General features: G+C 68.0%; 55 protein-coding genes, 1 tRNA gene and 1 pseudogene (1 of these 57 running past the window's edge). 31 read left to right on the top strand and 26 right to left on the bottom strand.

Translation table 11 applies throughout. The features are described 5' to 3' along the window. On the top strand, window positions 1-490 hold the 3' portion of the coding sequence (locus tag ACP99_RS15425) for a dolichyl-phosphate hexose transferase (protein ID WP_049987453.1). The gene continues 194 nt to the left of window position 1, outside the view; the window shows 490 of its 684 coding nt (coding positions 195-684); its start codon lies off the left edge, out of view; the stop codon is at window positions 488-490. A gap of 28 nt (window positions 491-518) precedes the next feature. Here ACP99_RS15425 and ACP99_RS15420 read toward each other — a convergent pair whose 3' ends face one another. Further along, window positions 519-716 carry a DUF5800 family protein gene (locus ACP99_RS15420; protein ID WP_049987452.1) on the bottom strand — a complete coding sequence of 66 codons (198 nt, stop codon included), beginning with the start codon at window positions 714-716 and terminating at the stop codon, window positions 519-521. 335 nt (window positions 717-1,051) lie between these two features. On the opposite strand from ACP99_RS15420, the gene dctP reads away from it, so the two are divergent. The 6 genes from dctP to ACP99_RS15390 all read left to right on the top strand — a co-directional run bounded on the left by dctP (window position 1,052) and on the right by ACP99_RS15390 (window position 6,722). Next, window positions 1,052-2,338, top strand: coding sequence for a TRAP transporter substrate-binding protein DctP (dctP, locus tag ACP99_RS15415; RefSeq protein ID WP_049987451.1), 1,287 nt, complete (start codon window positions 1,052-1,054; stop codon window positions 2,336-2,338). An 11-nt stretch (window positions 2,339-2,349) separates the two neighbouring features. After that, complete coding sequence (locus ACP99_RS15410; protein WP_049987450.1) at window positions 2,350-2,925, top strand: TRAP transporter small permease; 576 nt, start codon at window positions 2,350-2,352, stop codon at window positions 2,923-2,925. Next, window positions 2,922-4,235 carry a TRAP transporter large permease gene (locus tag ACP99_RS15405; protein ID WP_049987449.1) on the top strand — a complete coding sequence of 438 codons (1,314 nt, stop codon included), beginning with the start codon at window positions 2,922-2,924 and terminating at the stop codon, window positions 4,233-4,235. Before ACP99_RS15410 ends, ACP99_RS15405 begins: the two co-directional genes overlap by 4 nt. A gap of 139 nt (window positions 4,236-4,374) precedes the next feature. Next, window positions 4,375-4,731 (top strand): DsrE family protein, encoded by a 357-nt coding sequence (locus ACP99_RS15400; RefSeq protein ID WP_049987448.1) that lies wholly within the window; start codon window positions 4,375-4,377, stop codon window positions 4,729-4,731. Between the two features lie 116 nt (window positions 4,732-4,847). Continuing rightward, the gene (locus ACP99_RS15395; RefSeq protein WP_049987447.1) at window positions 4,848-5,699 is read left to right on the top strand and encodes a polymer-forming cytoskeletal protein; all 852 of its coding nucleotides are present in this window, start codon (window positions 4,848-4,850) and stop codon (window positions 5,697-5,699) included. Between the two features lie 93 nt (window positions 5,700-5,792). After that, entirely contained in the window at window positions 5,793-6,722 is a 930-nt protein-coding gene (locus ACP99_RS15390; protein ID WP_049987446.1) for a DUF4349 domain-containing protein, read from the top strand. Window positions 6,723-6,762: 40 nt separating this feature from the next. Here ACP99_RS15390 and ACP99_RS15385 read toward each other — a convergent pair whose 3' ends face one another. After that, entirely contained in the window at window positions 6,763-7,482 is a 720-nt protein-coding gene (locus ACP99_RS15385) for a nucleotide exchange factor GrpE (protein ID WP_049987445.1), read from the bottom strand. 81 nt (window positions 7,483-7,563) lie between these two features. Beyond that, the gene (locus ACP99_RS15380; RefSeq protein ID WP_049987444.1) at window positions 7,564-8,301 is read right to left on the bottom strand and encodes a proteasome assembly chaperone family protein; all 738 of its coding nucleotides are present in this window, start codon (window positions 8,299-8,301) and stop codon (window positions 7,564-7,566) included. A gap of 130 nt (window positions 8,302-8,431) precedes the next feature. Between ACP99_RS15380 and ACP99_RS15375 the strand changes: the two genes are divergently transcribed. Both ACP99_RS15375 and ACP99_RS15370 read left to right on the top strand, forming a co-directional pair. Further along, a complete protein-coding gene (locus tag ACP99_RS15375) occupies window positions 8,432-9,370 on the top strand; it encodes an RsmB/NOP family class I SAM-dependent RNA methyltransferase (protein WP_049987443.1) in 939 nt (312 codons plus the stop codon). Beyond that, window positions 9,367-9,942 (top strand): DUF7122 family protein, encoded by a 576-nt coding sequence (locus ACP99_RS15370; protein WP_049987442.1) that lies wholly within the window; start codon window positions 9,367-9,369, stop codon window positions 9,940-9,942. Before ACP99_RS15375 ends, ACP99_RS15370 begins: the two co-directional genes overlap by 4 nt. 18 nt (window positions 9,943-9,960) lie before the next feature. Here ACP99_RS15370 and ACP99_RS15365 read toward each other — a convergent pair whose 3' ends face one another. Beyond that, complete coding sequence (locus tag ACP99_RS15365) at window positions 9,961-11,523, bottom strand: DUF790 family protein (RefSeq protein ID WP_049987461.1); 1,563 nt, start codon at window positions 11,521-11,523, stop codon at window positions 9,961-9,963. 173 nt (window positions 11,524-11,696) lie between these two features. On the opposite strand from ACP99_RS15365, the gene ACP99_RS15360 reads away from it, so the two are divergent. After that, complete coding sequence (locus tag ACP99_RS15360; protein ID WP_231554314.1) at window positions 11,697-12,038, top strand: transcriptional initiation protein Tat; 342 nt, start codon at window positions 11,697-11,699, stop codon at window positions 12,036-12,038. A gap of 49 nt (window positions 12,039-12,087) precedes the next feature. On the opposite strand, the gene ACP99_RS15355 is transcribed toward ACP99_RS15360, so the two are convergent. Next, on the bottom strand, window positions 12,088-13,437 hold the full coding sequence (locus ACP99_RS15355; protein ID WP_049987441.1) for a DEAD/DEAH box helicase: 1,350 nt from the start codon (window positions 13,435-13,437) through the stop codon (window positions 12,088-12,090). 115 nt (window positions 13,438-13,552) lie between these two features. On the opposite strand from ACP99_RS15355, the gene ACP99_RS15350 reads away from it, so the two are divergent. Then, the gene (locus ACP99_RS15350) at window positions 13,553-13,741 is read left to right on the top strand and encodes a hypothetical protein (RefSeq protein ID WP_049987440.1); all 189 of its coding nucleotides are present in this window, start codon (window positions 13,553-13,555) and stop codon (window positions 13,739-13,741) included. A gap of 28 nt (window positions 13,742-13,769) precedes the next feature. On the opposite strand, the gene ACP99_RS15345 is transcribed toward ACP99_RS15350, so the two are convergent. From ACP99_RS15345 to ACP99_RS15335, 3 genes are read right to left on the bottom strand one after another with little or no spacing between them, the layout of a single operon-like run. Beyond that, complete coding sequence (locus ACP99_RS15345) at window positions 13,770-14,561, bottom strand: ABC transporter ATP-binding protein (RefSeq protein ID WP_049987439.1); 792 nt, start codon at window positions 14,559-14,561, stop codon at window positions 13,770-13,772. Then, window positions 14,549-15,466, bottom strand: coding sequence for an ABC transporter permease subunit (locus tag ACP99_RS15340; RefSeq protein ID WP_081927521.1), 918 nt, complete (start codon window positions 15,464-15,466; stop codon window positions 14,549-14,551). Before ACP99_RS15340 ends, ACP99_RS15345 begins: the two co-directional genes overlap by 13 nt. Continuing rightward, window positions 15,463-16,533: an ABC transporter substrate-binding protein gene (locus ACP99_RS15335; protein WP_049987438.1), complete on the bottom strand. Its 1,071-nt coding sequence runs from the start codon at window positions 16,531-16,533 to the stop codon at window positions 15,463-15,465. The genes ACP99_RS15340 and ACP99_RS15335 overlap by 4 nt, the downstream gene beginning before the upstream one ends. 237 nt (window positions 16,534-16,770) lie before the next feature. Here ACP99_RS15335 and ACP99_RS15330 point away from each other — a divergent pair, with 237 nt between their 5' ends. Both ACP99_RS15330 and ACP99_RS15325 read left to right on the top strand, forming a co-directional pair. Further along, window positions 16,771-17,892 carry a pyridoxal phosphate-dependent aminotransferase gene (locus ACP99_RS15330; RefSeq protein WP_049987437.1) on the top strand — a complete coding sequence of 374 codons (1,122 nt, stop codon included), beginning with the start codon at window positions 16,771-16,773 and terminating at the stop codon, window positions 17,890-17,892. A gap of 155 nt (window positions 17,893-18,047) precedes the next feature. Further along, a complete protein-coding gene (locus ACP99_RS15325) occupies window positions 18,048-18,398 on the top strand; it encodes a hypothetical protein (RefSeq protein WP_049987436.1) in 351 nt (116 codons plus the stop codon). A gap of 59 nt (window positions 18,399-18,457) precedes the next feature. On the opposite strand, the gene ACP99_RS15320 is transcribed toward ACP99_RS15325, so the two are convergent. Next, complete coding sequence (locus tag ACP99_RS15320; protein ID WP_049987435.1) at window positions 18,458-19,633, bottom strand: redox-regulated ATPase YchF; 1,176 nt, start codon at window positions 19,631-19,633, stop codon at window positions 18,458-18,460. Window positions 19,634-19,776: 143 nt separating this feature from the next. Between ACP99_RS15320 and ACP99_RS15315 the strand changes: the two genes are divergently transcribed. Beyond that, a complete protein-coding gene (locus tag ACP99_RS15315) occupies window positions 19,777-20,061 on the top strand; it encodes a hypothetical protein (protein ID WP_156105768.1) in 285 nt (94 codons plus the stop codon). Window positions 20,062-20,101: 40 nt separating this feature from the next. On the opposite strand, the gene aglM is transcribed toward ACP99_RS15315, so the two are convergent. Further along, window positions 20,102-21,394 (bottom strand): UDP-glucose 6-dehydrogenase AglM, encoded by a 1,293-nt coding sequence (gene aglM, locus ACP99_RS15310; protein WP_049987433.1) that lies wholly within the window; start codon window positions 21,392-21,394, stop codon window positions 20,102-20,104. Between the two features lie 279 nt (window positions 21,395-21,673). Between aglM and ACP99_RS15305 the strand changes: the two are divergent. After that, window positions 21,674-22,599 (top strand): annotated as a pseudogene (locus ACP99_RS15305) (DUF368 domain-containing protein). 212 nt (window positions 22,600-22,811) lie between these two features. Here the strand turns inward: ACP99_RS15305 and ACP99_RS20170 are convergent. Next, window positions 22,812-22,961, bottom strand: coding sequence for a rubrerythrin-like domain-containing protein (locus tag ACP99_RS20170; RefSeq protein ID WP_156105767.1), 150 nt, complete (start codon window positions 22,959-22,961; stop codon window positions 22,812-22,814). Between the two features lie 110 nt (window positions 22,962-23,071). Then, window positions 23,072-23,626 (bottom strand): class I SAM-dependent methyltransferase, encoded by a 555-nt coding sequence (locus ACP99_RS15300; protein WP_049987432.1) that lies wholly within the window; start codon window positions 23,624-23,626, stop codon window positions 23,072-23,074. Between the two features lie 104 nt (window positions 23,627-23,730). Between ACP99_RS15300 and ACP99_RS15295 the strand changes: the two genes are divergently transcribed. Beyond that, window positions 23,731-23,925 (top strand): HEWD family protein, encoded by a 195-nt coding sequence (locus tag ACP99_RS15295; RefSeq protein ID WP_049987459.1) that lies wholly within the window; start codon window positions 23,731-23,733, stop codon window positions 23,923-23,925. Between the two features lie 30 nt (window positions 23,926-23,955). Here the strand turns inward: ACP99_RS15295 and ACP99_RS15290 are convergent, their stop codons facing one another. Then, window positions 23,956-24,636 (bottom strand): phosphoglycolate phosphatase, encoded by a 681-nt coding sequence (locus tag ACP99_RS15290; protein WP_049987431.1) that lies wholly within the window; start codon window positions 24,634-24,636, stop codon window positions 23,956-23,958. Window positions 24,637-24,775: 139 nt separating this feature from the next. Between ACP99_RS15290 and glpA the strand changes: the two genes are divergently transcribed. The 3 genes from glpA to ACP99_RS15275 are packed head-to-tail and all read left to right on the top strand — an operon-like array spanning window position 24,776 to window position 29,243. Then, on the top strand, window positions 24,776-26,530 hold the full coding sequence (glpA, locus tag ACP99_RS15285; RefSeq protein ID WP_049987430.1) for an anaerobic glycerol-3-phosphate dehydrogenase subunit GlpA: 1,755 nt from the start codon (window positions 24,776-24,778) through the stop codon (window positions 26,528-26,530). Then, window positions 26,517-27,821: a glycerol-3-phosphate dehydrogenase subunit GlpB gene (gene glpB / locus ACP99_RS15280; RefSeq protein WP_049987429.1), complete on the top strand. Its 1,305-nt coding sequence runs from the start codon at window positions 26,517-26,519 to the stop codon at window positions 27,819-27,821. The genes glpA and glpB overlap by 14 nt, the downstream gene beginning before the upstream one ends. A gap of 51 nt (window positions 27,822-27,872) precedes the next feature. After that, on the top strand, window positions 27,873-29,243 hold the full coding sequence (locus tag ACP99_RS15275) for an anaerobic glycerol-3-phosphate dehydrogenase subunit C (protein WP_049987428.1): 1,371 nt from the start codon (window positions 27,873-27,875) through the stop codon (window positions 29,241-29,243). 81 nt (window positions 29,244-29,324) lie between these two features. On the opposite strand, the gene ACP99_RS15270 is transcribed toward ACP99_RS15275, so the two are convergent. From ACP99_RS15270 to ACP99_RS15250, 5 genes are all read right to left on the bottom strand, one after another. Continuing rightward, entirely contained in the window at window positions 29,325-29,732 is a 408-nt protein-coding gene (locus ACP99_RS15270) for a carboxymuconolactone decarboxylase family protein (RefSeq protein ID WP_049987427.1), read from the bottom strand. A 176-nt stretch (window positions 29,733-29,908) separates the two neighbouring features. Then, the gene (gene ileS / locus ACP99_RS15265) at window positions 29,909-33,037 is read right to left on the bottom strand and encodes an isoleucine--tRNA ligase (RefSeq protein WP_049987426.1); all 3,129 of its coding nucleotides are present in this window, start codon (window positions 33,035-33,037) and stop codon (window positions 29,909-29,911) included. Window positions 33,038-33,293: 256 nt separating this feature from the next. Continuing rightward, complete coding sequence (locus ACP99_RS15260; protein WP_049987425.1) at window positions 33,294-33,752, bottom strand: hypothetical protein; 459 nt, start codon at window positions 33,750-33,752, stop codon at window positions 33,294-33,296. 88 nt (window positions 33,753-33,840) lie between these two features. Beyond that, the gene (locus tag ACP99_RS15255; RefSeq protein WP_049987424.1) at window positions 33,841-34,350 is read right to left on the bottom strand and encodes a bifunctional nuclease family protein; all 510 of its coding nucleotides are present in this window, start codon (window positions 34,348-34,350) and stop codon (window positions 33,841-33,843) included. 69 nt (window positions 34,351-34,419) lie between these two features. After that, complete coding sequence (locus tag ACP99_RS15250) at window positions 34,420-35,034, bottom strand: ArsR/SmtB family transcription factor (protein WP_049987458.1); 615 nt, start codon at window positions 35,032-35,034, stop codon at window positions 34,420-34,422. A 112-nt stretch (window positions 35,035-35,146) separates the two neighbouring features. Between ACP99_RS15250 and ACP99_RS15245 the strand changes: the two genes are divergently transcribed. Continuing rightward, on the top strand, window positions 35,147-35,734 hold the full coding sequence (locus tag ACP99_RS15245) for a GNAT family N-acetyltransferase (RefSeq protein ID WP_049987423.1): 588 nt from the start codon (window positions 35,147-35,149) through the stop codon (window positions 35,732-35,734). Between the two features lie 54 nt (window positions 35,735-35,788). Here ACP99_RS15245 and ACP99_RS15240 read toward each other — a convergent pair whose 3' ends face one another. Both ACP99_RS15240 and ACP99_RS15235 read right to left on the bottom strand, forming a co-directional pair. Then, the gene (locus ACP99_RS15240; RefSeq protein ID WP_049987422.1) at window positions 35,789-36,064 is read right to left on the bottom strand and encodes a hypothetical protein; all 276 of its coding nucleotides are present in this window, start codon (window positions 36,062-36,064) and stop codon (window positions 35,789-35,791) included. A 94-nt stretch (window positions 36,065-36,158) separates the two neighbouring features. After that, the gene (locus ACP99_RS15235) at window positions 36,159-36,455 is read right to left on the bottom strand and encodes a DUF7520 family protein (protein WP_049987421.1); all 297 of its coding nucleotides are present in this window, start codon (window positions 36,453-36,455) and stop codon (window positions 36,159-36,161) included. Window positions 36,456-36,570: 115 nt separating this feature from the next. Here ACP99_RS15235 and cdd point away from each other — a divergent pair, with 115 nt between their 5' ends. From cdd to ACP99_RS15220, 3 genes are all read left to right on the top strand, one after another. Then, window positions 36,571-37,017: a cytidine deaminase gene (gene cdd / locus ACP99_RS15230; protein ID WP_049987420.1), complete on the top strand. Its 447-nt coding sequence runs from the start codon at window positions 36,571-36,573 to the stop codon at window positions 37,015-37,017. A gap of 78 nt (window positions 37,018-37,095) precedes the next feature. Next, window positions 37,096-37,914, top strand: coding sequence for a nucleoside phosphorylase (locus ACP99_RS15225; protein WP_049987419.1), 819 nt, complete (start codon window positions 37,096-37,098; stop codon window positions 37,912-37,914). A gap of 110 nt (window positions 37,915-38,024) precedes the next feature. Continuing rightward, complete coding sequence (locus ACP99_RS15220; RefSeq protein WP_049987418.1) at window positions 38,025-39,209, top strand: NAD(P)/FAD-dependent oxidoreductase; 1,185 nt, start codon at window positions 38,025-38,027, stop codon at window positions 39,207-39,209. A gap of 162 nt (window positions 39,210-39,371) precedes the next feature. Here the strand turns inward: ACP99_RS15220 and ACP99_RS15215 are convergent, their stop codons facing one another. Continuing rightward, entirely contained in the window at window positions 39,372-39,905 is a 534-nt protein-coding gene (locus tag ACP99_RS15215; protein ID WP_049987417.1) for an Rrf2 family transcriptional regulator, read from the bottom strand. Window positions 39,906-40,151: 246 nt separating this feature from the next. Between ACP99_RS15215 and ACP99_RS15210 the strand changes: the two genes are divergently transcribed. Together ACP99_RS15210 and rocF are read left to right on the top strand one after the other, a co-directional pair. After that, window positions 40,152-41,069, top strand: a complete 918-nt coding sequence (locus tag ACP99_RS15210) for an NAD-dependent epimerase/dehydratase family protein (protein ID WP_049987416.1) — start codon at window positions 40,152-40,154, stop codon at window positions 41,067-41,069. Between the two features lie 28 nt (window positions 41,070-41,097). Beyond that, window positions 41,098-42,006 carry an arginase gene (gene rocF / locus ACP99_RS15205; protein ID WP_049987415.1) on the top strand — a complete coding sequence of 303 codons (909 nt, stop codon included), beginning with the start codon at window positions 41,098-41,100 and terminating at the stop codon, window positions 42,004-42,006. An 80-nt stretch (window positions 42,007-42,086) separates the two neighbouring features. Here the strand turns inward: rocF and gyrA are convergent, their stop codons facing one another. Both gyrA and gyrB read right to left on the bottom strand, forming a co-directional pair. Next, on the bottom strand, window positions 42,087-44,684 hold the full coding sequence (gene gyrA, locus ACP99_RS15200) for a DNA gyrase subunit A (protein ID WP_049987414.1): 2,598 nt from the start codon (window positions 44,682-44,684) through the stop codon (window positions 42,087-42,089). Between the two features lies 1 nt (window position 44,685). Next, complete coding sequence (gene gyrB, locus ACP99_RS15195; RefSeq protein WP_049987413.1) at window positions 44,686-46,632, bottom strand: DNA topoisomerase (ATP-hydrolyzing) subunit B; 1,947 nt, start codon at window positions 46,630-46,632, stop codon at window positions 44,686-44,688. Between the two features lie 201 nt (window positions 46,633-46,833). Here gyrB and ACP99_RS15190 point away from each other — a divergent pair, with 201 nt between their 5' ends. Together ACP99_RS15190 and ACP99_RS15185 are read left to right on the top strand one after the other, a co-directional pair. Beyond that, on the top strand, window positions 46,834-47,184 hold the full coding sequence (locus ACP99_RS15190; RefSeq protein ID WP_049987412.1) for a ferredoxin: 351 nt from the start codon (window positions 46,834-46,836) through the stop codon (window positions 47,182-47,184). Between the two features lie 46 nt (window positions 47,185-47,230). Further along, window positions 47,231-47,315, top strand: a tRNA-Leu gene (locus tag ACP99_RS15185). A 259-nt stretch (window positions 47,316-47,574) separates the two neighbouring features. Here ACP99_RS15185 and ACP99_RS15180 read toward each other — a convergent pair. After that, window positions 47,575-48,390: a hypothetical protein gene (locus ACP99_RS15180; RefSeq protein WP_049987411.1), complete on the bottom strand. Its 816-nt coding sequence runs from the start codon at window positions 48,388-48,390 to the stop codon at window positions 47,575-47,577. Window positions 48,391-48,513: 123 nt separating this feature from the next. Here ACP99_RS15180 and ACP99_RS15175 point away from each other — a divergent pair, with 123 nt between their 5' ends. Then, window positions 48,514-50,175: a TraB/GumN family protein gene (locus tag ACP99_RS15175; protein WP_049987410.1), complete on the top strand. Its 1,662-nt coding sequence runs from the start codon at window positions 48,514-48,516 to the stop codon at window positions 50,173-50,175. Then, window positions 50,172-50,807, top strand: a complete 636-nt coding sequence (locus tag ACP99_RS15170; RefSeq protein ID WP_049987409.1) for a Zn-dependent protease — start codon at window positions 50,172-50,174, stop codon at window positions 50,805-50,807. Before ACP99_RS15175 ends, ACP99_RS15170 begins: the two co-directional genes overlap by 4 nt. A gap of 76 nt (window positions 50,808-50,883) precedes the next feature. Here the strand turns inward: ACP99_RS15170 and ACP99_RS15165 are convergent, their stop codons facing one another. After that, complete coding sequence (locus tag ACP99_RS15165; protein ID WP_049987457.1) at window positions 50,884-51,153, bottom strand: hypothetical protein; 270 nt, start codon at window positions 51,151-51,153, stop codon at window positions 50,884-50,886. A gap of 308 nt (window positions 51,154-51,461) precedes the next feature. Between ACP99_RS15165 and purM the strand changes: the two genes are divergently transcribed. Next, window positions 51,462-52,469, top strand: a complete 1,008-nt coding sequence (gene purM / locus ACP99_RS15160) for a phosphoribosylformylglycinamidine cyclo-ligase (protein WP_049987408.1) — start codon at window positions 51,462-51,464, stop codon at window positions 52,467-52,469. A gap of 13 nt (window positions 52,470-52,482) precedes the next feature. Next, entirely contained in the window at window positions 52,483-53,889 is a 1,407-nt protein-coding gene (locus ACP99_RS15155; RefSeq protein ID WP_081927519.1) for a cytochrome P450, read from the top strand. Window positions 53,890-53,901: 12 nt separating this feature from the next. Here the strand turns inward: ACP99_RS15155 and ACP99_RS15150 are convergent, their stop codons facing one another. After that, window positions 53,902-54,444, bottom strand: coding sequence for a CBS domain-containing protein (locus ACP99_RS15150; RefSeq protein ID WP_049987407.1), 543 nt, complete (start codon window positions 54,442-54,444; stop codon window positions 53,902-53,904). Between the last annotated feature and the right edge of the window lie 53 nt (window positions 54,445-54,497).

Genomic DNA, 54,497 nt, shown 5'->3' with positions numbered 1-54,497 from the left:
GATGGGCTACGGCTACGCGGTCCGAGAGGCCGTCCTCGCGCCCGACCGGCCGGTCGTCGTCACTACCGACTGCGACGACACGTACCCGATGGAGAAGCTCCCGCAGTTCCTCGAACTGATCAACGAGGGCTACGACGTCGTCTCCGGCGACCGGCTCTACCACGGCGCGGAGGCGATGCCCGGCCTGAACCGCCTCGGCAACGCCGCGTTCGCCCTCCTCGCCTCGGGACTGATGGGCGAGCGCGTCCACGACACCACGACCGGAATGCGGGCGTACCGCCGCGAACTCCTCCACGACATCGAGTGGACGGAAAACACCGGGCTATCGGCGGAACTGCTGATCAGGCCGCTGATGCGCGGCTACGAGATCCGCGAGGAGCCGATCCCCTACCGCGAGCGCGCCGGCGAGACGAAGCTGGACCCCTTCGGCGGCGGGGCCGCCATCGCGAAGTCGATCGTGAAGGTGTGTCTCGAAGAGCGGTTCGACTGAGTCGACGCATCGCGTCGGCGGCGGGCCGTTACCGGATGATGTCCGCGATCTGTCGCGGCTCGCCGCTCAGCGACGGATCCTTCTCGACGATCTTCAGCACCTCGTGGTCGGTCACGTCGGGGTACGCCTTCTCGGTCGCCTCTTCGATGAGTTCTTTCTCCAGCCGAAACTCGGTGCCCTCGTAGACGACGTCGACGCCGTTCTCGTCGAACGAAAGTGCGGTCATACGCCCGGATAGGCAGCCACGGAGTAAAAGGACATCAGTATCGAGTCGGTCGAAAGTATTGCCGAAATCGGTGACCCCCGGAACGACTCGCCTCCCGGTCCGTCGGGACTGCGTACCAGCCGTAGGACGGACTCTCGCCGCCACCGCCGGAGGTTCCGACTGGCGAAACCGCCTCGAACGGCACTTTCGGGCGTCCTACCCCGTCATACACGTCGGAAAGAACTGTCGTAGAGGGCAGGGTGAATATCCGGTGTACACACTGTCCAGATATCCGATCCACAGATGACGACACCGACTCGAACCCACGATCGACGACTCGGGAGGCGTCACCGACGATGACGTCCGACGACCGGCCGAACGACGGTTCCCGTTCGGCGAGGAGCAGACGCGAGGTACTCGGAGCGACGTCCGGCGCGGTTCTCGCCGGCCTGACAGGCTGTCTCGGCGGCGGGACCGCCGTTTCGGGCGGCGGTGGCGGCGGGGACAGCGGCACCACCACGGCACGCTGGGCGGGCACCCAGAACCCGGAGACGTCCTGCTGGGACTACGAGGACGACTCCTCGGAGGGGGCAGATCAGTGCGGGCTGGTGTACCCCGTCTTCGAGCTAAAGCGGCGTCTCGAAGAGCGCTCTGCGGACCTCGAACTGACGTTGGTCGACAGCAAGGAGCTCTGCAGCGAGCAGTCCTGTATGACGAAGATGGACTCGCGGGTCATCGAACTCGGCAGCAGCTCCGTCGCGAACTCCGCGAAGGTCTGGCCCGAGAACGAGATCTGGAGCATCCCCTACCTGTTCCCCACCCACAGCCGGGCCTCGATCGGCTACGCCTTCACTCACCCGACAGTCTGGGAGGAGTACTGGGTTCCCTTCGGGCGCAAGTACGGCGCGATCCCGATCGGCTTCGACCCGCCGGGCTACAGGGCGCACTTCGTGGGCGTCGGCAGCGATCCCGAGGAGCCGATGACGTCGCCGGCGGACTTCGAGGGCCTGAAGATCCGGACGACCCAGAGCGAGGTGATCTCCGTCGCCTTCGACGAACTCGGGATGAACCCGACGACGGTCTCGTTCGCGGACACGCTGCAGGGGATGAAGTCCGGCGTCGTCGACGGGATGGAGATCATCCCGCAGTACGCCGTTTCCGCGGGGATCACGGACGTGACCGCACAGGCGACGCTGACGCAGTGGGCACCGGGGCTCGATCCGATCTGGTGCAGCGTGGACTTCCTGAAGGGGCTCTCCGACGGGGAGCGCGAGACGTTCGCCTCCGTCACCGCGGAACTCGCCGAGGAGAGCGTCCGCCGCTCGGACGACGTCTACGAGTCGTTCCAGGGACTGAGCCCGGACGCGCCCGTGGAGGGATCGAACTACCAGACGGAGGGCCCCGACGGCGAGCCGGTCCGCGTGAACTGGCTGGAGGAGGATCAGCTCGCGGAGTGGCGAGAGCCCGTCGACCCGGCGACCAACCCGGACCTCTACCGAGACGCGATAGACCGGGTCCACGGCGAGTTCACCGACGGGTTCTTCGACCGCGTGTACGACGTCGCCCGCGAGTCGGGCGTTCCGGACCGGTCGGCGGACTTCTCGCTGGACGCGTGGTGGGACGACTACCTGGAGCGGATCTGAGCTCGCTTCCGATGGTCTCGAAACTCAGACAGACGCTCGGGGCGGCTCTTGATCCGGATCGGGAACCGGACACGAGACTCGGCCGGGTCGAGCGCGACCTCGAACTATACGTCGCGGGCGCGCTCCTCGTCACGTACGGCCTCGTGATCGGGTTCTCGGTGCTCCAGCGGACGCTGACCGGCGATCAGGTCCTGTGGGCACAGGAGGTCACGATCGGGATGTTCGTCTGGGTCGCGTGGTTCTCCGTCGCGTACGTGATCCGCAACGAGGACCACCTGCGCTTCACGCTCGTCCTCTCGAAGCTTTCGAGCCGCAGTCGGTACCTCGTCTACTGGGTCGAGTGGCTGCTCTGGGTCGGCTTCGCGGGCACGGTGTTCGTCTACTCGGTCCCGGTCCTCGGTGACTTCGCCGCCAGGGGAACGACGATAACCGGAACCTCGATCCCGGACGCGATGACGTATCTGGCCGTCACCGTCGGGTTCGGCTTCGTGCTCCTGCGAGTCGCCCAGCAGGCGGTGGCCGTGACGCTCGCGTACCGCCGGGGCGAGGACGTCGCCCACACCGGGGGCGAGGTGGTCGGGGAATGACCGACGCGGTCGTCCTCGCGAGCGCGCTGGGGCTCGACCCCGGAACGGCACTCGCGTTACTCACAGTGGCCGTCGCCGGTCTGTTCGTGCTCGGCGTCCCGATACTGCTCGTCTTCTCGACGTGGGCGCTCGGCTTCGCGGTCCTCTTTCCGGCCTTCGGCCCGCAGAACATGGCGGTGGCGTCCTACTATCAGCTCTGGACGTTCCCGCTGACGGCCGTCCCGCTCTTCATCCTCGTCGGCGCGCTCATCAACCAACTCCGGATCGCCCGCGACATCATCGACCTCTCGCGGTCGCTGGCCGGCTGGCTCCCCGGGAGCGCCGCCAACACCGCACTGCTCACCTCGGGGGTGTTCTCCGCGATCACCGGCTCGAACGCCGCGACGACGGCCTCGGTCGGCGAGGCGTTCACCGGCGAACTCGAGGAGGAGGGGTACGATCCGGTGTTCAGCGCGGCCACCATCGCCGCCGGCGGCACGCTGGGCATCGTCATCCCCCCGAGCGTCCTCTTCATCCTCTACGGCGTGACGTTCAACCTCCCGGTCTCGGATCTGTTCATCGCGGGAACGCTGCCGGGGCTGTTGATGCTGGGCGGGCTGATCGCGACCGCGACCGTCATCTCCCACCGCAACGGCTACGGGTCCGACGAGTACTCCTTCGACGTCCGGGCGATCCTCCGGTCGGTCCTCCGGGCGCGGAACTCGCTTCTGGCGATCGTCGTGCTCTTGGGGGGCATCTTCACCGGCGTGTTCACGCCCTCCGAGTCGGCCTCGATCGCGATCCTGTTCGTCGTCACCGCAGAGTTCCTCTCCGGGAACATCCGCGGGACGGCGTTTCTCACCGAGTCGGTCAGGCTGACGGTCTACCTCGTCGGCATCATCATCCCCGTACTGGTCACGTCGATCCTGATCCAGCAGAGCCTGTCGTTTCTCGGCCTCCAAGACGTCGTCTCCGCCGCCATCCTGACGCTGAACTCGCCGGTTCTGATCGGGATCACGCTGATCGCCGTGATGCTCCTGAGCGGCTCGGTGCTCGCCTCGATTCCGAACATGATCTTGGTCGCGCCGCTTCTGGCTCCGGCGGCGTTCTCGCTGGGGATCTCCCCGCTGATGTGGGGCGTGATCTTCATGATCAGCGACGCGATCGGATTCATCACCCCGCCGTACGGGCTGAACCTCTACATCATCAGCAGCATCACCGACATCGATTACATGCGGATCGCGTGGGCGGCCCTCCCGTACCTCGGGGTCCTGACCTCGATCCTCGTGCTGTTCTTCGTCTTCCCGGAGCTGAACGTGCTCGCGCCGTGACCGCTGTATCGACTCTCGACGACCTTCACTCATCGACGGACGACAACGACACTCGAAAACAGATGACCACGACACTCGACAATCCGACGACCACGACACTCGAACTCGACGAGACGCGACCGATCCGGAGGCACAGCCGATGTTCATACTGATAACGGCCGGACCCGACGACCCCGGTGCGGCGCTGCCGTTCGTCGCCGCGAAGGGGGCGATGGAGAATGGAGAGGCGGTGTCGATCGCGGCGATGGCCGACGCCGTCTCGCTGCTGCGGCGGGACGTCGACCTCCGAACGCTGGAGGCGTCGGGACTCCCGACCGTCGCGGCAGCGATCGAGGCGCTCCGCGAGCGCGACGCGCTCGCGGACGCGGTCGCCCTGCGGCCCTGCTGTGAGGCCCGCGACGTCGCCGCCGCTGACCTCCGCGAGTGGGCCTCGGTGGGTGAACCGAGCGCGATATCGAGACTCGCGGCGAAACACGAGACGACGCTGACGTTCTGAGCGGGGGTATCGTCGCCTCGCGGCCCTCCGGTCCGCTAGCGGTCCCCCGCTCCGCTCGGCGCGTCCGACGATCGTCTGACGCGCCGTTTATTACGCCGCACGTGTTGCTCCGGAGTGTGGCACTCGGTCAGGACCGACTCGACGCCCTAGAGATCCCCGACGGGACGACCGTCGAGGAGCACGACCTCGTGACCGACGGGGACATCGTCGTCGGCGGGCAGAGCACCGTCGAGTTCGGCGTCCGCGGGCGGAACGTCCTCGCCGGCGAGCGCGTCACCTTCGGCGGCGACATCGAGGCCGAGGGCGACTGCCGACTCGACGTCTGGTGCGACGTCGCGGGGAACGTCCTCGTCGGCGACGACGCCTACCTCGGCGAGCGCGTCCACATCGGCGGGCGGCTGATGGTCTCCGGCGACCTCGACATCGGCGACGACGTCGACATCGAGGAGGGCTTCGAGGCCAACGGCTGGATCGTCATTCGGAACCCGGTGCCGACGCTCGTGTTCTACTTCGTGGTGCTCTCGCAACTGCTGCACCTCGGCGAGAACGAGAGCGCAGAGGAACTCGCGGGCGCGCTCTCCGGGGAGAGCGAGCACGATCCGCTCGTGATCCCGCGGGGATCGACCGTCTCCGACGACGCGTGGCAAGCATCCGCGCCGGCGACGATCGGCGACGAGTGCCGGCTCCACGGCAACGTCCGCGCGGAGACCATCGAGGTCGGCGCGGACAACAACATCTTCGGGAGCCTCCGCGCCCGCGGCGACGTCGCCGTCGGCGAGGGGACGCGCGTCCACGGCGACGTGACCACTCGCGACGGCACGGTCACCATCGCCGCCGGGGCCGAGATCCTCGGCGACGTCTCCTGTTCGGACCTCGAACTCCACGACGACGCCGACGTCGACGGCACGATCCGCGCGTCGGGCGACATGCGGCTCGTACGCTCGAAGGCGGCTCGCGAGACGGAGTAGCCCTGCGCCCGCGGCCGTCGGGACGACGTAACTCAAAGGCGCGTTTGTGTCACCAACGTGATTTTCCCGGACGCTGTCGTTGGTGGGACCGAGATGGTATCGAGACGCACGCTCGCGATCGTCGGGCTGGTCGCGCTCGTCGCGCTGGCCGGTTGCGGGATGACCGGGAGCGGCAGCGACGGCGGCAGCGCCGGCGGGTACGAGGCAGCGACCGAAGCCGCAGTGAACGATCGGCCGCAAGCGACTGGTGAACCGACCCAGGCTCCCTCCGACGGCTCCGGCGGCGAGTCCGCCGACGACGTCTCCGGCGACGTCGTGAACGTCGACCAGCGGGCGATCATCCGGACCGGAACCGTCCACGTCGAGGTCGAAGACTACGAGTCGGCGCAGTCGGAGCTGACGTCGAGCGTCGAGGGCTACGGCGGCTACGTCAGCGACAGCCGGCAGGATCGGCGTCAGATCGACAACGAGACGTGGGTCCGCGGCGAGTTGGTGCTTCGCGTCCCCCGCGAGAACTTCGACGCGCTCGTCAACGACACCCGCGCGCTCGGGGAGGTGCAGTCCGTCGAGGTGAACTCCCAGGACGTGACCGATCAGCTCGTCGACATCGAGGCCCGCCTGGAGAACCTCCGCGCCGAGCGCGACCGACTCCGCGAGCTCTACGATCAGGCCAACACCACCGAGGACGTCCTCGCCGTCCAGCGGGAGCTCTCGGACGTGCAGGGCGAGATCGAACGGCTCGAGGCCAGACAGCAGTCGCTCGAGGACCGCGTCGCCTACTCGACGCTGACCGTCAGGCTGGAGGAACCGCGGCCGACGCCGGACCGCGTCGCCCCCGACCGCTGGTACGACACGCCGGTGCTCTCGGCGTTTATGGAGTCCGTCGACGGCGTGGTCGTCGTCGCCCGCGCGGCCGTCGTCGCGTTCGCCTTCGCGCTCCCGTACTTCCTCGCGTTCGCCGTGCCGGTCCTCGTCGTGAGCGCGGTGCTCTGGCAGGTCGCGCGGCGGTGGCGGTCGGGGTAGTGAAGCGGCGGGTGCGCCCCGCGTTGCGCTCGGCGGAAAATCAGGAGTCGTCGCCGTCGCTTCCCTCGCCCGTGCTGACGGTCACCTGCGCCTCCCGGAGGACCGACCCGGCCATCTCGTAGCCGGGCTGGAAGACGTCCACGACGGTCCCCTCGGGCTGGTCGTCGTCGACGCGCATCAGCACCTCGTGGCGCGTCGGATCGACGTCCTCGCCGGACTCGGGATCGATCGCCGAGACGTTCTCGTCGTCGAGGATCCGGTCGAACTCCTCTAAGGTCGACTCGATGCCCGGTCGGATGTCGGCGTCCTCGTCCTGTTCGAGCGCGCGCACGAGGTTGTCGCGGACGCTGACGACGCGCCCGACGAAGTCCTCCGTCGCCCGCTCTCGGATCTCCTCTTGGCGCTTCTTCGCGCGCTGTTTGTAGTTCTTGAAGTCCGCCTTCGAGCGCTTCAGCGCGGATTCGAGCTCCTCGATCCGCTCCTCGCGCGCGGCGAGTTCGGATTCGGCCGTCGCGACCCGCGACTCCAGGTCCGAGACTGCGTCGGCGAGGTCGTCGTCGTACTCGGCGACCCGCGAGGAGAGGTCCGGGACGTCCGCGGCCGCGTCTCCGTCTGCGTCGGCCGCTGCGCCCGCGGTCTCCGCACCGGTTTCGGTGCCGTTCGTCGCCGGGTCGGTTCCGTCCTGCTCGCGGTCGACGTCCTCGGCGTCCGTCTCGTCGGACTCGACCGTCGCAGCGCGCTCGGGGGACTCCTCGGTCATACCCGTGAGAAGTGGTCGACGAGCCTTAAGGATGTAGAAAAGTCGCGGTGATCGGGGGTGCCGGGGGCGCGGGACCGACGCCTACTGGTACATCCCGATCGGTCGCGCCTGCGTGCTCTCCTCGCCCGCCTCCTGCATCCGCTTCGCGAGGCGCTCTTTCGCCTGCCGGATCTGTTCGGCGTGGTCGACGAGGTCGTCGACCGAGACCTCGACGCCGGTGAGCGGTTCGATTCCGCGCTTGATCAGCACGCGCGAGGCCTCGGGGTCCGGGAACCGGGGGTCCGACTCGACGACGAGGCCGACCGCCGTCCGATCGGCCTCGACCGCCGCGTTCAGGAGCACGCCCGTCGGCCCCGAGACGAGGCCGGTCTCGTCGGGCGCTTCGATCCCCGCCCGATCGACGAGGTCGACGCCGTCGCCGACGCCCAGCCCGTACAGCGCCGGGACGCCCTCGCCCTTCTCGTGCGGGATCCCCGAGAGGTAGATCGGCGTCACCGAGTGCTCGTCGAACCACCCCGAGAGACAGCCCGCCAGTTCGGTCGCGGCCTGCGGCTGGATGGGAACGTCGCTCTGCAGGACCACGAGGTCGGTCTCCTCGTCGGCGTACAGCCTGACGGGCGGGTGCAGTTCGGCGTCGCCCTCCTGGTAGACGGCCACCTTCGGGATCCCCTCGCAGTGGACGTTCGCGTGGTGCGTCATCTCGAACTCCTCGACGAGGTGGTCGGCGGCGATCTTCCCGACGAGGCCGACGCCGGGGAAGCCCTCGACGAGGGTCGGGTCCGTGAGATCGACGGCGGATTTGGGATCGATCCGAGCCATACGCGCCGCTACGCCGAGCACCGTGGTAAAAGTGCGGGCGGCGCGGCGGTGGACGGCGCGGTCGACGATGGGGGGCGACCCCGCACGCGGAACCGACACCCACAAGCGGCCGCGACGAGTCCCGACGCGTATGGAACCACTGGAGCGCTACGCGTCGCTTCTCTCGGATTTCGACGCGTTCCGCGCGGCGTGCGAGCGGCCGCTGCCGTCGGTCGTCCGCGTCAACACGCTGAAGGCGTCGGTCGAGCGCGCTCGGGAGGCGCTCGACGCCGAGGGAGTCGCCTACGAGGCGGCCGACTGGCATCCCGGCATCTTCCGCCTGGAGGAACGGGGCCCGGGGACGTCGTGGCCGTACTTCCACGGCTGGCTGCACGGACAAGAGGAGGTCTCGGCGCTGCCCGCCCTAGCGCTGGACCCCCGACCGGGAGAAGTCGTCTGGGACGCCTGCGCCGCGCCGGGGAGCAAGACGACGCAGATCGCGGACCTGATGGACGACACCGGCGTCCTCGTCGGCAACGACAACAACCTCGGACGGCTGTCGGCGCTGCGGCACAACGCCGAGCGACTCGGCGTCACGAACCTCGCGGTGACGAATCAGGACGCGCGCAACTTCTCCTTCAAGCCGTTCGGCGACCGGACCGACGCGGACGACAGGATCGAAGCGTTCGACCGCGCGCTCGTCGACGCGCCCTGCTCGTGCGAGGGGACGATCCGCAAGAACCCCGACGCCCTGGACCGCTGGTCGCTGGAGCAGATCAAGGGCATCGTCGGCATTCAGAAGGGGATCCTCCGGCGGGCGATTCAAGCGACCAAGCCCGGCGGCACCGTCGTCTACTCGACCTGTACGTTCGCGCCCGAGGAGAACGAGGCGGTGCTGGATCACGTCCTCGAAGAGGAGGACTGCGAGATGCGCCCGTGGGACGCTCCGGACGGCTTCGAGACGGACCCCGGGATCACCGAGTGGGACGGCGAGCGGTTCGACTCCGCCGTGGAACTGGCCCACCGCGTCTACCCGCACCGGAACGACACGGGCGGGTTCTTCTGCGCCAAACTGGAGGTGACCGCATGAGCGACCGCGAACGCGACGCGGGCGACGACGGCGACGTCGGTGCCGGGACCCCGTCAGAGGACCCGCCGACGAACGACGGCCAGCGCTTCGATCGGCTCCCGGAGACCGCGGACGACCGCGTCGTCCCCGGGCGACCGACCCGCGAGGAGGTCGTCGGCTGGTGGGAACAGCGCTACGAGGTCCCGCCGGAGACGTGGGACGGCCACACCTTCTGGGAGAAGGGCAACGGGAAGATCTGGGCGTTCGCCGCCGAGGTCGTCACCCCGATCGACGTCGAGGGGCTCGGAATGCGGATCCTCCGCGCCCGCCAGGAGCACTGGAAGCCGTCGACGAACGCCGTCCAGCGCTTCGGCCGCGAGGCGACGAAGAACGTCGTCGTCCTCGACGCCGAGGAGGCGACGACGTTCGCGAAGGGAGAGGACCAGGAACTCCCGCGCTGGGAGGGCGACTGGGGGTACGTGATCGCCGCCCACGATATCGCGGGCGAGGTCGAACCAATCGGCGTCGGCCTCTACCTCCACGGCGAACTCCGCTCGACCGTCCCGAAGGGGCGGCGAGAGGACCTCTCGTAGTACTCGCGACGCCGAACATCACTTCTCCTCGACGGTCCCGCCGGAGAGCCCTTCCCACGCGACCCGGTAGCCGAGCCGCGACAGCCCCGCGGAGGCGTCGTCGACGCCGTGGTCGTCGAGCACCGACTCCGCCTCCGACAGCGACATCCCCGGTTCGATCGCCGTCGCCAGCGCCTCCAGCACCGCCGGACGGACCAGCGCGCCGCCGACGCGCTCGTGCTCCGGGAACGAGACCGCATCGAGCGCGTCGACGCTCACGCCGCGCTCCGCGGCCAGTGCGTCGAGGTCGACGACGTCCGCGTCCGGGATCAGCTCTCCCGGGAGCGACTCGGCGGCGTCAGCGACGAGGTCGGCCTCGTACTCCCCGAGCGCGTCGACGACGTCCTTCACGCGCACGGTGCCCGAATACGTGACCACCCGGTGATCCAGCGCCGCGACCTCCTCGCCGACGCCGAGCGAGTCGTCGACCGCGACCAGCAGTTCGACGTCGTCGGCGACGCTGCCGAACTGCTCCAGTTTCTTCTCGACGTACTCGGGCGTCCAAAAGCCCATCACCTCGAAGTACACGCGGAACGGCGGGGCCGGATCGGAATCCGAGCCGGCTCCGGCCGGCCGGTAGTCGAACGCGAAGTCGGGGATCATCGCTCGCGCGCCCGCCGCGAGCGGTTCCGGTTCCCGAGACAGCTCCCAGTCGAGATCGAGGTTCGAGAAGCGCGCCGCGAAGTCGGCCTCGACGCCGCTGTCGTACGTCGGCTCGGCGACCGGCTCGACGTCGGGGACGGAGACGTCGTCGGGACCGAGGTGCAGTTCGCGGTCGGTCCCACGGTCGTCGATCGTCGCCGACAGCGACCACTCGGCGGTGGCCGCGACGCTGCGGAGCAGGCGGGCGAACGCGGTCCCGTAGCGGCGCGTCCGACGGAACAGCGCGTCGGGGCCGGTGACGACGAGGACGCGCTCTTCGGTCGCGGGGTCGTCGCTGTCCCTTCCTCCCTTCCGGCGAATCTCGTAGAGCAGCCCCAGCCGCTTGACCGCGGAGACGAGTCGCTTCGGATCGGAGCTTCTGATCCGGACCTCGGTCGCGTCGAACAGCGCCGTCTGCGCCAGCGAGAGGTTGTACTGCTCGATGAGGTCGTCGGGGTCCCAGCGCGCGTCGAACGACGCGAGCACCTCGTTGACGTCGCGGTCGGCGTACAGCGACCGCTCGACGGCCTCGGCGTCGCTGCCGAGGCGGTCGGCCGCGGACTCGATCGCCCGCGCCCGCGTCGCGTCGTCGACGACCGCGCCGACGGCCTCGGCGGACTCGAAGGCGACGCGTCGGACGCGCTCGGGGGGCAGCGGCGAGCGCGTCTCGAAGACGGCCTCCCGTTCGAGGAGGGCGGCGAAGCCCCTGACCAGTTTGAAGTCGTCGGCCTCGCGTTCGAGGTCGGCGAGCGCGTCGTCGAGGCGGTGCCGGGGCTCCCCGACGTGGCCCTGGAAGACGCCGATCGTCCGGGCGGCGAGCGGGCGGTCCGCCCGACCGGCGAACTGCGGGTGGTAGCCGCCGCCCGCCCGCGAGACGCGGAGGAGGTCCTTCGTCAGCACGGCCGCGACTTCGCGGGGGCGGCCCAAGAGGCTGCCGCTGATCGAGCGGCGACGGTCTCCGCGCCGATCGACGCACCGAAAGACCGATACGCGCCGCCGACGCTCTGGCGCACGATGGAGCGACGACGCGCCCTCCGCGCCGCCGGCGTCTCGCTGACGGCGCTCCTCGGCGGGTGTCTCGGCGCGTGGCCGCGGGCGACGGGGCCCCGCAATCCCCCCGGTCCGCCCGCCGATCAGCCGCGGCGGACGCCCGAGCGCCCGACCTCGTCGTCGGGACGTTCGACTTCGAAGCCGACGACGAGGGCGCGCTGCGCGTGTTCGGAACCGTCGAGAACCGCGGCGACGCCGAGCGGACGGGGACCGTCGTCGTCACCGTCGAGACCGACGGCGGGAGCGAGACCCGCGAGGTCGACATCGCCGTCGACCCCGGCGAGACCGTCGAGTGGTCGGTGACGTTCGAGGTCGCCTACGAGGAGTTCTCCGCCGGCGGTGATCTCAACGTCGACCTGGCGTGAGCGGAGTGTTGGGAAGCGTCGCTGACGTGCCAACGGAGCGATATCGGCCCTATCGCCGCCGGTCCGCCACGCGCTCCTCGGCGGTCTCCTCGCTGATGACCTCGTAGAGCAGCGCGTTCCCGCCGTCCGCCTTCGGTCGCAGCACCCGACCGAGCCGCTGGGTGAACTCCCGCTCCGAGCCGGAGCCGGCGAGGACGACGGCCACGTTGGCGTCGGGGACGTCGACGCCCTCGTCGAGGACGTTCGCGGTCACGACCCGCGAGTACGTCCCCTCGCGGAAGCGTTCGAGGATCTCTCGGCGCTCCTCGGCCCCCGTCTCGCTCGTGATCGCCGGGAGGAGGTACCGTTCGGACAACCGATACACGAGGTCGGTGTGGGCGGTGAAGACGATTACGCGGTCGTCGCGGTGGCGATCGAGCAGCCGACCGAGCGTCTCGACCTTCGCGTCGGCGTTCATCATAATCCGCCGCGCGCGCTGCTTCGCCAGCAGCGCCTCGCGCGCTTTCGGGTCCGTCCCCGACCGCATCACCAACTTCCTGTAGTCCGAGCCGCTCCGCAGCGAGAGGTTCGAGCGCTTCAGGTAGTCGACGAAGGTTCCCTGCGCCTCCTCGTAGGCCTCCCGCTCCTCGGGGCCGAGTTTGACTTCGATCCGCCGGACCTCGTAGTCGGCGAGGTGCTCGCCCGCGAGGTCGTCGACGTCGGCCTCGTAGACCTTCGGCCCGACGAGGTCGGCGACGACCTCGTGCGCGCCGTCCGGGCGCTCGAAGGTGGCCGTCAGCCCCAGTCTGGCCGGCGCGGCGAGGAGGCGCGCGGCGTCGCGGTACCCCTCCCCGCCGAGGTGGTGCACCTCGTCGAAGACGACGAGCCCGAAGTCGCCGCCGACGTCCTCCGCGCGCAGGTACGCGGAGTCGTACGTCGACACCGTGATGGCCTCCTGCACCTGTTCGCCCCCGCCGAACTGCCCGATCGGGACCCCGAACTCCGTTTCAAGTTCGCGTCGCCACTGTTCGAGGAGGTCGATCGTCGGCACGACGACGAGCGTCGGGACCCCGAGCCGGGCGATGGCGTCGACCGCGAGGACCGTCTTCCCCGCGCCGGTCGGCAGTTCGACGACGCCGCGGTCGCCGTTCGCGCGCCACGCCTCGACCGCCTCGCGCTGGTAGGACCGCAGGTCGTAGGCGTGCGACAGCGACAGCTCCTCGTCGGCGAGGACGCGGTCCTCGAACGCCGCGCCCTCGCGTTCGAGCGCCGCGCGGAGGTCGGCGTAGCGGTGCGCCGGCGCGCGGGCGACGAGCCCCCGTTCGTCCCACGCGACGCCCGGCAGCGACTCGACGGCCGAGTCCGACTCCTCCACCCCATCGAGCCGGATCGTGCCGTCCTCGAACCGCAGCGTGATCACACTCCCGTCTGCGTCGCGATCGTATATATACTGTCGGCCCGCCGAGGCCGGTCCGGGAAACGGGCCGCCGGTCGAAGGACGCGGCGCTTTTGTCGCTCGCCGCGCGAGGTGGGGTATGAGCGACGACGCTGCAGAACGTTCGGACTCGAACGCCGACCTCGACGACGTGATCGAACAGTTCCTCCGGGACGTCGACGCCGCCCACGACGACTACGACCGCGGGTACACCGACGCGGACGCGACGCTCGGCGTCGTGATGAACCACGTCGAGACACTCCGCGAGGTTCACGAAAATAGCGACTGAGCAGCGATAGACTGCGTTCCGAGCGGCGCTATTCGCCGATGAGCCCGCGGACGCGGTCGACGTACTCCGCGAACGCGGGATCGGTCCGCTCGCGCGGGCGGTCGACGTCGACGTCGACGACCTCGCGGACCCGACCCGGATCGGCGGCCATCACGACCACCCGATCGGAGAGCTTCACGGCCTCCTCGACGTCGTGCGTGACGAACAGGACGGTCTTTCCCGTCTCCGACCAGATCCGCAGTAGCTCCTCGTGGAGCATATCCCGGGTCTGGGCGTCGACGCTGCCGAACGGCTCGTCGGCGAGCAGGATCTCGGGGGCGACCGCGAGCGCGCGGGCGATGCCGACGCGCTGTTTCATCCCGCCGGAGAGTTCCTTAGGGTACGCGTCGGCGAACTCGCCGAGGCCGACGAGGTCGAGCATCTCCTCGACCCGCCGAGCCCGCTCGGCGCCGTCGACGCCCTGCTCTTCGAGCCCGAACGCGACGTTTTCGCGGACGGTCCGCCACGGGAACAGCCCGTACTCCTGAAACACCATTCCGCGGTCCGTCCCCGGGCCGGTGACGGCCTCGCCGTCGAGCCGGATCTCGCCGCCGGTCGGCGCTTCCAGCCCGGCGATCGTCCGGAAGAGCGTCGTCTTCCCACAGCCCGAGGGGCCGACGAGACAGACGAACTCGCCCTCCGAGACCGAGAAGTTCACGTCCGCTAGCGCCTCGACGCGCTGTCGATCGGATTCGTACACCTTGTCGACGCCGTCGACGACGACCTTGGGCGTCGCGTTCGGAGACTGCGTCGCACTCGCCGCGTCGCTCAGTCCCGCCACGCCAACACCCTCCGTTCGACCCGCCGGAACGCCCCGTCGCTCACCAGGAAGACGAGGCTGATGACGGCCATGTACGCAACGCTGACGTCGGTCGCGAGGTTCTGCGCGGCGTTGATGATCTGGAAGCCGACGCCGGGCGCGCCGAACAGCTCGGCGGCGACGACGATCATCCAGCACTGCCCGATGCTCGTTCGGATCCCCGTCGCGATCGACGGCGTCGCCGCCGGGAGGATGACCTTCCGGATCATCGTCAGGTCGTCGTCGACGCCCAGGGTCGCCGCGACCTCGCGCAGGTGCGTCGAGACGCCCTCGACGCCGGCGTAGGCGTTGTAGAAGTTGATCCAGAACGCGCCGATGCCGACGATGAACGCCGCGCCGCCGTGGCCGATCCCGATCCAGACGATCGCGAAGACGATCCACGCCAGCGGCGGGATCGGGCGCAGGAATCTCGTGACCGGCGTGAGCGCGTCGTCGAGGCGGCCGCTCCAGCCCATCGCGACGCCGAGAGAGATGCCGAGGACGCTCCCGACGACGAGCCCCGGGAAGTAGTGCAGGAGGCTCTGGAGAAGGTTCGCGAGGAGTCGCGTCGCGGGCACCGAAACCTCGACGAGCGGAACCGTGAACGTCGTCGGCGCGGTCAGTTCGACGAGGAACGCGCTCGCGACCTCGACGGGCGAGGGGAGCAGGTACGTCCGCCCGACGGCCATCGCGGCCGCCTGCCAGATCGCGAGGAATACCGCGCTGCCGACGGCTCCGTACGCGAGGCCGACGACGTCGAGGTCCGAGAACGACCCGGCACCGGTCGACAGTTTCGCGTCGGAGTCATCGGAGTCGGCCGCGGCGACGCCGCCCGACCCGCCCTCGGCGGTCGTCCGCGGCGACGCCGAGCCGGTTTCGAGGCTCATAGTGAGTCGTACACCCCGAAGTCGAACATAGCGTCGTTCGAGAGCGCCTCGTCGATCTTCCCCGACTGAGCGGCGTACTCCGAGAAGATCTGCGCGCCGTCTTCGATCTTGTGCGGATCGGTGATGAAGTCCGACGCACGCGAGTCCATCGCCGCCCGGGCGGTCTCGACCGGCAGCGACGACTCACCGATGACCGTGCTGGCGTGCTGCGCCGCCGCGTCGGGGCTCTCGTTGGCGAACGTCGTCGCGCGCTGGTGCTGTTCGACGAACGCCGCCGCCTGCTCGGGGTTGTCCTCGCGGAGGCGGTCGTGCATCAGCGCGACCGCCGCGGGCTGGCCGGGCATGAAGTCGCCCGCCCACGCGATCGACTGGTAGGGCGCGTCCTCCCGCTCGACGACCGTCGGGACCGGCTCCATAATCGACGTGCCGTCGATCTCGCCGGCGAGGAGCGCCTGTCGGACCGGCCCGGCACCGCCGAGGGCGGTGATGTTCACGTCCGAGTCGGGGTCGACGCCGACGGTCTCCGCGAGCCAGTAGCGAAGCAGGATCTCCGGGACGGACCCGGGCGGGAAGGTTCCGAAGGTGAACTTTCGTCCCTTCTCCTCTTCGAACTGTGCGAACGCCTCGGCGCCCGAGTCAGCAGACTCCCAGATCGACGCGAAGTCGTCGTGTGCGAGGATCTTCATCGCGTTCTGGATGTTCGCCGCGGTGATCTTCGCGGGGATGTCCTTGTCCATCACGATCATCGCGGGCACGATTCCGAACAGCATCACGTCGAAGTCGCCGGTCGCGGAGGCCTGCACGATGCTCGGCCCGTCCGAGAAGACCTCGCCCTCGACCGTCGCCGAGAGCTCGTCGAAGTACCCCTCCTCCTGCATAACGAAGTACTGCATATCGGGGTAGATCGGCATGTACGCGACGCGGATCTCGTCGAGGCCGCCGCTTCCGCCGCCCGTCGCACCGGAACAGCCGGCGAGCCCCGCGAGCCCCGCCGCCGAGGCGGCGGCCGTCGTTCGGAGGAAGCGTCGCCGCGAAACTGCCGATCGCTCGTCTGTCGGATTCCTCATTCTCTGGATTCCCGTTAGTCCCCTACGTATATTTGAACCGCGTACGCGGCGAAGGTCGCACCGAGTATTGACGCCTGAGAACACCGAATTCGCGGAGTTTTGGTGCGTGAGACACCGCCCAGCAGTCCCCCGCAACGAACGCCGATTGTCGGAGATGTAGGCAACATTTTCTTGTAACTCCGCGTGCGATCGACCGATGAAGCAAAACCTAACCCGTTGGCCCGCCCGAGCGAGCGTATGGTACACTTTTCGGAACGAGTCGAGCAGGTGTCCATCAGCGGAATCCGCGAGGTGTTCGAGGCCGCGGGTGAGGACGCGATCAACCTCGGACTGGGACAGCCGGACTTTTCGGCTCCCGCGCACGCCCGCCGGGCGGCCGCCGAGGCCATCACCGAGGGACGCGCGGACGGCTACACGGAGAACAAGGGGATGGAGTCGCTCCGCGAGGCGATCGCCGACAAGCACGCCCGCGACCAGGGCGTCGACGTCGACCCCGGCGACGTCATCGCCACCGCCGGCGGATCGGAGGCGCTGCACATCGCCCTAGAGGCCCACGTCGACGCCGGCGACGAGGTCATCATCCCGGACCCGGGGTTCGTCTCCTACGACGCGCTCACGAAACTCACGGGCGGGACGCCCGTTCCGGTGCCGCTCCGCGACGATCTGACGATCGATCCCGCGGCGGTCGAGGAGGCGATCACCGACGACACCGTCGCCTTCGTCGTCAACAGCCCCGGCAACCCGACCGGAGCGGTCTCCCCGCCCGAGGACGTCCGCGAGTTCGCCCGCATCGCCGACGAACACGACGTCCTCTGCATCTCCGACGAGGTCTACGAGTACACCGTCTTCGACGGCGAGTTCCGCTCGCCGATCGAGTTCGCCGACACCGACAACGTGGTCGTCGTCAACTCGGCGTCCAAACTCTACTCGATGACCGGCTGGCGGCTCGGCTGGGTGGTCTCCTCGACGCGACGGATCGAACGGATGCTCCGCGTCCACCAGTACGCGCAGGCTTGCGCGTCGGCTCCCTCGCAGTTCGCCGCCGAGGCGGCCCTCACGGGCCCGCAGGATCAGGTCGACGAGATGACCGACTCCTTCCAGCGCCGCCGCGACATCGTCGTCGACGGCCTCGTCGACATCGGCCTCGACGTGCCGGTCCCCGGCGGGGCGTTCTACTGTATGCCGGAGGTCCCCGAGGGCTTCGTCGACGAGTGTCTCGACCGCGGCGTCGTGATCGTCCCCGGCGAGGCGTTCGGCGAGCACGGGAAGGGATACGCTCGACTGTCCTACGCGACCGACGAGGAGTCGCTGTACGAGGCGCTCGACGTGATGGCTGAGGCGCACGACGCCGTCGTGTGATGGGCCGTTAGACGACGCCAAGCCGGAAGCGTGAGTGCGTCATAGATATTTCAGCCGGGACGTTCGGTGATTTTACGACGCTGCCTTGTTAGATCAAGGAAAAAAAAAACATAATGAACCATAACAATTTTATCAACTAAACAGAATCACCGGATATGGTATTTGCTTTACAGTTGGTGGCTGCCATCGCCCTCATCGTGGGGCCAGCAGTGATGATCAAAAACGCCAGAAGCACGGACCTCCTGTCCGGTGGAGCGAAAACCCAACTGGGAGTGCTGAAGGTTCCGATGGGACTGTATACCCTCGGAGCCGTCCTGATACTGGTCGATATCGTCCTCGTCGCTGGGTCGGAAAATATGGCGGCACATCTACTCCCGTTACTCGGGTTGGGGCTCCTCGGGCTAGTCTCCGGTGCGCTCATCTTTGCGACGTATGTGCAGACGATCAAAGGTCAAGCAACGACCAATGCGGTAGAAAGCCTGCTAAACGTCGTGAGAAGCGACTGAGTGGATCAATGTCTCCGGACGGCCGAGTGTAACAGCGTGGGTTCGACTGACGTCGACCGCTACGACGCCGTGCTCACGATCTTGATCACGTCGCCCTCGTCGAGTTCGTAATCCTCGGCGATCCGGCGCTTCGAGCGGGCGTCGACCGCGTGGAGGTAGCCCTCGCCGATGTCGGAGTGGACCGCGAAGGCGAGGTCCTTCGGCGTCGACCCGCGGGCGAGCAAGAAGGCGTCGGGCAGCATTTCACCCGTGCCGTCGGTCCACTTCGTCTCGTTCTGGACCGGATACGCCGTGACCATATCGAGGACGTCGTAGACGGCGGTGTTGATCGCCTGCTGGACCCCGGTGCCGCCGTGCTCGGCTAACACCTCGCGGATCTTCTCGAGCCCCTGCCTCTGCGCGTCGGAGACCTCGCCGACGACGTCGAAGTCCTCGTCGCCGGGGAGGTAGTCGACGACGCCCGCCTCGGCCGCGTTCCGCAGCGCGAGTTCGCCGTCCGCGGTCGTCGGGACGACGGGCTTGTCCGACTCGGCGAGGCGTCGGAGGTTCTCAGGCGGGGCGACGTCGGCCTTGTTGGCGACGAGGACGATGGGTTTCGTCCGCTGTCGGATGTCGCGAGCGAGTCGCTCCTTGTCCTCGTCGGCCCACTGCTGGGGGTCGTCGGGGTAATCGAGCGCGCGCAGCGACGCCGCGACGTCGTATTCGGTCGCGCCGAAGCCGGTCAGCATCTCTGTCAAAGCCTCGTCGATGTCGAAATCGGGCGAGCGCGACTTCCGGACGACGCTCTCCCAGTTGCGCTCGATGATGCCGACGAGCCACTGTTCGAGCTCCTCCTCGACGAAGTCGGCCTCCTCGACGGGGTCGTAGGTGCCCACCTCGACGGGCTCGCCCTCCTCGTTCGTCCCGCCCGCGGCGTCGACGACCGCGAGGATCACGTCGGCGTCGGTGAGCGCGTCGAGGAACTGGTTGCCGAGCCCCCGCCCCTCGTGCGCGCCGGGGACGAGCCCCGCCACGTCGAGCAGTTCGACCGGGACGTAGCGGACGCCGTCCTCGCAGTTGCCGCAGCGCTCCTCGCGATCGAGGCAGGGACAGCGCGTCCGCGCGTGGGTCACGCCACGGTTTGGGTCGATCGTCGTGAACGGGTAGTTGCCGACGTCGACGTCGGCCATCGTCGCGGCCTTGTAGAAGGTAGACTTGCCCGCGTTGGGCTTGCCGGCGAGCGCAACCGAGAGCATACCGGGACCCACGGCCGAGTCCCGGAAGTACGTTTCCGTCTTTGCGCTCGACGGTCGGGGTCGCTGGAGCGACGCCCCCGAGATGCGGGACGACGGATAGGTATTTATCACATACGACCGTTATATTTATGTGAGGGATGTGGATGGTCGCACCGGAGCCCACACGGGGCGATCGCCGTCCGCGAGGCGGTCTCGAAGCGGACGCCGAGCGCAACACGCTTTCGACGTACTTGGAGTTCCTCCTCGGAGGACTCCTCGTTACCGTCGGATTCGCCGTCTCGTTTCCAGCACTGATCGATCTGACCCACGGGTTCGGCGTGCTCTCGACGACCGCACTCGTCTTCCTGTTCATCTTCGCGTGGTACGTCGCGTGGGTCGGCATCTGCGTTACCTACCCGCGGCTCAAGCGGTGGGTGGGCCACGCTTAGCGTCCGCTTCGAAACGTCGAGGCCCGCCGAGACGACCAGATCAGACCAGCGATTCGTAGACGATGCCGTCCCGGCGGGTCACGATCCGGCGACCGTCGACGACGACCGGCGTCGACATCGAGTCGAACGCAGAGTCGAGGTCGGCGAACTCCGGCCAGTCGGTGACGACGAGCGCGGCGTCGGCGCCGTCGAGCGCCGACTCGGCCGAGTCTGCGTAGTCGATGCCGGGGAACGTCTCGCGGAAGTTCTCCGTGGCGACGGGGTCGTAACCGACGACGTCGGCGTTCGCGTCGAGGAGCGCCTCGACCAGCGGGATGGCTCGGGAGTTCCGGACGTCGTCGGTGCCGGGCTTGAACGCGAGGCCGAGCACCGCGACCCGCGCGCCGTCGGGGTCGACGTGGTCGCGGAGTCGTTCGAGCAACCGCACCGGCTGGCGGTCGTTGACCTCGACGGCCGCCTCGAGCATCGCGGGGTCGTAGCCGACGTCCCGGGCCGCGGCGATGATCGCGGCGACGTCCTTCGGGAAGCAGCTCCCGCCCCAACCGACGCCCGCGCCGAGGAACGACGAGCCGATGCGGTGATCGAGGCCGATGGCCGAGAGGACCTCCTCGGAATCGATTCCGTACTCCTTACAGATGTTCGCGATGTCGTTCGCCAGCGAGATCTTCGCCGCGAGAAAGCCGTTGTTCGCGTACTTGATCATCTCGGCCTCGGCGACGCCCGTCTCGACGACCGGCGGGTCGTCGGCCTGCGCGACGAGCGGGTCGAACACGTCGCGGAGGAGGCTAGCCCCGCGCTCGGTCTCGGAGCCGAGGACGACCTTGTCGGGGTCGAGGAAGTCCTCGACCGCGCTGCCCTCGCGCAGGAACTCGGGATTCATCCCGACGTCGAGATCACCGCCGAGCGTCTTCCCCGACTCCGCGGCGAGAATCGGCGCGATCACCTCCTCGGTCGTCGTCGGGACGACGGTGCTCTTCGTGACGACGAGGTGGTGTCCGTCCTTCTCCGCGAGCGCCGCGCCGAGCGAGCGCGCGCCGGCTTTCATAATCGAGAGGTCGATGTGCCCGTCTGCCTCGGAGGGTGTCGGAAGCGCGAGGAACGTGACGTCGGTGTCGCGGACGGCCCCGTAGTCGGTCGTAGCGCGCAGGCGGTCGCCGGCGTGTTCGGCGACGAGGTCGTCGAGGCCGGGTTCGTGGATCGGCGCGTCGCCCGCGTTGAGCGAGGCGACGATCTCCTCGTCGATGTCGACGTTGACCACGTCGTGGCCGACCTCCGCGAAGCAGGCCGCGATCGTCGTGCCGACGTAGCCGCTGCCGACGATGCTCAGTTGCATACGCGAACCGTCGCCGTCCTCCCGTTTCAATTTTCGCGTCCGCGTCGTCGTCGACGGCGGTGGTTCGCAGCCGCTGGTTCGCAGGTGACAGTGCTGTCGGTTCTGTGACGACTCGGAACCGGAAGCGAAAACCCGGAGTAGGGGGGCGACGAACGGTAGGCTATGTCGAAAGACGGAGACGACGCCCGCGGGACCGTAGACCTGTCTCGCGAGGCCGCGACGACCCGCGAATCCGCCGTCGGGACGACGTGGCTGATCGTCTATCTGAAGGGGATCTGTATGGGCGCGGCGGACGCCGTCCCCGGCGTCTCGGGAGGGACAATCGCGCTCGTCGTGGGTATCTAGAGCGGCTGATCGGTGCGATCACGGCCGTCTCGCCCGCGCGGATCGTCGCCGTGCTGCTCGCTCCGCTCCCCGGCCGTCGCGACGATGCCGCCGACGCGCTCCGCGCGGTCGACGCCGGGTTCCTGCTCGCGCTCGGCGCTGGCATCGCGACCGCGATCGTGACCGTCACGCGGGTCGTCCACGTCGGGATCGTAACCCGGCCGGTCCTCACGTTCGGCTTCTTCTTCGGGCTGATCGCCGCGTCCGCGTGGGTGCTCTTCTCGGAGGTCGAGGTCGACACCCGGCCCCGCGCCGCCGCGGCAGTCCTCGGGTTCTCGCTCGCGTTCGTCGTCTCCGGTCGCGCGGCCGCGACGCTGACCGACGGACTCGCCGTGACCGTCTTCGCCGGCGCGGTCGCCGTCAGCGCGATGATCCTGCCGGGTATCTCGGGATCGCTCCTGCTCATCATCCTCGGCCAGTACGAGTACATGACCGGCACGCTGTCGTCGTTCGTCGACGGGCTGCTCGGACTCGTGACAGGCGGGCCGTTCGCGCCGGTACGCGAGAACGGCGTCGTCGTGATCGCGTTCGTCGCGGGCGCGTTCGTCGGCCTGTTCACCGTCGCGCACGCGGTCCGCTGGGCGCTGGAGCGCGCCCGGCAGGCGACGCTCGTGTTCCTCGTCGCCTTGATCGTCGGCGCGCTCCGCGCCCCCGTCGTCAGAACCGGCGACCAGCTGGCGGAGCTCGGCCGCGCGTGGACGCCGACCGCAGTCGCCGTGTTCGCCGCGGCCGCGGTCGTCGGCGCGCTCCTCGTGTGGCTACTGGATCGCTACACCGGGATCGCCGACATCGACGGCGAGGAGTCTGGAGAACGGGACTGATCCGGAACGCAGACGGGCTAGGAGAACAGCCGCAGGATGGCCGACCGTGACGGTGACCTGCCCCGACGGACGAACCAGGCGGTCCGTCCCCCGGCGACACGGCCGGTCGGACGCTCAGATACGTCGTGTCGGCGAACGCGGGGCGTACACGGTCACTCGGTCACGGGTGACGCCGCCGTCCGGTCCGCCGATGGTTGCCGTTCGCCGCTCGATCACTCCCGCGGGACGGCGATGTTCACGAGCGACTCGCTGTCGCAGTTCTCACAGCGGCCGCCGCTGTCGGTGCGCGCACCGCAGGAGAGACACTCGTAGCGGCTCTCTTCGGGGGAGTATGGGTCGACACGTCCGTTGTATATCACCATACCTGCTAGCGATGTACAAGCACGGTTAACCGTTGTCCTGATATACCAAAATGAGACCCTGATGCTCCAATGTTCCTAATATTCTGGACAGATGCAGAATAATATTGCTCTTATCTGGTGCAGACGTGAACGAACGTTTCTTTTCTGGTCTCCCCACGGACGGTCGTGAAGCCGGCCGACTCGAACGCGTCGACGGCGTCGCCGAGCGCGAAGCGCTCGTCCATCGGCGGGCCGTCGTCGCCCGTCCCCGACCGCGACCAATCGAGCGTGACCACGCGGCCGCCGGGTCGGACCACGCGCGCGAGCTCTTCGAGAGCCGCGTCGTCGGCGAACTCGTGGTAGGTCATCGTCGAGAACGCTGCGTCGAGTTCGTCGTCCGAAAGCGGGAGCGACGTGGCCCCGGCGGTCACGAACTCGACGTTCTCTGGCGCGCCCTTCTCCCGGTAGTGTTCGTGCATCTCGGGCTGCACGTCGACGGCGTACATCCGCTCGACGAACGGCGCGACCTCGTCGGTGTAGAACCCGGTCCCGCTGCCGACGTCGGCGACGACGTCGTCCGCCGACGGGTCGATCGCACCGAGCAGTTCCTCGCGGGAGCAGAAGCGGTATCTCCCCGCGTCTTCGAGCGCTTCAGCCCGTTCGACGTCGAACGTGTGGAATCCCATAGGACGGCTACGAACGGTACGGCCAAAAGACGCACGCAATGGACGGGAGACACACTGCCGCGTCAGTCAAGGTTATCCGGGTCGGCCACGAGGATGGAATCGAGATGGCACCGACACTCCGATTCCCGACTGAGCGGACCTGTGAGCGCTGCGGTCGCACCGAAGTCTGGGCCGAGGACGTCGGATCGTGGCAGCTCGCCGCCGAGGACGACGCGTCCGTCGGCAGCCCCTACTGCATCCACGAGTGGGACATCAACGGCACGTTCGTGCCGTTCGAGCCCGACAGCGTCGAGGTCTGACCGAGGTCGCCCGGGTCAGCTCTCGGCGACCTACTCCCCGGCGAGCGATTCCAACACCGACGCCGTCCCGTCGAAGTAGGACTTCTCGACGACGACGTCGGCCGCCTCGCGCGCGGCCGGGTCGGCGTTCGCGACGGCGAAGGACCGACCGGCGACCGAGAAGGTCGACACGTCGTTCTCGCTGTCGCCGATCGCGACGAAGTCCTCGGGCTCGTATCCGATCGCGGTGGCGACGGCCTTCAGCCCCGTCCCCTTCTCGACGCCCGGCGTCTTGACGTGGTACGCGTAGCCCGTGTCGAAGACGTCGAGGTCGAACTCCGCGGCGACCGACCGGAGCAGGTCCTCGTCGGCGTCGAGGTTCACCGCGATCTCGGTCCGACGCCACTCGTTGATCGCGTCGAACTCGCCCCATCCGAGGTCGCCGCCGCGCTCGACGAAGGCGTCCGCCGCCGCCTGCGCGCGCTCTCTGTCGCCCTGATAGGAGACCGCACCGTCGGCGAGGACGACGCCGCCGTTCTCGGCGATCACGTTCTGTTCGAGGCCGAGGTAATGCGAGAGGCTCACCGGGTAGGGGAACGCCTTCCCGGTCGCGAGGACGACCGGCGCGTTCCACGCTTGGAGGTACTCGAACGTGCGCGGGTCGAGGCGGCCCGTTCCGTCGGTGAGCGTTCCGTCGATGTCGAGTGCGAGCGGGGGCGTCTCGGCAGTCATCGCCGCGGGTTAGAGACGCGGAACCAAAGACCCACCGCTCGACGCGGACCGGTTACGCGGCCGGAGCCCGGCCGGATATATTCTGACTGGTGCCGGCAGCGCTACAGTAAAGTATGTGCTGACAAACTTCGAAACGTGAATGAGTGAAACGCCGAGCGTCCTCGTGCTCGGCGGGGGCTCGACCGGTTGCGGCATCGCGCGGGACCTCGCGATGCGCGGCGTCGACGTCACCCTCGTCGAGAAGGGGAACCTGACTCACGGGACGACCGGGCGGATGCACGGCCTCCTCCACAGCGGGGGCCGCTACGCCGTCTCCGATCAGGCGTCCGCCGAGGAGTGCATCGAGGAGAACCGCGTGCTCCGACGGATCGCGAGCCACTGCGTCGAGATGACCGGCGGCCTGTTCGTCCAGCGCCCCGAGGACGACGACGAGTACTTCGAGGAGAAACTGCAGGGCTGCCGCGAGTGCGGCATCCCCGCGGAGGTCCTGTCAGCCGAGGAGGCCCGCGAGATCGAGCCGTATCTCGCCGAGGACATCCAGCGGGCGATCCGCGTGCCCGACGGCGCGGTCGACCCGTTCCGGCTCTGCGTCGCCAACGCGGCCGACGCGATCGAACACGGGGCGCGCGTCGAGACGCACGCCGAGGTGACAGACGTCCTCGTCGAGGACGGCGAGGTCGTCGGCGTCGAGGTCGAACACGCCTCCACCGGGGGATCCGCCGACGGCCTCGATTCGTTCGTCCACGGCGAGCCCGGGGAGACCTCGGAGCTGTACGCCGACTACGTCGTCAACGCGACCGGCGCGTGGGCGGGACAGATCGGCGAGATGGCCGGCGTCGAGGTCGCCGTCCGGCCCTCGAAGGGGGTGATGACGATCATGAACGTCCGGCAGGTCGACACCGTCATCAACCGCTGTCGGCCGAAGGGCGACGCCGACATCGTCGTCCCCCACGAGACGACCTGCATCCTCGGGACGACAGACGAGGAGGTCGAGGACCCCGAGGACTACCCCGAGGAGGGCTGGGAGGTCGACCTGATGATCGACACCCTTTCGGAACTCGTGCCGATGCTCGCGGACGCCCGGACGATCCGCTCCTTCTGGGGCGTCCGCCCGCTGTACGAGCCCCCCGAAGTCGGAAGCGCGGACCCGACCGACATCACCCGCGATTTCTTCCTGCTGGACCACGACGAGCGCGACGGCCTGCCCGGGATGGCCTCCATCGTCGGCGGGAAGCTCACCACCTACCGGATGATGGCCGAGGACATCGCCGACCACGTCTGCGAGAAACTCGGCGTCGACGCCGAGTGCCGCACGGCCGAGGAACCGTTGCCCGGCTCGGAAGACTTCTCGGTCCTCCGCGATTGGATGGACGAGTTCGGCCTCCGCTCGCCGGTCGGGCTTCGCAGCGCCGAACGGCTCGGCTCCCGCGTCGACGACGTGCTCGGCGAGTGGGACGGTCCGAACCCGACGGTCTGCGAGTGCGAGGCCGTCACCCGCGCGGAGATCAACGACGCCATCTCCCAGTCGGGGACGGAACTCAACGCCGTCCGAATCCGCACCCGAGCGTCGATGGGGAACTGTCAGGGCGCGTTCTGCTGTCATCGCATCGCGAACGAACTGGTGCCTGAGTACGACGAACCGACCGCCCGCGAGGCGCTCGACGACCTCTATCAGGAGCGCTGGAAGGGAGAGCGCCACGCGCTGTGGGGCGAACAGCTCTCCCAAGCGATGCTGAAACACCACCTGCACGCGACGACGATGAACCGCGACGGCGACCCCGCGGCGAGCGAGGAGACGGTCGATTTCGGCGCGTTCGACGCGGGCGCGGACGAGGAGCACGGAGACGCGAGAGCCGCGGGAGCGCGAACGGGAGTCGCCGATGGCGATTCGTGAGGACGTCCTCGTCGTCGGCGGCGGCATCGCCGGGGCGACCGCGGCGCTCGCGGCCGCCGAGACCGGCGCGCAGGTCCGGCTGATCTCGCACAAGAAGAGCACGCTGCGGCAGGCGAGCGGTCTGATCGACCTCCTCGGTGCGGTCGTCGAGGACGACCCCGCGAGCGAGCCGTCCGGACCGGTCGCCGACCCGTTCGAGGCGGTCGATCGGCTGCCCGGGGCGCACCCGTACAACGTCGTCGGCGTCGAGGGGATCCGCGAGGGGCTCCGTATCTTCGACGGAGCCGTCGGCGACGCGTACGCCGGAGCCCACACCGACCGCAACGCCTTGGTGCTCACCCACGGCGGGACGGTCAAGCCGACCGCGCGCTACCCCGAGTCGGTCGCGCCTGGCCTCGCGAGCGTCGAAGAAAAGACGCTGCTGGTCGGCTTCGCGGGACTCACCGACTTCGACGCGACCGCGGCCGCGGCGCACCTCGACGCCACGGGCGTGCCCTTCGACGTCGACGGCGCGACCGTCTCTTTCCCCGTCGAGTTCCGCGACGACGCGCTGACGACGCGCCTCGCGAAGGCGCTCGACACGGACGAGTCGAACGCGCGGGAGCGACTCGCCGAGGCGGTCGACGACCACCTCGACGGCCACGAGCGGGTCGGATTCCCGGCGATGCTCGGCGACGACGAGCGACGCGAGGTCCGCGCGGAACTGGAAGACCGCCTCGGCGCGGCGGTGTTCGAGATCCCGACCGGGCCGCCGAGCCTCCTCGGTCTGCGTCTCGAAGACCTGCTTTTCGACGCGCTCGACGAGGCGGGCGTCCGGATCGCCTCGGGGAACCCCGCGGTCGGTTACGAGACCGACGGCGGGCGCATCGAGTCGGTCCTCGTCGACCGCCGCGGCAGCGAGGTCCCGTATTCGGCCGACGAGTTCGTCCTCGCCACGGGCGGGCTCGTGGGCAAGGGGATCGACTCCGACCGGGAGTCGGTCACCGAACCGATCTTCGGCTGTCACGTTCCCCACCCCGAGGACCGCTACGACTGGTCGTACCCGGAGGCCTTCGGCGCGCACGCGTTCGCGCGCTTCGGCGTCGTCCCCGACGACGACCTGCGGCCGACAGACGCGTCCGGCGAGGCGGAGTTCGCGAATCTCCGCGCCGCGGGCGGCGTCCTCGGCGGTGCCGACACCGCGCGGGAGAAGTCCGCCGCGGGCGTGTCGCTCGCGACGGGCGCGTACGCGGGTCGGCGAGCGGGCGAGAACGCGACCGGCGAAACGGCGGTCGAGGAGGCGACGCGATGAGCGACGCGGAGACGCGGACGGAGGACCCCAGATGAGGATGGAGGAACCCAGATGAGCGACGCAGAGACCCCACCGACGACGGAACCGACGGAACCGAACGAACAGCAGCCGACGTCGAAGCCGGAGTTCGAGCCGGTGTCCGTCTTCGACGACGGCGCGACGATGGACCTCCGCCCCGGCGCGGACAACTGCTACAAGTGCTCGGTCTGCGATACGGCCTGCCCGGTCGCGGAGGTCGACGACGACTTCCCCGGGCCGAAGTTCCAGGGGCCCGAGCAGTGGCGCCTCAAGCGCAAAGAGGGATCGGAGATCGACGACTCGATCATGTCCTGTTCGAACTGTATGCGCTGCGACGACGCCTGCCCGTCGAGCGTGCCGCTCTCGCAGATGCACAACACCGCCCGCGGCGAGTACGTCGAGGAGCAGATGGACAAACTGTCCGTCGAGTACGTCCGTAACCGAATCCTCGCGAACTACCGCACGTCCGCGTGGTTCGCGAGCAAGCTCCCGCGACTCGCGAACTTCGCGATGAACTTCGGACCCGCGCGCTGGCTGATGGAGAAGGCGATGGGCGTCACCAGCGAGCGGGAGTTCCCCGCGTTCGCGACGCAGACCTTCCGCGAGTGGTGGCGCGAGCGCGGCGGCGCCGACGCCTCCCGGGAGAACGCGCGAACGGCCCGCGAGCGCCGCGGCGAGGCCGTCGATGCGGAGAAAAAGGTCGCGTACTTCCACGGCTGCTACTCGAACTACAACACGCCCGAGGTCGCGAAGGCGCTCGTGCGCGTCTTCGAGTCGTTCGGCTACGAGATCGTCGCACCCGAGCAGCGCTGTTCCGGCACGCCGATGTTCGCCAACGGGATGCTCGCGGACGCCGAGCGCGCGGCGGAGGTGAACGTCTCTTCCTTTGCGGACCTCGTCAGCGAGGGCTACGACGCCGTCGCCTCCTGCACCTCCTGTTCGATGGCGCTCCGACAGGAGTACCCCGAGCTGTTCGACATCGACGGCATCGAGGACGTCGCCGAGAACACCTTCGAGGCCCTCGAATACCTCCGGATCCAGGAGGACCTCGAGGGCGCGATCGCCGATGCCAGCGTCGAGGAGCAGGCGTTCGCCTACCACGCGCCGTGTCACGCCCGCAATCAGGGGCTCGACCGCCAGGCGCTCGAACTGTTCCGCGAACTCGACGGCGTCGTCGTCGAGGACGTCGGCGACTCCTGTTCGGGGATCTCGGGCACCTACGGTTGGAAGGAAGAGAAGTACGAGACGTCGATGAAGATCGGCGGCGATATGTTCGAGCACATGCACGACGCCGCGGGCGACGTCGGGATGACCGAGTGTCCGACCTGCGCGATGCAGATGGAACACGGCACGGGCTACGAGATCAAACACCCGCTGCAGTTGCTCGAAGAGGCGATCTGTTAGGCGCTCGGCGGCCGTTCAGGTTCAACGTAACGACGGTGATCCGGCGGCGTCGGTCCGGAAAAGAAACCGGTGCGATAGCAGCTAGTCGTCCGCTGCTAACTGTTCTTGCAGATGTCCGCCGATCTGGTGGACCTTGTCTTTGAACTCGTCGAGATCGTACTCTTGCGCGTGGAGCATACTGCTGTAGCGCGCGGTGAAACTCGCCAAGAAATACACTTCTTCGAGCTCCGCTTCCGTCGCGCCGTGTAACTCCGCGGCCCCACCGTGGAAGTGGGCACAGTACGGGCACTTGATGTTCGCCGCGATCGCGAGCCCGATCAGTTCACGATACTTCGGCGGAATCTCCGATTCCCCGACGGTGTACTTCTTGAACGTCGGCCACTCTTGGACGGCATCCTCCTCGGGAATCGTGTCCAACGGTGGTGGGACCATCCCGAACGTCTCTTCGAGATCTGCTTTCGCCTCGGAATACCCCTGTGCGGTTGCCATAATCTCCCCGTTCTGGGGAGTGTTATCGTACGTCAAGCGGAGGGATGGTCGTTTTTACGGCATCGTTAGGCGATGCCGTTCGTTAGTATCTCTGTAGTTCCGAGATACTTTCGCGATACCGACGCGTAGGGACCGTCACCGGTATTAACGGCGACTGACGGGGCTCAGCCGATCGCTTACGCGTCGACTGGACCGACGCCGATCGTGACGCGCACGTCCTCGACTTCCCACTCCTCGACGAGCGCCCACTCGTCTTCGCTCCCAACGTCGCCGGTCGTGAACTCGCGGGTCCGCGTCTCCTCGGCGACGACGTCGCGGTGGCGGTCGACGAACTCGGCGATGCGGTCGTCGGCGACGTCGACGGCGGTGTCGATCACGCTGTCGACGTCCAGATCGAGTTGCTTGCGCATCTCTTGGATCCGCCGGATCACGTCGCGGGCGTAGCCCTCGGCCTCGATTTCGTCGGTCAGTTCGGTGTCGACGTAGACGGTGCCGCCCTCGAAGTCGGCGCCGGAGATGTGCGCCGGAGGCTCGGCCTCGTAGGAGATCATCTCGTCGTCGAGGTCGTAGGTCTCGCCGTCGACCTCGATGCCGCTCTCGACCTCGGCGCGGGTCTTGCCCTGCACGGCCTCCATCACCTTCTGTGCATCCGCGCCGAAGGCGGGGCCGATGACGCCCATCTCGGGGTTCGCGCGCTCGAGGAGTTCGTCGAACTCGCCGACGACGTCGATCGCACGGGCGTTGACGCGCTCGGCGAGGAGATCCGCGAGCGACTCGACCGCGTCTGCGACCTCGTCGTCGTCGCTGGCGACGACGACCCGCTGGACGGGCCAGCGGAGCTTTCGCCCGCCCTGCTGGCGCGCGTTCGCCGCGGCTTCCTCGACGTCGCGGAGGACGGCCATATTCCGTTCCAGTTCCTCGTTCCGGAGCGTCTCGTCCGGCTCGGGGTACGACAGCGCGTGGACCGTCGTCGCGCTCCCGTCGAGGTGCTGGTACATCCGCTCTGCGAGGTAGGGCGTGAAGGGCGCGAGCAGTCGGATCGTCTCTTCGAGGACCGTCGACAGGGTCGCGTACGCGCCGCGCTTGGAGGCGGAGTCTTCCTCCTCCCACATCCGCTCGCGGATCGCCTTCACGTAGAAGCGCGAGACGTCCTCGGTGAGGAAGTCCAGCACCGCGTTGAGCGCGTCGCTGACCTCGTAGTTCTCCCACGCGTCGGCCGCCTCCGCCTCGACGGTCTGCAGTCGCGAGAGCACCCACTCGTCGACGACCGTCAGATCGCCGTCATCGAGGTCCGCGTCGGCGGGGTCGTAGCCGTCCAGTTCCATGTACGGCAGCGGGAACCGGAAGACGTTCCAGAAGATGTTGAGCGTCGACTGCATCTCTCCCAAGCCGTTCCACTCGAAGGAGAGGTCGACCCCCTGCTGGTCGTGGCTGAGCAGGTACGCCCGCAGCGGATCGCGGCCCGCGCGGTCGATGGCCTCCTCGGGCGTGACGATGTTCCCGAGCGACTTCGACATTTTTCGTCCATCTTCGTCGTTGACGAAGCCGTGCATCATCACCTCCTCGTAGGGGGCCTGCCCGACCGCCGCGGTTCCCATCCCGAGTTGGGACCAGAACCAACCGCGGGTCTGGTCGTGCGCCTCGACGATCCAGTCGGCGGGCCACAGTTCGTCGTGCGCGTCGGTCTCGGAGGGGTAGTCGATCGTCCCCCAGGTCGCGACCGAGGAGTCGATCCAGACGTCGAAGACGTCCGGGACGCGCTCGTACGTTTTTCCGTCCTCGGTGATCGTCAGCGGATCCACAGAGGGACGGTGCAGGTCGATCTCGTCGGGGTCGACGTCCTGATCGACGCGCTCGGCGAGTTCCTCGCGGGTGCCGACCACGATCCACTCGCCGTCGTCGGCCTGCCAGATCGGGAGCGGGATCCCCCAGTAGCGCTGCCGGGAGATGTTCCAGTCCGGCGCGTCGGAGACGAAGTCGCGGAAGCGGTTGTCGCGGGCCCACTGCGGGTACCACTCGGTCTCCTCGATGTTCTCCAGTAACTCGTCTTTGATGTCGGTGACCGTGATGAACCACTGATCGGTGGCGAGGAAGATGATGTCCGTGTCGCAGCGCCAGCAGTGCCCGTATCGGTGGTCGTGTTCCCCGGAGGCGAGCAGCGCGCCCGACTCGTCGAGATCCGCGATGATGTCGTCGTTGGCGTCGCGGACGAAGGTACCCGCGTAGTCGCCAGCGTCCGCCGTGAACTCGCCGCGGCCGTCGACGGGGACGTACACGTCGAGCCCGAGTTCCTCGCCGCGGGCGAAGTCCTCTTGACCGTGCCCGGGCGCGGAGTGGACAAGCCCCGTCCGGTCGGCCTCGACGTAGTCGGCAGTGTAGACCTCGCCCGCGCCCTCGAAGTCCGCGACCTCGTTCAGGTGCGGTCCGAGCGGGTTGTCGTAGGTCCAGCCGACCAGTTCCTCGCCGGAGAACTCGTCGACGACTTCGTAGTCCTCGTAGCGGCCCTTCTTCAGGACGTCCTCGACGCAGGGCTCGGCGACGTAGAGCACTTCCTCCTCGCCGCCCTTCTCGGCGCGAACGGCCTGATACGTCATCTCACCGTCGACGGCGACGAAGGTGTTGGCCGGGATCGTCCACGGCGTCGTCGTCCAGATGACGAGGCTGCCCTCCTTCTCTCGCAGCGGAAACTTCACGTAGATCGACGGCGAGGTGATCTCGTCGTACTCGACCTCGTTGGCCGCGATGGCGGTCTGACACCGCGGGCAGTAGTTGACCGAGCGCTTGCCCTGCTCGACGAGACCGCGCTCGTCGACCCGCTGGAAGGCCCACCACGCGGCCTCCATGTACTCCGGCGAGATGGTCTCGTAGGGGTCGTCCCAGTCCATCCAGACGCCGATCGACTGGAAGTCCTCGTCCATCGCCTCGCGGTTCTCCTCGGCGAAGCGCTTGCACTCGTCGATGAACGCCTCCATCCCGTACTCCTCGATGTCGCGCTTCGACTCGAAGCCGAGCTCCTCCTCGACTTTCACCTCGATCGGCAGCCCGTGCATGTCGTAGCCCGGGCGGTCGGTGACGCGGTGGCCGGTCATCCGCTTGTGTCGGATGACGGCGTCTTTCAGCGTCTTGTTCCACGCGGTGCCGAGGTGCATCTGCCCGGAGGTGTACGGCGGCCCGTCGACGAAGAAGAAGGCGGGGTCGTCGGCGTGCGCCTCCTTCGTCGCCTCGTAGGCGTCTGCGTCGTCCCAGTACGTCTCGACCGCGGACTCGACGTCCCCGGGCGTGTACTGGTCGTCGACTTCGTCCATACTGGTGGAGTACCAGCGGACGTATATGAAATCCGTGGAACTGCGGCGTGCGTCGTCGCAACCGGAGCGTCGGCGGAGCGGTGGCAGCGCGGCTGTTGCTGTACGGAGCGGTAGCGGTGCGGGGCTGTCACTGTGCGGTCGCGGTTAACAAGCGTTTGTACCGCGAGGCGAGCGGATGCGAGCCGAGCGGCCTTTTTCCCTCTAGGGTTTTGCGTCGAGTGGTGCGCGAAGCGCACCCGAGGCGCAAAAAGGTAGCTCAGAAATCCGGGAGGTCCTCGGGCGCTTCGTACTCGGACTCCCACGTGATGTAGTCGTCTTTCAGCACCTCACAGACGAGTTGGCCGAGTTCCGTCAGCCCGGCGTTGATGCTCGAAACGGTCTTCCACGAGTCGACGTCGGGGTGGATCTCGCGTTCCTTCCAGTCCTCGGGGATGCCCGGCGCGTGGTAGCCGACCCGGTCGGCGAAGTCGTCCCAGAAGAAGTCGAAGTGGGCGAGCAAGTCGAGATCGAGGACGACCTCCCACTCGTCGGCCGTGACGTCGGTGTCGGAGCACCACTGCTCGAAGGCGTCTTCCCACGCGCCGTCGCGGAGCAGCCCTTCGAGTTCGTCGCGGCGGTAGTCGGTGTCGCCCATAATCTCGGCGTCGTCGTACTCGTTGGGATCGACGACGTCTTCCAGTTCCGGGACCGGCGGCGTCTCGACGGAGAGCGTCATAGGAGGGCGTTCGAGCGGCGGGGGGATAAGCGATGCGCGCTGAACTGCAAAGCGTGCCGGAGCCGACCCCTATGGCTGCGGTCGGCCGTCAGGTCTCGTCGCCGAACTCGCTGAAGTCGTCGAGGTCGTCCGGCCCCTCGTCGACCCCTTCCGGGCCGGTCCCGCCGCCGAAGTCGAACCGCTCGGGGGGCTGGCCGGCCTCGTCGAGCACGGAGTCGGAGACCTCGATCGGGCAGTCGACGCGGACCGCGAGCGCGACGGCGTCACTCGGGCGCGCGTCGAAGACGAACTGTTGGGGTTCGCCGTTCTCGTACCGCTCGGCGTCGACTTTCGCGTAGAAGGTCCCGTCGGCGATGTCGTCGATGCGGACCTTGTCGATCGCGCCGCCGAACTCCGTGAGCATCTCCACGAGCAGGTCGTGGGTCAGCGGGCGCTCGAAGGCGTCGCCGCTGATCGCCAGTTGGATCGCCCGGGCCTGATCGGCCGTGACGACGATCGGAAGCAACTCCGCTCTGGCGGCGACGACGACCGCGGGGATGTTCTCGCCGTCCGCGTCCACGCCGACGGCGATGCCCTCGACCTCGCCCGGATGGTTCATACGCGTACGTACTCCGTCCGGGTACGAATACTTACGGGAGGGCTCGAGCGGACGCCGAGGGGAACGTGACTACCGCTGGCGGACGAACCAGACGCCGAACCACACGAGGAGGACGGTCAGCCCCCCGAGGAACACCAGCAGCCCCGGCGGCGGCCCGGTCGCGGCCGCACCGGCGGCCGTGTCGGCGGCGAGCTGCACCGACTCGGTCGTCGCGCCGCCGTCGGCTCCGCCGGTCTGCGCGGCGAAGGGGAACCCTTCGATCGCGAACTGCGCGAGCAGGCTGACGACGCCGACGATTCCCACGCCCGCGAGCAGGCGCTTGAGCGCGGTGGCGAGCCCCGTGGTCTCGTCGTTGTCGGCGGCGACGACGACCAGCGGGCGGTCGGCGGGCGCGTACACCTTCATCTCCCGGCCCTTCTCGGAGTAGACGGTGTCGACCACCTCGACCGCACCGGCGGACTCCAGCCGCCCGAGGTGGTACTGGACGTTCTGCAGGGACGTGTCGACCGACTCCGCGAGGGCGGCGGGGTTCGTCGGCTCCTCGTGTAACGCCGCGAGGACGCGACGGGCGGTCGCCGAGGAGAGCGCCGACAGGAGGTCGTCGGCGTCGTCGTCGTCGAGTCCGACGACGCGCGGGGAGGCGTCGACGTCGGGCTCGGATTGGGAGGGCAAGAGGCGAGCCATCGACGTCCCGTAGAACGCAGACCGATACAAACCTGTTGCCTGCCCGCCGTCGACACGACGACTCGACGACGGCTCCGCAATACACTTGCGTCCCGCTATCATAGACGAGGATATGTACGTCCGGGACGCGAAAAACCGCGACGAGGTCTGGTTACTCGACAGAATCGAGGAGGCGGACATCGACGACCCCGCGTTCCGGTCTCGGGACTACGTGATCGCGCTCGACGAGGAGACCTCTCGGAAGGCCGGGTTCGGCCGGATCCGCGTGCACAAGACCGACGCGGGCGAGTTCTGCGAGCTCGCGTTCGTCTACACGCTGCCCCCGTGGCGACAGCAGGGCGTCGGCGCGCACGTGATCGAGCGCCTCGTCGACCGGGCCGAGGCCGAGGATTACGACGTCTTGTACACCTTCACGCGCCAGCCCGAGTACTTCACGCCGTTCGGCTTCGAGCCGCAGGACACCGGCTCGCTGCCGGAGCCCGTCGCATCGCGACTCGAGGAAGTCCGCGAGGAGCGCGGCGAGGACGTCATCGCGATGGCCGTCGACGCGGACGAGTTCACCGTGCCCGACGCGTTCCGCGAGCGGTTCAAGGAGGCGTCGCCGGCCGACAGATCCGAGTCCGACACCCCGGAGGAGACCGCCGAGGACTTCGGCATCGACCCCTCGAAGGCGACCTACAAGTACGACACCGGGAACTAAGTACGACACCGGAAACGAGGGCACGGTTCGCGTCCTGCGCACCGATCTCGCCGGTCAGGTCCGGTCCTCGAAGAAGTCCGTACTGAAGACGATGTACGCGAGGACGCTGCAAAAGAGGATCGGCGGCAGGATCGCGAACGCCCACAGCGGCTCGATCCCCCACCCGAGCAGCAGGACCACGTCCGCCAGCCCGACCGCGAGGAACGGTGCGACTGCCAACGCGGCCCGTTTGCGGTTTCTCCCGCTGGAGTCGGACTCGAGGGGCGCGTTCGGGTCGAACTCCTCGTCGGCGACGTCCGAGGGGCTCTCGGCCGACGTGGATGAGGCCATACCTGACGTTGGAAAGCGATCGATAAAAGCGCCGCGCTGTCAGTCGTCGGTGAGTGCCACTCTGGGCGGGCGTCGCAGAGAGCCGACCGACGCCTCAGGGCCGCGGTTCCGAGCCCGCGTTCTCGCCTTCGAGCCGCGAGGCGAGTTCGACGAGGCCGAAGAGCACCCCGAGCAGGAGCACCGAGACGGCGACGCCGTAGAGCGCGACCGCCGCTGGCGTCACCGGAATCGTCACCCCGGTTCCGAGGATCGCCGCCTCCGAGATCTCGATGGAGCCGTTGCTCCCGACGAGCCAGCCGATCCCCGCGGAGAGCACAACCACGATCGCCCCGACCCACAGCATGATCCGACGCCCGAGTCCGGGGCGTCCCGCGTCGGTACCCGAGTTCATAGCGGCGATACGGCGGCGAGCGGCTTTGGCCTTGTCATTGCTGACGGGGGCGCACATTCGAGAGTTCGTGCCGCGACGGCAACGTACAAACCCACGCCGGCCGAACCCACAGCCGATGACCGACGAACTCCTCGAGCGCGCTCGCGAGGCGCTCGACGACGCCTACGTCCCGTACTCCGAGTACCGCGTCGGCGCGGCGCTGCGGACCGCCGACGGCTCGGTGTACGTCGGCTGCAACATCGAGAACGCCAACTACTCCAACAGCCTCCACGCCGAGGAGGTCGCGATCGCCTCGGCGGTCCGAGACGGGCACCGCGAGTTCGATCGCATCGCGGTCAGTTCGGGCGCGCGCGACGGCGTGACGCCCTGCGGGATGTGCCGACAGACGCTCGCGGAGTTCGCCGGGGCCGATCTGGACGTCGTCTGCGACGAGGGTGACGGCGAGACGTCGACGTACACGCTCGGGGAACTGCTCCCCAACACGATCTCGCTGGAGACGCTGTCGGCGGCGGAAGCCAAGCGGGAGGCCGCCGCGGACGACGAGGGTCAGCGGGACGCCTGATCGACGCAGCGGCCCACCGCCCCCGGATCAGCCCGGACCAGCCGACAGGCTATTTTCGCTGCGCGCGGGAGAGGTCGTATGAGCGACAGCGAGGACCCCAACGACGACGTGCAGTACCACCTCGACGTCGGCCCCGAGGACGTCGCGGACAGCGTGCTCCTCCCCGGGAACCCGGAGCGCGTCGACAAGATCACCGCGCTGTGGGACGACCACGAGGAGAAAGCGCACCACCGGGAGTACCGGACGGCGACGGGCACCTACGAGGGCACGCCCATCTCGGTGACGTCGACCGGGATCGGCAGCCCCTCGGCCGCTATCGCGATCGAGGAACTCGCCCGCGTCGAGGCGGAGACGTTCATCCGCGTCGGCTCCTGCGGGGCGATCCAGCCCGAGATGGACGTCGGCGATCTGGTCATCACCTCCGGGGCCGTCCGCCAGGAGGGGACCTCGAAGGAGTACGTCCGCGAGGATTACCCCGCCGTCGCGGACCACGAGGTCGTCGCCGCGCTCGTCGCCGCCGCCGAGCGGCTCGGCCACGACTACCACGTCGGGCTGACGATGAGCGCCGACTCCTTCTACGCGGGACAGGGCCGACCGGGATTCGAGGGCTTCCGCGCCGCCGGCTCGGAGTCGCTCGTCGAGGAACTCCGCGAGGCGAACGTCAAGAACATCGAGATGGAGGCCGCCGCGCTTCTGACGGTGGCGAACGTCTACGGGCTCCGAGCGGGCGCGGTCTGCTCCGTCTACGCGAACCGAATCACGGGCGAGTTCCGAGCAGAGGGGGAGTCGCGGGCGGCGGAGACGGCGAGTCTGGCCGTCCACCTGCTCGCGAAGATGGACGAGGCGAAGCGTGCGGCCGGCGTCGATCACTGGCATCCCGGGCTCTCGATCGAGTAGCGCGGTCGAGGTGGCAGGTGGTCTCCGACGGAAATCCAACGACGTCTGTCGTACACCGCTTTCGGCGGCGTTTCGCAGTTCCTTTATCCGATGCGGTATCAGCAATCAGTATGAGTACACAGGTCGTCGTCGTTGGCTCCGGCTACGCGGGCGCCGGTGCCGTCAAACGACTCGAAGAAGAACTCGACGCGGGCGCAGAGCTCACGTGGATCTCCGAGACCGACTATCACCTCGTCCTCCACGAGGTCCACCGCTGCATCCGCGATCCGAGCGTCGAATCGAAGATCACGATCCCGATCGACGACATCAAATCCGACTCCACGGAGTTCGTCAAGGGCCACGTCACGGACGTCGACGTCGACGAGCGCGTCGTCGAACTCCCGGACGACGAGATCGAGTACGACTACCTGCTGCTCGCGATCGGTTCCGGAACCGCGTTCTTCGGCATCGAGGGGCTGCAGGAGTACTCCTACGAGTTGAAGGGCCTCGACGACGCCCGCGCCATACACGGCGAAATCAAGTCGGCCGCCGAGGACGCCTCCCGCGACGACCCCGCGCAGGTCATCGTCGGCGGCGCGGGCCTCTCGGGCATCCAGACCGCCGGCGAGATCGCCGAGTACCGCGACGAGCACCGCGCGCCGATCGACATCACGCTCGTCGAGGGACTCGACGAGGTCTTCCCGAACAACGACCCCGAACTGCAGGGTGCCCTCCGCAAGCGGCTGGAGGCGCTCGACATCGAGATCCTCACCGGCGACTTCATCTCGAAGGTCGACGAGGACACCGTCTACCTCGGCGGGGGCGAGGACGACCCAGAACTCGCCTACGACTCGCTGATCTGGACCGGCGGCATCACCGGTCACGAGGAGGTCCACGAGATGGACCTCGATCAGGACGAGCGCTCCCACCGCGTCTTCGCCGACGCCGACTTCCAGACCTCCGACGAGCGCGTGTTCGCCCTCGGCGACACCGCCTTGGTCGAGCAGGGCCCCGACGCCGTCGCGCCGCCGACGGCGCAGGCCGCCTGGCAGGCCGCTGACGTCGCGGGCGAGAACGTCGCGCGCGCGGTCGCCGGCAAGCCGCTGAAGACGTGGCGGCACGAGGACAAGGGGACGGTCGTCTCCGTCGGCGACGACGCCGTCGCCCACGACGTCAAGCTCCCGGTGCTCGGCTCGTTCCCGATGAACGTCTTCGGCGGCCCGGCGGCGCGCAACCTGAAGAAGGTCATCGCCGCCCGCTGGATCGCCGACGTCGCCTCGAAGAAGGACGCCCTCGACGCCTGGGACAGCCTGTAGGCAGACTGTAGGCGGCGCGAGCGGGTCGACTACCCGAAACAGGACGATTCTCCGAGGAAACCCGACGCTTTTCCTTAGAAACGGTGCGTAGCCGCGGCGCTCGCGTGTCGCCGCCGAAGTGAGAAGAGCGGAGAGACGGAGTCGTCTGCGTCGGCTGCCGTTTCAGTGTGCGGACTCGCCGACCGGCGCGCGCATATCCATAATCCGGAGGATGAGAATGTTCCCCGTATCGTCCTTGCCGTCGACGGTCCCCTCGATCACCAGCTTCGAGAGCGGCGTCGGTCCAACGGTCACCTCGTCGCCTTCGTGGAAGTCGCGGACCGAACCCTGAATGTGGATCTCCGCGCGGCACAGCTCGGGGTGGTGGACGGACGAGAGGTCGATCTCGTCGACGTTGGCGTTCTCGACCTCCTCGCCGTCGTGGTAGAGCGGAACGAACGCGGGTTCGTCCATCTGGTTGACGTCCAGCGCCTCGTAGGCGTTGGCCGTCGGCTTGTAGCCGCCCTTCGGGCCGGGGACGCCCTCGACGAGCTGGAGCGCTTTGAGACTCTGCATCTGGTTGCGGATCGTGCCGGGGTTGCGGTCTACTTCGGCGGCGATGTCCTCGCCTTTGACCGCGTCCTCGCTCTCGCGGTGGAGGTTGATGAGTGCGGTCAGAATAGTTTTCTGACTGGACGTGAGCTCGATGGATGACATAGCCAATCGTTGGCCGCATACGGTCTTAAATCCGGTGGATGGATACATACAGTGTGAATGAGTGTCGCTGTTTTCTTTCGATTCGGCGTCATTCGTTTCATTTCCTTCCCGGAACAGCCGCCGCATCCCGGATGATTTTTCGATATATTCGACGGACGGGCCGGCAGCGTGATACCCGTCCGTCGCACCCGCCGTTGGCCGCCCGCTTCCGGTACCGATTTGTGGGCGCTCGCTCGTGTGGCAGATATGCAGAACAAGCGCGTCCTCGTCACCGGTGGCGCGGGATTCATCGGCTCGAACCTCGCGAACCACCTGGCGGCGGACAACGACGTCGTCGCCGTCGACGACTTGCACCTCGGAACGCCCGAAAACCTCGACTCCGACGTCGAGTTCGTCGACGCCAGCGTCCTCGACGACGACCTCCCGACGGAGGGCGTCGACGTGCTGTTTCACCTCGCTGCGTACTCCTCCTATACGATGGCAGAGGAGCACAAGCGCGAGGCCACCCGCGTCAACGTAGAGGGGTTCGTCAACGCCGTCGAACAGGCCCGCGAGGACGGCTGCGACACCGTCGTCTACGCGTCGACGTCGTCGATCTACGGGTCCAGAACGGAGCCCTCGCCGGAGGACCTCCCGGTCGAGGCCCGGACGTGCTACGAGGCCTCGAAACTCGCCAGAGAGCAGTACGGCGAGTACTTCCACCACCACTACGAGATGACGCTCGCGGGGCTGCGCTTTTTCTCGGTGTATCAGGGCTACGGCGGCGCGGAGGAGCACAAAGGCGAGTACGCAAACACCGTCGCGCAGTTCACCGACAAGATCGCGAACGGCGAGGCACCCGAGGTCTTCGGCGACGGCACTCAAACCCGTGATTTCACCCACGTCGACGACATCGTCCGCGGGATCGAACTCGCCGCCGACCACCGGCTGCAGGGGATCTACAACCTCGGGACGGGCGAGAGCTACACGTTCAACGAGATGATCGAGATGATCAACGCGGAGTTGGGCACCGACGTCGACCCCGAGTACGTCGAGAACCCGCTCGACGTGTACGTCCACGACACGATGGCCGACGCCACGAAGATGCGGGAAGCGACCGGGTGGGAGCCGGAGATCCCCTTCGAGGAGGGTGTCGCCCGCGTCTGTGCGCCGTACAAGCAGTGACAAAAGGCCGCAAACCGAAGAGTGTGATATGACCCGAACCGTCCGCGTCATCGGCGCGCCGACCGACTACGGGGCGAACCGCCGCGGCGTCGATATGGGACCGTCGGCCATCCGCTATGCGGGCCTGGCCGAGCAACTGGAACGGGCGGCCGTCGAAGTCGTCGACGACGGCGACGTGCGCGCTCCCCGCGCCGAAGAGCGCGATCCGGAGGCCGAGCGGTTCGCCTCCGGACGCGCGAAGTTCCTCCGGGAGACCCGCGAAGTCGCGACCGGCCTCGCCGACCGCGTCGAGCGCGCGCTCGGGGACGGTGAAGTCCCGCTCGTCCTCGGCGGCGACCACTCGGTCGCCATCGGGTCCGTGACCGGCTCGGCCCGAAACGCCGAGATCGGCGCGATCTGGTTCGACGCCCACGGCGACTTCAACACCCCGGCGACGTCGCCCTCGGGGAACGTTCACGGGATGCCGCTGGCGGCCGTGCTCGGCGTCGGCGAGTTCGCGGACGTCGAGTGGGCGAGGGCCGCGGGACTCGACCCCGGGCGCGTCGCGCTCGTCGGCCTCCGCGACGTCGACGCCGAGGAGCGAGCGGCCATCGCCGACAGCGACGTGACCACGTTCACGATGTCCGACATCGACGAACGGGGAATCGCCAGCGTCGCCGAGGACGCCCTCGACGTGGCCACCGACGGGACCGAAGGCGTCCACGTGAGCCTCGATCTCGACTGGCTCGATCCGCGGGAGGCCCCCGGCGTCGGGACGCCCGTCCGCGGCGGCGTCACCTACCGCGAGGCGCACGCGGCGCTGGAAACCGTCGCAGAGCGCGACTGCCTCCGCTCGATGGAACTCGTCGAGGTCAACCCGATCCTCGACGAGGGCAACGAGACGGCGTCGCTCGCGACGGAGTTGGCCGCGAGCGCGCTCGGAACGAAGATTCTGTAACGCCGGTGTCGACAGCGGGCCCGCGTGCGAGGTGACCCCACACCGGGTTTCCGGTGAAACGAGCCGGTTCGTCGGGCGGGTTACTCGGCGTCCGCAGGGTCGTCTGCAGCCGTCGAACCGTCGTTCGCCTCGTCGTCGGCGTCGTCGTTGGCACCGGATTCGTCCGCATTCGCCGCCGTTTCGGCGTCGGCGCCAGCGGAGTGTACGTCGACGCTAGTGACGCTGTCGCCCGCGTCGAGGTCCATCACGATGACGCCCATCGTGTTCCGCCCGACCGTCGAGAGGTCCTCGACCGGCGTCCGGAGGATCTGCCCGTCGCCGCTCATCACGAAGAGGTGGTCGTCGGGGCCGACCGTCTCCAGTTCGCAGACGTGGCCGTTACGCTCGTTCGTCTTGATGTCGATGAGCCCCTTTCCGTTCCGGGACTGCCGGCGGTACTCATCGATGTCGGTGCGCTTCCCGTAGCCGTTCTCGGTGACGGTGAGAACCCACTGGTGGCGGTCGGGATCGATCGCCGCGAGGGCGGCGACCTCGTCGTCGCCCTCGAGTTTGATCCCGCGGACGCCGCGCGCCGAGCGGCCCATCGCGCGGACCTCGCTCTCGGCGAACCGGATGGCCATCCCGCCGCGGCTCGCGAGGACCAGATCCTGCGAGCCGTCGGTGACTTCGACGTCGGCGAGCGCGTCGTCCTCGTCGAGTTTCGTCGCGATGATCCCCGTCGAGCGGATGTTCTGGAAGTTCTCCACGTTCGTCCGCTTGATGTAGCCGTTCGTCGTGACCATCGTGAGGAACTGCTCTTCCTCAGACTCCATCTCGGCGGTGTTGACGACGGCGGTGATCTCCTCGCCGTCGTCCAAATCGAGGAGGTTGACCGCGGACTTCCCGCGGGCCGTCCGCGACATCTCCGGCACCTGGTAGGTCTTCAGCTGATAGACCTGGCCGTGGTTCGTGAAGTACAGGAGGTAATCGTGCGTGCTCGCGACGTAGACCGAGGAGACGCGGTCGCCCTCCTTCAACTCGGTGCCGATGATGCCCTTGCCGCCGCGGTGCTGCGCGCGGAAGTTGTCGAGCGGCATCCGCTTGATGTAGTCGTCCTCGGTGACGACGACGACGACGTCCTCCTCGGCGATGAGGTCCTCGTGGGTGACCGTCCCCGTGTCCTCGATGATCGAGGTGCGGCGGTCGTCGTCGTACTCGTCTTTGATCTCCAGCAGTTCCTCGCGGACGACGTCGTCGAGTTCGTCGGCGTCGGCGAGGATGGTCTCGAGGCGGTCGATCCGGTCGGTGACGTCCTCGTACTCCGATTCGATCTCCTCGGCCTCCATCGCGGTGAGCGACCCCAACTGCATCGCGACGATGTGGTCGGCCTGCGCCTCCGAGAAGTCGAAGGTGGGGAGCTCCTCTCCGTCGGCCTCGACGACGTGCTCGCCGCGCAGCGCCGCCTTCGCGTCGTCGCGGCTCGCGGAGTTCCGGATGACCTCGACGACATCGTCGACGTGTTCGAGGGCGGTCAACCGGCCTTCGAGGATGTGCGCGCGGTCTTCCTTCTCTTCGAGTTCGTACGCCGAGCGGCGGCGGACCACGTCGCGTCGGTGTTCGAGATACTCGACGAGCGTCTCCTTCAGCGTGAGCACCTTCGGCTGCCCGTCGACGAGCGCGAGGTTGATGACGCCGAACGTCGATTCGAGGTGGTGTTCGAGCAGTTGGTTCTTGACGACCTCGGCGTTCGCGCCGCGTTTGAGTTCGACGACGACGCGGATGCCGTCGCGGTCGGACTCGTCGCGCAGGTCGCGGATGCCCTCGATCTTCCCCTCGTTGACGTTGTCGGCGATGCGCTCGACGAGCCGAGCCTTGTTCTCTTGGAACGGAAGCTCCGTGATGACGATGCGGTCTTCCTCTTCGATCTCGAACTCCGCGCGGACGCGGATCCGCCCGCGACCCGTCTTGTACGCCTTGTGGATCGCGTTGCGGCCGACGATGTTCGCGCCGGTCGGGAAGTCCGGCCCCTTGACGTGCTCCATCAGGTCCTCGACGGTCGCGTCGGGATCCTCGATGAGGTGGACCGTCGCGTCGATCACTTCTCCCAAATTGTGCGGCGGGATGTTCGTCGACATCCCGACGGCGATGCCCGAGGAGCCGTTGACGAGGAGGTTCGGGAAGGCGGCCGGGAGGACCTCGGGCTCTTCGAGGCGGTCGTCGTAGTTCGACTGGAAGTCGACGGTGTCCATCTCGATGTCGTCGAGCAGTTCCTCGGCGATGGGGGCCATCCGCGCCTCCGTGTAGCGCATCGCGGCCGGCGGGTCGCCGTCGACGGAGCCGAAGTTCCCCTGGCCGTCGACGAGCGGGTAGCGCATCGAGAAGTCCTGGGCCATCCGCGCGAGCGTGTCGTAGATCGCGCTGTCGCCGTGCGGGTGGTAATCACCCATCGTCTCGCCGACGATCGAGGAGGACTTCCGGTGGGAGGAGCGCGAGGTGACGCCCGCCTCGTGCATCGCATAGAGGATGCGCCGGTGGACCGGCTTGAGGCCGTCGCGGACGTCAGGCAGCGCTCGACCCGCGATGACCGACATCGCGTAGTCGATGTAGGACTGCTCCATCTCCTGTTCGATTCGTGCGGTCTCGACGCTGGCGGCGATGCCCGCCCCGGGGTCGAATTTGTCAGGTGCGTCAGAACTCATATCAGATATCCACCCATTCTGCGTCGGTCGCTCGGTCCTTGATGAACTGCTTTCGCGGTTCGACGGCGTCGCCCATCAGGACTGAGAACATCTTGTCGGCCGCGGCGGCGTCCTCGACGGTGATCTGCTTCAACACCCGGTTCTCGGGGTTCATCGTGGTGTCCCAGAGCTGATCGGGGTTCATCTCGCCGAGGCCCTTGAACCGCTGGACCTGCGTGGGGTTGCCGTCGCACTTCTCCTCGATGATGCGGTCGCGCTCGGCTTCCGTCATCGCGTCGTAGGTGTTTCCGCGGTAGCGGACCCGATACAGCGGCGGCTTCGCCGCGTAGACGTATCCCGCTTCGACCAGCGGGCGCATGTGCCGGTAGAACAGCGTCAGCAGGAGGGTTCTGATGTGCGCGCCGTCGACGTCGGCGTCGGTCATCAGGATGATGCGCTCGTAGCGCACGTCGTCGATGTCGAACTCCTCGCCGACGCCCGCGCCGATCGCGGTGATGAGCGCGCGGACCTCGTCGTTCTCCAGCACGCGGTCGAGGCGGTGTTTCTCGACGTTGAGGATCTTCCCCTTGAGCGGCAAGATCGCCTGGAACCGTCGGTCGCGGCCCTGTTTGGCCGATCCGCCCGCGGAGTCGCCCTCGACGACGAACAGTTCGGATTCGCTCGAGTCCCGGCTCTGACAGTCCGCGAGCTTCCCCGGAAGCGACGTCGATTCGAGCGCCGACTTGCGACGGGTGAGCTCCTCGGCCTGCTTCGCGGCCTTCCGGGCCTTCGCGGCCTCGACGGCCTTCATCACGATGGCTTGGGCGGTGTCGGGGTGCTCCTCGAGGTAGGTGCCGAGCTTCTCGTGGGTGACCGACTCGGCGATGCCGCGTACCTCGCTGTTGCCGAGTTTCGTCTTCGTCTGGCCCTCGAACTGCGGGTCGGGGTGTTTGATCGAGATGACCGCCGTGAGCCCCTCGCGGACGTCCTCGCCCTTCAGCGAATCGAGATCGTCGAGCAGGCCGTGTTCGCGTGCATAGTCGTTGACGACGCGCGTGAGCGCCGTCTTGAACCCGGTGAGGTGGGTGCCGCCCTCGCGGGTGTTGATGTTGTTCGCGAACGCGTGAATCGACCCCTGTAGTTCCTCGGTCGCCTGCATCGCCACCTCGATCTCGATGTCGTCGACGCTGTCGGCGTAGTAGATGACGTCGTCGTGGATGACGGTCTTCGTCTCGTCGAGGTAGCGGACGAACTCGCGGATGCCGCCCTCGTAGAGGAAGGTGCGCTCGCGACGTCCCGACTCGTCGGAGTCCTCGTCGACGCCCGCAGCGCCTTCCTCGACGAGGTTGATCTCGACCCCGGAGTTGAGGAAGGCGAGCTCTCGGAGTCGGTTTTCGAGCGTCGAGAACTCGAAGTCGACGGTCTCGAAGATGTCGCCGTCGGGCCAAAAGCGGATCGTCGACCCGGTCTCCTCGTCGTCAGCGAGGTCGCGGACGCGCTCGAAGGCCCCCTCCTCCGGCTCGCCGTGGTCGAAGCTGTCGCGCCAGAGCGCGCCGTCGCGCTTGATCTCGACGTCGAGGCGCTCCGAGAGCGCGTTGACGACGCTCACGCCGACGCCGTGGAGGCCGCCGGAGACCTGATAGGACTTGTTGTCGAACTTCCCGCCCGCGTGGAGGACGGTCATGATGACCTCGACGGCGGGCAGGTCGTACTGCTCGTGGGTGTCGACGGGGATCCCGCGGCCGTTGTCGGAGACCGACACCGAGCCGTCGTCGTGGATCGTGACCTCGATGCGGTCGCAGTGGCCCGCGAGCGCCTCGTCGATCGCGTTGTCGACGACCTCGTAGACGAGGTGGTGTAACCCGCGGGAGTCCGTCGATCCGATGTACATCGCCGGGCGCTTTCGAACGGCCTCTAGGCCTTCGAGGACCTGGATCTGCCCGGCCCCGTACTCAGTATCGCGTGACATTGATCGTACCTCCGTTAGACCACCTCGGTTCTTAAACCCTCGCACGCGCGGGCGCGTAACTACGTATAAACCCCTGTGTGCCCGGAAAACGGGCTCTCGCGGGCGCAATTCGGCCGCGTCAACGACGCCTCGCTGGCGACGCCACCGCCGCACTACCACGGAACCGACAGCGCAAAGACGCCGCCGCCGTTACGACCGTGTATGAGCGACGCCGAAGGCGAGGAGGCGTTCAAGCCGAGCGACGTCGGCGACGACGACAACGCTCCGCCGGTCGACGAGAAGCCCTACAAGATCATCTTCGAGGGGAACAAGTGCATCGGCGCGGGTCGCTGCGCGGAGGTCGCGGCCAACTGGGAGATGGACATCACCTCGGGGCTCGCCCGACCGAAGTCGTACTTCATCGGGGAGGACGAACTGGAGGAAAACGTCCGCGCGGCCGAGGTCTGTCCGGCGAAGAAGGACCGCGGCGTGATCCACGTCGTCGACCGCCGGACGGACGAGGAGATCGCGCCGGACCCGCACGGGGACGGGACGCTGAGCGTCGACTGGTAGGGAGAAACGAAACCACTAACCGATCGTCCGCGGAACTTTCGTCTGCGCGGGGGTGGCTGAGCCAGGCCAAAGGCGGCGGACTTAAGATCCGCTCCCGTAGGGGTTCGTGGGTTCAAATCCCATCCCCCGCATTAATTGCGCGAGCGACAGCGAGCGCTATTTCTCGCACGATGGGATTTGAATCAGGGAGCAGCTTCGCTGCGACCGTGGTTCAACATCCCATCCCCCGCATTAATTGCGCGAGCGACAGCGAGCAGTTCGGTTCTCCGGATGGATTTGAACCCTACCAGTCGCGCACAGCGAACGAAGTGAGCGAGCACGTCTGGTTTCGGTTCAACATCCCGTCCCCCGCACTCGAATCCGTGAGCGAAGCGAACGCGACGCCGATCGTCAGATAATCACTTTCGCGGCCGGGAGATACCGCTCTTTCGTCCGCTCGGCTTCCGTCCCCGCAGGCACCAACGTCGACTCCGTCACCGGCTCGGAAAACCGATCCGGGTCCGGTTGCACGGGCGCGAGCATCTCCGTGAACTCCGATTCGCGTCGCCCCCCGGCGGAGACGACCCCGCCGTACTTTCGTTCGTCGAAGGGGACGTCGTCGGGATGCGGGAACTGCTCGCGGATGATCTGCGCCGTCTCCCGAAGGTACTCCGCGGCGCGCTCCTGTTCGTACTGGCTCTCGTCGAAGTACTGCTGGGTGTGCGGGGCGTCGTCGTCGACGTCGGCGTGCTGCGGCGACTCGAAGGGAACCGAGTCGGCCGTCGAGTGCGGCCCGGCGAACCGGAGGTTCATCGTGAAACTGTCCGGGTATCGGAGGATCAACGGGAAGAAGAGCATCTCCGAGATCGTCGACCGCTGTTGGATCCGCCACAGTCCCTCGATGTAGTACGCCGCGAGCTCGCCCGTCCGATCCGTGCGGTCGCCGCGGAGATACGCCCGCGCGATCTCCTCGTACTCCTCGCCCGCGATGTGGCGGAGTCGCCGTCTGAACGTCTCCGCGACCCGCTCGAACTCCGTCTCGTAGGCCTTCGCGACCGATATCGTCGGGTCCTCCAGAAGTTCCGCCTTCCGTTCGCGACCCTCCGCGACGGCCGTCATGTTCTCGTGAAAGAGCGTTTCGGCCCGGCGGTCCTGAAGCGGCGTTCTGACCGCGTTCCCGAACAGCACGTCCGACCCGCCGTCCGGACGCGCCCCGGTGTGTCCCATACCACGTACACTCCGTGCCGCGGATATAATTTCAACGATCCAATCAATACAGGAGCCGCCGGCCGGAAGAACGTCCCGCAATTCTCCGACAGGGGTAAAAACCACGGTGCGGTAGGAGGCACAATGAGTCAGGAAGCGGCCGAAGAGGGTCGCGTCCGGGTCGTCGGCACCGCACACGTCTCCGAGGAGAGCGTGCGGGAGGTCGAGGAGGCGATCGAGGCCGAGCGGCCAGACGTCGTCGCCGTCGAACTCGACGAGGGGCGGTACCGACAGCTGAAGGGCGGAGAACCGGACGACATCGAGCCGGGCGATCTGCTCCGCGGCAACACCGTCTTCCAGTTCATCGCCTACTGGATGCTGTCGTACGTGCAGGCCCGCCTCGGCGAGAAGTTCGACGTGACTCCCGGCGCGGACATGCTCGCTGCGGTCGAGACCGCCGAGGGGTTGGGCATCGACGTCGCGCTCGTCGACCGCGACATCAACGAGACGATGCAGCGCTTCTGGTCGCAGATGGGGATCGTCGAGAAGTTCCGGATGATCGGCGGTCTGGCCTTCGGCGTCGGCGACAGCCGCGGCGTCGGACTCGCGTTCGGCGTCTTCTTGGGCGTCGTGCTCGGACCGCTCGTGGCTATCTTCGGCGGGAGCGTGGGACTCGGACTTCCGGTGCTCTCGCTGATCGCCGGGAGCGCGGTGCTGGCTGTCGCGACCGCCGCTGCCGTCTGGGTGTTCGGCGCATCGTTGCTCTCGACCGAGGACCGCCTGCTGGCGGCGCTCGGGTTGGGCGTCGCGGTCGGTGGGATCGCGGGCGTCGGCCTCGGCTTCGCCGCACCCGTCGCCGATCTACTGGGGGACTTCACCGCCCGCGTGGTCGGGAGTATGACGGTCGGCATCCTCGCCGGAATCATCGTCGGCGGCGTCCTCGGACAGTTCGCCTCGACGCTCGGCGTCGCGGAGGTCGAGGACGCCGAGGAGTTCGATATGTCGCAGATGACCGACACCGACGTCGTCAGCGCGATGATGGAGGAGTTCCGGCAGTTCTCCCCGGGCGGTGCGGCGGCGCTCATCGACGAGCGCGACGCCTTCATCGCGCACAAGCTGGTGGCGCTCCGACAGTCCGGCGCTGACGTCGTCGCCGTCGTCGGAGCGGGGCACCGAGAGGGGATCGAGCGCTACCTCGAACACCCCGAGGAACTCCCGCCGATGTCCTCGATCACCGGCACCTCCGGCGGGAGGATCCCGTGGGCGAAGCTGGTCGGGACGGCGATCTCGGTGGTCGTGATCGGCTTCTTCGTGCTGCTGGCGCTCTCGTCGGCCGGCGACGACACGCTGCTGCGACTGTTCGGTGCGTGGTTCCTCGTCAACGGGCTCTTCGCGGCCGGGCTGGCGAAGGCGGCGGGCGCGCGGTGGACCTCCTCGCTGGTCGGCGGCGCGGTCGCGTGGATGACGTCGATCAACCCGTTCCTCGCGCCCGGGTGGTTCACGGGCTACATCGAACTGCAGTACGACCCGGTCAACGTCTCCGACATCGGTACCCTCAACGAATTGCTGGCGGACGAGGAGAAGCCGATCCCCGACCTCGTCAACGAACTGTTCGCGGTCCCGCTCTTTCGGCTCATCGTCGTCGTGGCGGCGACGAACATCGGGAGCGTGATCGCGTCGGCGCTGTTCGTCGCGTACCTGCTCCCGCTGTTCGCGCTCGACCTCGGCGGCGCGGCGGGCGTGACGCGGTTGCTCTTCGAGGGCGCGGAGAACGGCTGGGAGATCCTCTGGGGGGCGGTCCGATGAGCGTCTCGCGGCTCTCCTTCAGCGCGCAGGAGATTCAGGACCTCGTGGTCGCGTGGGTCGCCCTCGGCGTCGCGTTCGCCATCTTCTTCGCCGGCGGCGGCCAGCGCGCCGTGACCGCGATCCTCGACGGCGGCGTCCTGGGTCCGGTGCTTCTCAGTCTCCTGACGGCCGGGATCGGCTTCCTGCTGCACGAGGTCGCCCACAAGGTCGTCGCCGTCCGCTACGGACAGGTCGCGGAGTTCCGCGCGGACTACGGGATGCTCTTTCTGGCCGTCGTGAGTTCGCTCGCGGGGTTCATCTTCGCGGCCCCCGGCGCGGTGTATCACCGCGGGCGACTCACGCCGCGCGAACACGGGCTGATCGCGCTGGCGGGTCCCGCGACCAACGTCGCGCTCGCGGTCGTGTTCCTCCCGCTGTTCTTCGTCGGGGTCCTCGTCGGCTCGGACTTCCTCGCGCTCGCGGGATCGCGCGGGCTGATGATCAACCTCTTCCTGGCGGCGTTCAATATGCTCCCGTTCGGGCCGCTCGACGGCAAGACGGTCCTCGGGTGGAGCAAGACGGTGTTCGTCGCGTTCTTCGTTCCCGCGCTCGCGCTGACGGTCGGCGCGTTCGTCCTCGGATTCGGGTTCTGAACCCGGGCGTCCGAGACTCGGACGTAGAGGTGCTAGTCGGTGCAGGGCGCTATCGAGCTCGCCGCGCGCGACGCTCCTACTGTGAGCCCGCGGGCTCGTAGCCGTGGCCGGCGACGAACGCGAGGGCGTTGACGGCGACGAGACCGGCGAAGAGGAGGGCTTCGCCGCCGGTCAGTCCGCCGGCGAGCAGCGGGACGTAGGTGAATGGGAGCACGATCGCCGCCCAGAAGCTCGCGGCCTTGGCGTTTCGGAGCCCGGTTCTGACTGCGGCGCTGGCGAGGCCGGCACCGCGACGGAGGGAGTCGCGTTCGAGAGGGAGGTCGGGGGTGTGGGGGACACTTGACATCTGTTTCGCCTCACTTCCGAATAGGGCGGGGACCCCCATATAATGCGACGAGCGTTCAGTCGTTTCGCGACGGTTTACGCCGCGTCGACGACGTTTCACCGACGTTTTACGAGGCGTTCTGATCGCCCTAAATCGTTCAAAACGGATTTTGAAGACGTTTCTCGTCATCGGAGAATATGTCGCCACGAAGTCGACGGAACACGGTGCGAACCCCTGAATCGAGTCGAGGACGGGGACACCTCGGAAGACGACCGACACGCGAGCGGGAGACCGGACGTATTTTCTCCCCCCGAGACGGGGATTCCGGTATGACCGACGACGATCGCGGGGGCTCGGGCGCGAACGGATCCGAGGAGCCAGAGGAACTGACCTACGCGGACGCGGGCGTCGACATCGACGCGAGCGAGGCGGCGACGGCGGCGCTGATCGGGGCCGTCGGCGAGAGCGAGGGCGACTACGCGGGCCTGCTCGACATCGGCGACCGCTACCTGGCGCTCGCGACCGACGGCGTCGGGACGAAGCTCCTCGTCGCCGAGGCGCTCGCGGACTACTCGACGATCGGCATCGACTGCATCGCGATGAACGCGAACGACCTCGTCGCCGCGGGCGTCCGCCCGGTCGCCTTCGTCGACTACCTCGCCGTCGACGAGCCCGACGAGACCTTCGCCGAGCAGGTCGGCCAGGGGCTGCGCGCCGGCTCCGAGGAGGCGAACCTCGAACTCGTCGGCGGGGAGACGGCCGTGATGCCCGAAGTGATCAACGGCCTCGACCTCGCGGGGACCTGCGCGGGACTCGCCGCGAAAGACGCCATCTTCGCCGGCGAGGCCGAGCCGGGCGACGCCCTCGTCGGCTTCGAGTCCTCGGGGATCCACTCCAACGGCCTGACGCTGGCGCGGACCGCCGTCACCCGTGACCACGAGTACACCGACCCCTGCCCGTTCGGCGACTACGACACGCTCGGCGACGCGCTGCTCGAACCGACGCGCCTGTACACGCACCTGCTCGATCCGATGCGCGCCCACGGCGTTCACGCGGCGGCCCACGTCACCGGCGGCGGGTGGACGAACCTCGAACGCCTCGGCGAGAACCGCTACGTCGTCGAAGACGCGTTCGATCCGCAGCCCGTCTTCGAGTTCGTGCAGGCTGAGGGCAACGTCACGGACGAGGAGATGCACCGGACGTTCAATATGGGCACCGGGTTCGTCTGCGCGCTCGCTCCCGACGACGCCGAGGCGCTCGCCGACGCGACCGAGGGGCGCGTGATCGGACACGTCGAGGCGGGAGACGGCGTCGCGATCCGCGGCCTGGAGCTCTGAGCAGCGGCCGCCGATGACCGACGCTGACCAGTCGACGCCGGAGCGTCGAGCGCCGACGTCGACGGAGAATCGGACCCCACCGGCACCCAGCGGGCTGCCGCTGCTCGGCAACGCCGTCGCGTTCGCCCGCGATCCGCTGACGTTCACGACCGACGCGGTCGAGGACGTCGGGGACGTGTTCCGCATCGACCTCCCCGTCGGCGATCGGTACGTGGTGGCGCACCCGGAGTACGCGGCGCGCGTGCTCGTCTCCGAGCGCGACGCCTTCGAGAAGACCGACGACTTCGCGCTGGCGTTCGGCGAGAGCGTCGTCGCCGTCGAGGGCGAAGACTGGCGCGAACAGCGGCAGTTCCTCAACCCGTTCTTCTTCGGGCCGCAGATCCGCTCGTTCCTCCCGACGATGCGTCGACGAGCGGTCGAACGGGCGGAGTCGTGGGACGACGGCGAGTCCATCGCGACGCTCTCGGAGATGCAGGCGCTGACGTTCGACGTGCTGGCGACGACCGTCCTCGACTTCGACCCGGAGTCGAACCGCGCGGAACTCCGGCGCGCCGCCGACGACCTGAACGCCTACTTCGATCCGCTGACGTGGGCGCTTCCGAACTGGGTTCCGACGCCGAGCAGACGGCGGTTCGAGGAAGCGAAGGAGACGCTCCGGCGGGAGCTTCGCGCGCTACTCGCGGACGCGGAGACCGGACCGGGATCCGAGGACAGCCTCGTCTCCGCGTTGTCGGCGGCGATGGGGCCGGACGCCGGCGGCAGTGTCGCTGCCGACGACTCCGGTGACGCCGACGGGGAGAACGGGCAGTACGCGCCGGACGCCGACGGCGCGGTCGATCAGCTCATCGGCCTCGTCTTCGCCGGTCACGAGACCACGGCGCTGGCGCTGACGTTCACGCTACACTGCCTCGCGACGCATCCAGCGGTGTACGACCGGGTCGAGGCCGAAGTCGACGACGTCGTCGGCGACGAGCCGGTCGGCTGGGAGCACCTCGAAGGCCTCGACGTCCTCGAACGCGTCGTCGACGAGAGCCTCCGGCTGTATCCGCCGGTGCACGCGCTGCCGCGGGAGGCGACCCGCACTGTCGAGTTCGACGGCGACGTGATTCCGGCGGGCGGGGAACTGCTGGTGTCGGTGTTCGCGCTGCATCGCGACTCCCGCTTTTGGGACGATCCGGCGACGTTCGACCCCTCGCGCTGGCACGAGCGGGAGCGCTCCGACGACGCGTACCTGCCGTTCGGTGCGGGGGCGAGGCGGTGCGTCGGCGAGACGTTCGCGCGCGTCGAGGCGCAGGTCGTACTCGCGGCGCTGCTCCGTCGCTTCCGCTTCGAGCGGGTCGGCGACGGCGACCTGTCGCTCTCGCCGGCGATGACGAACCAGCCGGCGGGCGACGTGCCGATGCGGGTGCACCGACGGTAGCGGCGACGCCGCTTACAGATGCGCCGCGACGTCGGCCTCGGTGATTATCCCGGTCGTCTCGCCGCTCTCGACGACGAGGACCGCGGAGTGGTGATCCAAGGCGGCGTCGATCTCTTCGAGAGTCGCCGACGGCTCGACGGTCGTCACCGACTCGCGCATCACGTCGGCGACGGGGAGGGTGCCGACGTCGTCTTCCTCCTGGGCGTGACGGATGTCGCTGTTCGAGATGATCCCGACCGGGCGGCCGTCGCGGATCACCGGGAGCTGTGAGAACCCCTCGTCCAGCATCACGTCGCGCGCGAAGCGCACGGAGTCGTCGGGAGCGACGCTCACGACGTTCTCGTTCATCAGATCCGCCGCGCGGACCACGCTACCCTCAGCCTCTTCGAGCGCGTTGACGATCCGGCGCAGCGTCGAGAGACGGGGGTCGACGTCGCCGCCCTCGATGCGGGCGATCAGGGGCTGGGAGACCTCGGCCATCTCCGCGAGCGTGCTCTGGGTGAGATCCAACTCCGTCCGTCGCTGGCGCAGATCCTGCGGGGTCGGAAGTTCCATACGCCTAATTACTTGAAGTTATACGAAAAGGTTTCGGGGCGGAGCCGGTGTGC

The sequence above is a fragment of the Halobellus rufus genome (assembly GCF_000739575.1).
GTDB classification, from domain to species: domain Archaea; phylum Halobacteriota; class Halobacteria; order Halobacteriales; family Haloferacaceae; genus Haloquadratum; species Haloquadratum rufum.
Note: the sequence above shows the minus strand (reverse complement) of the source record. Positions and strands in the feature narration are given on the sequence as shown.

Coding starts and splice junctions, on each gene's coding strand:
- purM (WP_049987408.1), top strand. CDS start 51,462: ATGACCGACGACGATCGCGGGGGCTCGGGCGCGAACGGATCCGAGGAG.
- ACP99_RS15275 (WP_049987428.1), top strand. CDS start 27,873: ATGAGCGACGCAGAGACCCCACCGACGACGGAACCGACGGAACCGAAC.
- ACP99_RS15165 (WP_049987457.1), bottom strand. CDS start 51,153: ATGTCAAGTGTCCCCCACACCCCCGACCTCCCTCTCGAACGCGACTCC.
- ACP99_RS15225 (WP_049987419.1), top strand. CDS start 37,096: ATGAGCGACAGCGAGGACCCCAACGACGACGTGCAGTACCACCTCGAC.
- ACP99_RS15295 (WP_049987459.1), top strand. CDS start 23,731: ATGGCACCGACACTCCGATTCCCGACTGAGCGGACCTGTGAGCGCTGC.
- glpB (WP_049987429.1), top strand. CDS start 26,517: ATGGCGATTCGTGAGGACGTCCTCGTCGTCGGCGGCGGCATCGCCGGG.
- cdd (WP_049987420.1), top strand. CDS start 36,571: ATGACCGACGAACTCCTCGAGCGCGCTCGCGAGGCGCTCGACGACGCC.
- ACP99_RS15235 (WP_049987421.1), bottom strand. CDS start 36,455: ATGAACTCGGGTACCGACGCGGGACGCCCCGGACTCGGGCGTCGGATC.
- ACP99_RS15405 (WP_049987449.1), top strand. CDS start 2,922: ATGACCGACGCGGTCGTCCTCGCGAGCGCGCTGGGGCTCGACCCCGGA.
- ACP99_RS20170 (WP_156105767.1), bottom strand. CDS start 22,961: ATGGTGATATACAACGGACGTGTCGACCCATACTCCCCCGAAGAGAGC.
- ACP99_RS15190 (WP_049987412.1), top strand. CDS start 46,834: ATGAGCGACGCCGAAGGCGAGGAGGCGTTCAAGCCGAGCGACGTCGGC.
- ACP99_RS15390 (WP_049987446.1), top strand. CDS start 5,793: ATGGTATCGAGACGCACGCTCGCGATCGTCGGGCTGGTCGCGCTCGTC.
- ACP99_RS15270 (WP_049987427.1), bottom strand. CDS start 29,732: ATGGCAACCGCACAGGGGTATTCCGAGGCGAAAGCAGATCTCGAAGAG.
- ACP99_RS15245 (WP_049987423.1), top strand. CDS start 35,147: ATGTACGTCCGGGACGCGAAAAACCGCGACGAGGTCTGGTTACTCGAC.
- ACP99_RS15260 (WP_049987425.1), bottom strand. CDS start 33,752: ATGACGCTCTCCGTCGAGACGCCGCCGGTCCCGGAACTGGAAGACGTC.
- ACP99_RS15385 (WP_049987445.1), bottom strand. CDS start 7,482: ATGACCGAGGAGTCCCCCGAGCGCGCTGCGACGGTCGAGTCCGACGAG.
- ACP99_RS15340 (WP_081927521.1), bottom strand. CDS start 15,466: ATGAGCCTCGAAACCGGCTCGGCGTCGCCGCGGACGACCGCCGAGGGC.
- ACP99_RS15155 (WP_081927519.1), top strand. CDS start 52,483: ATGACCGACGCTGACCAGTCGACGCCGGAGCGTCGAGCGCCGACGTCG.
- rocF (WP_049987415.1), top strand. CDS start 41,098: ATGACCCGAACCGTCCGCGTCATCGGCGCGCCGACCGACTACGGGGCG.
- ACP99_RS15315 (WP_156105768.1), top strand. CDS start 19,777: ATGGTCGCACCGGAGCCCACACGGGGCGATCGCCGTCCGCGAGGCGGT.
- ACP99_RS15250 (WP_049987458.1), bottom strand. CDS start 35,034: ATGGCTCGCCTCTTGCCCTCCCAATCCGAGCCCGACGTCGACGCCTCC.
- ACP99_RS15370 (WP_049987442.1), top strand. CDS start 9,367: ATGAGCGACCGCGAACGCGACGCGGGCGACGACGGCGACGTCGGTGCC.
- ileS (WP_049987426.1), bottom strand. CDS start 33,037: ATGGACGAAGTCGACGACCAGTACACGCCCGGGGACGTCGAGTCCGCG.
- ACP99_RS15400 (WP_049987448.1), top strand. CDS start 4,375: ATGTTCATACTGATAACGGCCGGACCCGACGACCCCGGTGCGGCGCTG.
- glpA (WP_049987430.1), top strand. CDS start 24,776: ATGAGTGAAACGCCGAGCGTCCTCGTGCTCGGCGGGGGCTCGACCGGT.
- ACP99_RS15335 (WP_049987438.1), bottom strand. CDS start 16,533: ATGAGGAATCCGACAGACGAGCGATCGGCAGTTTCGCGGCGACGCTTC.
- gyrA (WP_049987414.1), bottom strand. CDS start 44,684: ATGAGTTCTGACGCACCTGACAAATTCGACCCCGGGGCGGGCATCGCC.
- ACP99_RS15175 (WP_049987410.1), top strand. CDS start 48,514: ATGAGTCAGGAAGCGGCCGAAGAGGGTCGCGTCCGGGTCGTCGGCACC.
- dctP (WP_049987451.1), top strand. CDS start 1,052: ATGACGTCCGACGACCGGCCGAACGACGGTTCCCGTTCGGCGAGGAGC.
- ACP99_RS15325 (WP_049987436.1), top strand. CDS start 18,048: ATGGTATTTGCTTTACAGTTGGTGGCTGCCATCGCCCTCATCGTGGGG.
- ACP99_RS15350 (WP_049987440.1), top strand. CDS start 13,553: ATGAGCGACGACGCTGCAGAACGTTCGGACTCGAACGCCGACCTCGAC.
- ACP99_RS15255 (WP_049987424.1), bottom strand. CDS start 34,350: ATGAACCATCCGGGCGAGGTCGAGGGCATCGCCGTCGGCGTGGACGCG.
- ACP99_RS15320 (WP_049987435.1), bottom strand. CDS start 19,633: ATGCTCTCGGTTGCGCTCGCCGGCAAGCCCAACGCGGGCAAGTCTACC.
- ACP99_RS15380 (WP_049987444.1), bottom strand. CDS start 8,301: ATGGCTCGGATCGATCCCAAATCCGCCGTCGATCTCACGGACCCGACC.
- ACP99_RS15150 (WP_049987407.1), bottom strand. CDS start 54,444: ATGGAACTTCCGACCCCGCAGGATCTGCGCCAGCGACGGACGGAGTTG.
- ACP99_RS15240 (WP_049987422.1), bottom strand. CDS start 36,064: ATGGCCTCATCCACGTCGGCCGAGAGCCCCTCGGACGTCGCCGACGAG.
- ACP99_RS15300 (WP_049987432.1), bottom strand. CDS start 23,626: ATGGGATTCCACACGTTCGACGTCGAACGGGCTGAAGCGCTCGAAGAC.
- gyrB (WP_049987413.1), bottom strand. CDS start 46,632: ATGTCACGCGATACTGAGTACGGGGCCGGGCAGATCCAGGTCCTCGAA.
- ACP99_RS15420 (WP_049987452.1), bottom strand. CDS start 716: ATGACCGCACTTTCGTTCGACGAGAACGGCGTCGACGTCGTCTACGAG.
- ACP99_RS15210 (WP_049987416.1), top strand. CDS start 40,152: ATGCAGAACAAGCGCGTCCTCGTCACCGGTGGCGCGGGATTCATCGGC.
- ACP99_RS15215 (WP_049987417.1), bottom strand. CDS start 39,905: ATGTCATCCATCGAGCTCACGTCCAGTCAGAAAACTATTCTGACCGCA.
- ACP99_RS15375 (WP_049987443.1), top strand. CDS start 8,432: ATGGAACCACTGGAGCGCTACGCGTCGCTTCTCTCGGATTTCGACGCG.
- ACP99_RS15330 (WP_049987437.1), top strand. CDS start 16,771: ATGGTACACTTTTCGGAACGAGTCGAGCAGGTGTCCATCAGCGGAATC.
- ACP99_RS15180 (WP_049987411.1), bottom strand. CDS start 48,390: ATGGGACACACCGGGGCGCGTCCGGACGGCGGGTCGGACGTGCTGTTC.
- ACP99_RS15220 (WP_049987418.1), top strand. CDS start 38,025: ATGAGTACACAGGTCGTCGTCGTTGGCTCCGGCTACGCGGGCGCCGGT.
- ACP99_RS15170 (WP_049987409.1), top strand. CDS start 50,172: ATGAGCGTCTCGCGGCTCTCCTTCAGCGCGCAGGAGATTCAGGACCTC.
- aglM (WP_049987433.1), bottom strand. CDS start 21,394: ATGCAACTGAGCATCGTCGGCAGCGGCTACGTCGGCACGACGATCGCG.
- ACP99_RS15410 (WP_049987450.1), top strand. CDS start 2,350: ATGGTCTCGAAACTCAGACAGACGCTCGGGGCGGCTCTTGATCCGGAT.
- ACP99_RS15290 (WP_049987431.1), bottom strand. CDS start 24,636: ATGACTGCCGAGACGCCCCCGCTCGCACTCGACATCGACGGAACGCTC.